The 57,671-nt window shown below is 66.6% G+C and carries 51 protein-coding genes (2 of these 51 only partly in view); 38 read left to right on the forward strand and 13 right to left on the reverse strand.

Annotated elements, in window-relative coordinates; translation table 11 throughout:
- From rpsL to tuf, 4 genes are all read left to right on the forward strand, one after another.
- On the forward strand, window positions 1-347 hold the 3' portion of the coding sequence (gene rpsL / locus ACLQ3J_RS07465) for a 30S ribosomal protein S12 (RefSeq protein ID WP_072704519.1). Its footprint begins 28 nt before the window's first position; the window shows 347 of its 375 coding nt (coding positions 29-375); the start codon falls outside the window, past its left edge; its stop codon occupies window positions 345-347.
- On the forward strand, window positions 347-817 hold the full coding sequence (gene rpsG / locus ACLQ3J_RS07470; protein ID WP_072704522.1) for a 30S ribosomal protein S7: 471 nt from the start codon (window positions 347-349) through the stop codon (window positions 815-817). Before rpsL ends, rpsG begins: the two co-directional genes overlap by 1 nt.
- A gap of 144 nt (window positions 818-961) precedes the next feature.
- A complete protein-coding gene (gene fusA, locus ACLQ3J_RS07475; protein WP_169619524.1) occupies window positions 962-3,064 on the forward strand; it encodes an elongation factor G in 2,103 nt (700 codons plus the stop codon).
- Between the two features lie 94 nt (window positions 3,065-3,158).
- Window positions 3,159-4,349 (forward strand): elongation factor Tu, encoded by a 1,191-nt coding sequence (tuf, locus tag ACLQ3J_RS07480; RefSeq protein ID WP_169651244.1) that lies wholly within the window; start codon window positions 3,159-3,161, stop codon window positions 4,347-4,349.
- Between the two features lie 93 nt (window positions 4,350-4,442).
- Here tuf and ACLQ3J_RS07485 read toward each other — a convergent pair whose 3' ends face one another.
- From ACLQ3J_RS07485 to ACLQ3J_RS07505, 5 genes are read right to left on the reverse strand one after another with little or no spacing between them, the layout of a single operon-like run.
- Window positions 4,443-5,009: a hypothetical protein gene (locus ACLQ3J_RS07485; protein WP_169619526.1), complete on the reverse strand. Its 567-nt coding sequence runs from the start codon at window positions 5,007-5,009 to the stop codon at window positions 4,443-4,445.
- Window positions 5,006-6,049, reverse strand: coding sequence for a DUF6286 domain-containing protein (locus ACLQ3J_RS07490; RefSeq protein WP_169619527.1), 1,044 nt, complete (start codon window positions 6,047-6,049; stop codon window positions 5,006-5,008). Before ACLQ3J_RS07490 ends, ACLQ3J_RS07485 begins: the two co-directional genes overlap by 4 nt.
- Entirely contained in the window at window positions 6,042-6,236 is a 195-nt protein-coding gene (locus tag ACLQ3J_RS07495; RefSeq protein ID WP_169619528.1) for a DUF2273 domain-containing protein, read from the reverse strand. The genes ACLQ3J_RS07490 and ACLQ3J_RS07495 overlap by 8 nt, the downstream gene beginning before the upstream one ends.
- Entirely contained in the window at window positions 6,233-6,559 is a 327-nt protein-coding gene (locus ACLQ3J_RS07500) for a hypothetical protein (RefSeq protein ID WP_296549335.1), read from the reverse strand. Before ACLQ3J_RS07500 ends, ACLQ3J_RS07495 begins: the two co-directional genes overlap by 4 nt.
- The gene (locus ACLQ3J_RS07505) at window positions 6,556-7,014 is read right to left on the reverse strand and encodes an Asp23/Gls24 family envelope stress response protein (RefSeq protein ID WP_169619529.1); all 459 of its coding nucleotides are present in this window, start codon (window positions 7,012-7,014) and stop codon (window positions 6,556-6,558) included. Before ACLQ3J_RS07505 ends, ACLQ3J_RS07500 begins: the two co-directional genes overlap by 4 nt.
- Window positions 7,015-7,244: 230 nt before the next feature.
- Here ACLQ3J_RS07505 and ACLQ3J_RS07510 point away from each other — a divergent pair, with 230 nt between their 5' ends.
- The 3 genes from ACLQ3J_RS07510 (at window position 7,245) to ACLQ3J_RS07520 (ending at window position 10,077) form a co-directional block, all read left to right on the forward strand.
- On the forward strand, window positions 7,245-8,423 hold the full coding sequence (locus tag ACLQ3J_RS07510; protein WP_296549336.1) for an NAD(P)/FAD-dependent oxidoreductase: 1,179 nt from the start codon (window positions 7,245-7,247) through the stop codon (window positions 8,421-8,423).
- Window positions 8,424-8,480: 57 nt separating this feature from the next.
- Entirely contained in the window at window positions 8,481-9,281 is an 801-nt protein-coding gene (locus ACLQ3J_RS07515) for a glutamate racemase (protein WP_169651242.1), read from the forward strand.
- A gap of 70 nt (window positions 9,282-9,351) precedes the next feature.
- The gene (locus ACLQ3J_RS07520) at window positions 9,352-10,077 is read left to right on the forward strand and encodes a DNA alkylation repair protein (protein ID WP_425902708.1); all 726 of its coding nucleotides are present in this window, start codon (window positions 9,352-9,354) and stop codon (window positions 10,075-10,077) included.
- A 49-nt stretch (window positions 10,078-10,126) separates the two neighbouring features.
- Here ACLQ3J_RS07520 and ACLQ3J_RS07525 read toward each other — a convergent pair whose 3' ends face one another.
- From ACLQ3J_RS07525 to ACLQ3J_RS07535, 3 genes are all read right to left on the reverse strand, one after another.
- On the reverse strand, window positions 10,127-11,182 hold the full coding sequence (locus ACLQ3J_RS07525; protein ID WP_169619537.1) for a ferredoxin--NADP reductase: 1,056 nt from the start codon (window positions 11,180-11,182) through the stop codon (window positions 10,127-10,129).
- 315 nt (window positions 11,183-11,497) lie between these two features.
- The gene (locus tag ACLQ3J_RS07530) at window positions 11,498-11,977 is read right to left on the reverse strand and encodes an SRPBCC family protein (protein WP_169619538.1); all 480 of its coding nucleotides are present in this window, start codon (window positions 11,975-11,977) and stop codon (window positions 11,498-11,500) included.
- Window positions 11,978-12,003: 26 nt separating this feature from the next.
- Complete coding sequence (locus ACLQ3J_RS07535) at window positions 12,004-12,321, reverse strand: ArsR/SmtB family transcription factor (protein WP_169619629.1); 318 nt, start codon at window positions 12,319-12,321, stop codon at window positions 12,004-12,006.
- 197 nt (window positions 12,322-12,518) lie between these two features.
- On the opposite strand from ACLQ3J_RS07535, the gene ggt reads away from it, so the two are divergent.
- From ggt to ACLQ3J_RS07550, 3 genes are all read left to right on the forward strand, one after another.
- Window positions 12,519-14,492, forward strand: coding sequence for a gamma-glutamyltransferase (ggt, locus tag ACLQ3J_RS07540; RefSeq protein WP_425902709.1), 1,974 nt, complete (start codon window positions 12,519-12,521; stop codon window positions 14,490-14,492).
- A 105-nt stretch (window positions 14,493-14,597) separates the two neighbouring features.
- Window positions 14,598-15,524 carry an ABC transporter ATP-binding protein gene (locus tag ACLQ3J_RS07545; RefSeq protein ID WP_378528013.1) on the forward strand — a complete coding sequence of 309 codons (927 nt, stop codon included), beginning with the start codon at window positions 14,598-14,600 and terminating at the stop codon, window positions 15,522-15,524.
- Entirely contained in the window at window positions 15,521-16,282 is a 762-nt protein-coding gene (locus ACLQ3J_RS07550) for an ABC transporter permease (protein WP_422423517.1), read from the forward strand. Before ACLQ3J_RS07545 ends, ACLQ3J_RS07550 begins: the two co-directional genes overlap by 4 nt.
- A gap of 92 nt (window positions 16,283-16,374) precedes the next feature.
- Here ACLQ3J_RS07550 and ACLQ3J_RS07555 read toward each other — a convergent pair whose 3' ends face one another.
- Entirely contained in the window at window positions 16,375-17,010 is a 636-nt protein-coding gene (locus tag ACLQ3J_RS07555; RefSeq protein ID WP_422423516.1) for a TetR/AcrR family transcriptional regulator, read from the reverse strand.
- Between the two features lie 426 nt (window positions 17,011-17,436).
- Here ACLQ3J_RS07555 and ACLQ3J_RS07560 point away from each other — a divergent pair, with 426 nt between their 5' ends.
- The 6 genes from ACLQ3J_RS07560 to ACLQ3J_RS07585 all read left to right on the forward strand — a co-directional run bounded on the left by ACLQ3J_RS07560 (window position 17,437) and on the right by ACLQ3J_RS07585 (window position 22,722).
- Complete coding sequence (locus tag ACLQ3J_RS07560; protein ID WP_425902712.1) at window positions 17,437-18,825, forward strand: aromatic ring-hydroxylating oxygenase subunit alpha; 1,389 nt, start codon at window positions 17,437-17,439, stop codon at window positions 18,823-18,825.
- 47 nt (window positions 18,826-18,872) lie between these two features.
- A complete protein-coding gene (locus ACLQ3J_RS07565; protein ID WP_296549341.1) occupies window positions 18,873-19,343 on the forward strand; it encodes a hypothetical protein in 471 nt (156 codons plus the stop codon).
- A 78-nt stretch (window positions 19,344-19,421) separates the two neighbouring features.
- A complete protein-coding gene (locus tag ACLQ3J_RS07570) occupies window positions 19,422-19,961 on the forward strand; it encodes a hypothetical protein (protein WP_425902713.1) in 540 nt (179 codons plus the stop codon).
- An 86-nt stretch (window positions 19,962-20,047) separates the two neighbouring features.
- Window positions 20,048-20,854: a TauD/TfdA dioxygenase family protein gene (locus ACLQ3J_RS07575; protein WP_425902715.1), complete on the forward strand. Its 807-nt coding sequence runs from the start codon at window positions 20,048-20,050 to the stop codon at window positions 20,852-20,854.
- Complete coding sequence (locus tag ACLQ3J_RS07580) at window positions 20,851-21,555, forward strand: SDR family NAD(P)-dependent oxidoreductase (protein ID WP_296549348.1); 705 nt, start codon at window positions 20,851-20,853, stop codon at window positions 21,553-21,555. Before ACLQ3J_RS07575 ends, ACLQ3J_RS07580 begins: the two co-directional genes overlap by 4 nt.
- A 327-nt stretch (window positions 21,556-21,882) precedes the next feature.
- Window positions 21,883-22,722 (forward strand): alpha/beta fold hydrolase, encoded by an 840-nt coding sequence (locus ACLQ3J_RS07585; RefSeq protein WP_425902716.1) that lies wholly within the window; start codon window positions 21,883-21,885, stop codon window positions 22,720-22,722.
- 35 nt (window positions 22,723-22,757) lie between these two features.
- Here the strand turns inward: ACLQ3J_RS07585 and mftM are convergent, their stop codons facing one another.
- On the reverse strand, window positions 22,758-23,567 hold the full coding sequence (gene mftM, locus ACLQ3J_RS07590) for a mycofactocin oligosaccharide methyltransferase MftM (RefSeq protein WP_169619542.1): 810 nt from the start codon (window positions 23,565-23,567) through the stop codon (window positions 22,758-22,760).
- A 6-nt stretch (window positions 23,568-23,573) separates the two neighbouring features.
- Window positions 23,574-24,197 (reverse strand): mycofactocin system transcriptional regulator, encoded by a 624-nt coding sequence (mftR, locus tag ACLQ3J_RS07595; protein ID WP_422423512.1) that lies wholly within the window; start codon window positions 24,195-24,197, stop codon window positions 23,574-23,576.
- A 122-nt stretch (window positions 24,198-24,319) separates the two neighbouring features.
- Between mftR and mftA the strand changes: the two genes are divergently transcribed.
- From mftA to ACLQ3J_RS07630, 7 genes are read left to right on the forward strand one after another with little or no spacing between them, the layout of a single operon-like run.
- On the forward strand, window positions 24,320-24,415 hold the full coding sequence (gene mftA, locus ACLQ3J_RS07600) for a mycofactocin precursor MftA (RefSeq protein ID WP_068159438.1): 96 nt from the start codon (window positions 24,320-24,322) through the stop codon (window positions 24,413-24,415).
- 2 nt (window positions 24,416-24,417) lie between these two features.
- Entirely contained in the window at window positions 24,418-24,717 is a 300-nt protein-coding gene (mftB, locus tag ACLQ3J_RS07605) for a mycofactocin biosynthesis chaperone MftB (protein ID WP_169619544.1), read from the forward strand.
- A gap of 25 nt (window positions 24,718-24,742) precedes the next feature.
- Window positions 24,743-25,987: a mycofactocin radical SAM maturase gene (gene mftC, locus ACLQ3J_RS07610; RefSeq protein ID WP_296550398.1), complete on the forward strand. Its 1,245-nt coding sequence runs from the start codon at window positions 24,743-24,745 to the stop codon at window positions 25,985-25,987.
- A gap of 22 nt (window positions 25,988-26,009) precedes the next feature.
- Entirely contained in the window at window positions 26,010-27,221 is a 1,212-nt protein-coding gene (gene mftD, locus ACLQ3J_RS07615) for a pre-mycofactocin synthase MftD (protein ID WP_169651235.1), read from the forward strand.
- Between the two features lie 11 nt (window positions 27,222-27,232).
- Window positions 27,233-29,137 (forward strand): mycofactocin system FadH/OYE family oxidoreductase 1, encoded by a 1,905-nt coding sequence (locus tag ACLQ3J_RS07620; protein ID WP_425902719.1) that lies wholly within the window; start codon window positions 27,233-27,235, stop codon window positions 29,135-29,137.
- Window positions 29,138-29,169: 32 nt separating this feature from the next.
- Window positions 29,170-29,982: a mycofactocin-coupled SDR family oxidoreductase gene (locus ACLQ3J_RS07625; RefSeq protein ID WP_169651233.1), complete on the forward strand. Its 813-nt coding sequence runs from the start codon at window positions 29,170-29,172 to the stop codon at window positions 29,980-29,982.
- Between the two features lie 3 nt (window positions 29,983-29,985).
- On the forward strand, window positions 29,986-31,947 hold the full coding sequence (locus ACLQ3J_RS07630) for a mycofactocin system FadH/OYE family oxidoreductase 2 (RefSeq protein WP_425902721.1): 1,962 nt from the start codon (window positions 29,986-29,988) through the stop codon (window positions 31,945-31,947).
- A 23-nt stretch (window positions 31,948-31,970) separates the two neighbouring features.
- Here ACLQ3J_RS07630 and ACLQ3J_RS07635 read toward each other — a convergent pair whose 3' ends face one another.
- Window positions 31,971-32,954, reverse strand: a complete 984-nt coding sequence (locus tag ACLQ3J_RS07635) for a GNAT family N-acetyltransferase (RefSeq protein WP_425902723.1) — start codon at window positions 32,952-32,954, stop codon at window positions 31,971-31,973.
- Between the two features lie 177 nt (window positions 32,955-33,131).
- Between ACLQ3J_RS07635 and ACLQ3J_RS07640 the strand changes: the two genes are divergently transcribed.
- The 8 genes from ACLQ3J_RS07640 (at window position 33,132) to ACLQ3J_RS07675 (ending at window position 43,816) form a co-directional block, all read left to right on the forward strand.
- Window positions 33,132-34,421, forward strand: coding sequence for an ATP-grasp domain-containing protein (locus tag ACLQ3J_RS07640; RefSeq protein ID WP_169651230.1), 1,290 nt, complete (start codon window positions 33,132-33,134; stop codon window positions 34,419-34,421).
- A gap of 47 nt (window positions 34,422-34,468) precedes the next feature.
- Window positions 34,469-36,514 (forward strand): CocE/NonD family hydrolase, encoded by a 2,046-nt coding sequence (locus ACLQ3J_RS07645; protein WP_169651229.1) that lies wholly within the window; start codon window positions 34,469-34,471, stop codon window positions 36,512-36,514.
- Window positions 36,515-36,562: 48 nt separating this feature from the next.
- Complete coding sequence (gene mftE, locus ACLQ3J_RS07650; RefSeq protein WP_296550401.1) at window positions 36,563-37,249, forward strand: mycofactocin biosynthesis peptidyl-dipeptidase MftE; 687 nt, start codon at window positions 36,563-36,565, stop codon at window positions 37,247-37,249.
- On the forward strand, window positions 37,246-38,664 hold the full coding sequence (mftF, locus tag ACLQ3J_RS07655; RefSeq protein WP_296550402.1) for a mycofactocin biosynthesis glycosyltransferase MftF: 1,419 nt from the start codon (window positions 37,246-37,248) through the stop codon (window positions 38,662-38,664). Before mftE ends, mftF begins: the two co-directional genes overlap by 4 nt.
- Before the next feature lies 1 nt (window position 38,665).
- Window positions 38,666-40,126 (forward strand): mycofactocin dehydrogenase MftG, encoded by a 1,461-nt coding sequence (gene mftG / locus ACLQ3J_RS07660; RefSeq protein WP_425902726.1) that lies wholly within the window; start codon window positions 38,666-38,668, stop codon window positions 40,124-40,126.
- Window positions 40,127-40,229: 103 nt separating this feature from the next.
- The gene (locus tag ACLQ3J_RS07665) at window positions 40,230-41,549 is read left to right on the forward strand and encodes a GAF domain-containing protein (protein ID WP_425902728.1); all 1,320 of its coding nucleotides are present in this window, start codon (window positions 40,230-40,232) and stop codon (window positions 41,547-41,549) included.
- Between the two features lie 74 nt (window positions 41,550-41,623).
- A complete protein-coding gene (adh, locus tag ACLQ3J_RS07670) occupies window positions 41,624-43,147 on the forward strand; it encodes an aldehyde dehydrogenase (protein WP_296550405.1) in 1,524 nt (507 codons plus the stop codon).
- Window positions 43,148-43,222: 75 nt separating this feature from the next.
- Window positions 43,223-43,816, forward strand: coding sequence for a DUF779 domain-containing protein (locus ACLQ3J_RS07675; protein ID WP_425902729.1), 594 nt, complete (start codon window positions 43,223-43,225; stop codon window positions 43,814-43,816).
- On the opposite strand, the gene ACLQ3J_RS07680 is transcribed toward ACLQ3J_RS07675, so the two are convergent.
- On the reverse strand, window positions 43,735-44,931 hold the full coding sequence (locus ACLQ3J_RS07680; RefSeq protein ID WP_425902730.1) for a DUF418 domain-containing protein: 1,197 nt from the start codon (window positions 44,929-44,931) through the stop codon (window positions 43,735-43,737). The two genes, ACLQ3J_RS07675 and ACLQ3J_RS07680, sit on opposite strands and share 82 nt — an antisense overlap.
- Window positions 44,932-45,019: 88 nt before the next feature.
- Between ACLQ3J_RS07680 and ACLQ3J_RS07685 the strand changes: the two genes are divergently transcribed.
- The 7 genes from ACLQ3J_RS07685 to ACLQ3J_RS07715 form a co-directional block, all read left to right on the forward strand.
- Entirely contained in the window at window positions 45,020-45,604 is a 585-nt protein-coding gene (locus tag ACLQ3J_RS07685; protein WP_296550407.1) for a TetR/AcrR family transcriptional regulator, read from the forward strand.
- A 160-nt stretch (window positions 45,605-45,764) separates the two neighbouring features.
- Complete coding sequence (locus ACLQ3J_RS07690; RefSeq protein WP_296550408.1) at window positions 45,765-46,313, forward strand: hypothetical protein; 549 nt, start codon at window positions 45,765-45,767, stop codon at window positions 46,311-46,313.
- Between the two features lie 118 nt (window positions 46,314-46,431).
- Window positions 46,432-48,099, forward strand: a complete 1,668-nt coding sequence (locus ACLQ3J_RS07695) for an AMP-binding protein (RefSeq protein ID WP_296550409.1) — start codon at window positions 46,432-46,434, stop codon at window positions 48,097-48,099.
- 147 nt (window positions 48,100-48,246) lie between these two features.
- Entirely contained in the window at window positions 48,247-48,519 is a 273-nt protein-coding gene (locus tag ACLQ3J_RS07700) for a GlsB/YeaQ/YmgE family stress response membrane protein (protein ID WP_169651221.1), read from the forward strand.
- 77 nt (window positions 48,520-48,596) lie between these two features.
- Window positions 48,597-50,552 (forward strand): acetoacetate--CoA ligase, encoded by a 1,956-nt coding sequence (locus tag ACLQ3J_RS07705; protein ID WP_425902732.1) that lies wholly within the window; start codon window positions 48,597-48,599, stop codon window positions 50,550-50,552.
- 64 nt (window positions 50,553-50,616) lie between these two features.
- Entirely contained in the window at window positions 50,617-50,967 is a 351-nt protein-coding gene (locus tag ACLQ3J_RS07710) for a hypothetical protein (RefSeq protein WP_169651219.1), read from the forward strand.
- Window positions 50,968-51,254: 287 nt separating this feature from the next.
- Window positions 51,255-57,671, forward strand: the beginning of a protein-coding gene (locus ACLQ3J_RS07715) for a non-ribosomal peptide synthase/polyketide synthase (RefSeq protein ID WP_425902763.1). Its footprint extends 11,190 nt past the window's final position; 6,417 of the gene's 17,607 nt are visible here — the first part of the coding sequence; it begins with the start codon at window positions 51,255-51,257; its stop codon lies beyond the right edge, outside the window.

A 57,671-nucleotide genomic window follows, 5' to 3' on the forward strand; every position in this document is an offset into this window, starting at 1 on the left:
AGGGCCGCCGCGACAAGACCGTCAAGGTCAAGAGCGCGGCCCTCAAGGGCAGCCCGCAGCGTCGCGGCGTGTGCACTCGCGTGTACACCACCACCCCGAAGAAGCCGAACTCGGCTCTTCGTAAGGTCGCCCGCGTGCGCCTCACCAGCTCTGTCGAGGTCACCGCGTACATCCCGGGTGAAGGCCACAACCTCCAGGAGCACTCGATGGTGCTCGTGCGTGGCGGTCGTGTGAAGGACCTTCCCGGTGTCCGCTACAAGATCATCCGCGGCTCGCTCGACACCCAGGGTGTCAAGAACCGCAAGCAGGCCCGTAGCCGCTACGGAGCGAAGAAGGAGAAGGCCTGATGCCACGTAAGGGTCCCGCTCCCAAGCGTCCACTGATCGCCGACCCGGTTTACGGGTCCCCGCTGGTCACCCAGCTGGTCAACAAGATCCTGATGGACGGCAAGAAGTCCACTGCAGAGCGCATCGTCTACCAGGCGCTCGAGCAGGCACGTGAGAAGACCGGTACCGATCCGGTCGTCACCCTCAAGCGCGCGCTCGACAACGTCAAGCCCGCTCTCGAGGTTCGTAGCCGCCGCGTCGGTGGTGCCACCTACCAGGTGCCGGTCGAGGTTCGCCCCGGCCGTTCCACCACCCTCGCACTTCGGTGGCTGGTCACGTTCGCACGTCAGCGTCGTGAAAAGACCATGGTGGAGCGCCTCGCCAACGAGCTCCTCGATGCGAGCAACGGCCTCGGTGCCGCTGTGAAGCGTCGCGAAGACACGCACAAGATGGCTGAAGCCAACAAGGCGTTCGCGCACTACCGCTGGTGAGTCGAGGCCGGTCGGGAGGCACCGTGATCCGGACCTCCCGATCGGCTGCTCGCACAACTGTGTCGGTCCCGTAAAGGCCGGCTGACAACACAAGAACATGGGTCCGCACAAAAGGACCGACACTAGCTACGAGCGGGGTTACCTGTGGCACAGGAAGTGCTGACCGACCTGAACAAGGTCCGCAACATCGGCATCATGGCGCACATCGATGCCGGCAAGACCACCACGACAGAGCGCATCCTCTTCTACACCGGTGTGAACTACAAGATCGGTGAAACCCACGACGGTGCTTCGACCACCGACTGGATGGAGCAGGAGAAGGAGCGTGGTATCACCATCACCTCCGCCGCCGTCACCTGTTTCTGGAACAACAACCAGATCAACATCATCGATACGCCCGGCCACGTCGACTTCACGGTCGAGGTCGAGCGGTCCCTGCGCGTCCTCGACGGCGCCGTTGCCGTCTTCGACGGCAAGGAAGGCGTCGAGCCCCAGTCCGAGCAGGTCTGGCGCCAGGCTGCCAAGTACGACGTTCCGCGCATCTGCTTCGTCAACAAGATGGACAAGATGGGCGCGGACTTCTTCTTCACCGTGCAGACCATCATCGACCGTCTCGGCGCGAAGCCGCTGGTCCTGCAGCTCCCGATCGGTGCCGAGGATGCCTTCGACGGCGTCGTCGACCTGGTCGAGATGCGTGCGCTGACGTGGCGTGGCGTCACCGAGATCGGCACTCCGCCGACGATCGAGGAGATCCCCGCCGATCTCGTCGAGCTGGCTGCGGAATACCGCGAGAAGCTTCTCGAGACGGTTGCCGAGTCCGACGAAGAGCTCATGGAGAAGTACTTCGGCGGTGAAGAGCTCACGGTCGACGAGATCAAGGGCGCCATCCGCAAGCTCACCGTGGCCTCCGAGCTGTACCCGGTCATCTGTGGCACCGCGTTCAAGAACAAGGGCATCCAGCCCATGCTCGACGCTGTCATCGACTACCTGCCGACTCCGCTGGACATCGGCGAGGTCGAGGGTCACAAGCTGAACGACGAGGAGACCATCCTCACTCGTAAGCCGAGCAAGGACGAGCCGTTCTCGGCTCTCGCGTTCAAGATCGCGGCGCACCCGTTCTTCGGCAAGCTCACCTTCGTGCGCGTCTACTCGGGTCGTATCGATCCGGGTGCCCAGGTGCTCAACGCCACCAAGGGCAAGAAGGAGCGCATCGGCAAGCTCTTCCAGATGCACGCCAACAAGGAGAACCCGGTCGACGAGGCCGTGGCCGGCCACATCTACGCGATGATCGGCCTGAAGGACACCACGACCGGTGACACCCTGTGCGACCAGGCGAACCCGATCGTCCTCGAGTCGATGACGTTCCCGGACCCGGTCATCCAGGTCTCGATCGAGCCGAAGACCAAGTCCGACCAGGAGAAGCTGGGCACCGCGATCCAGAAGCTCGCCGAAGAGGACCCGACCTTCTCGGTCGAGCTCGACGAGGAGACCGGCCAGACCGTCATCGGCGGTATGGGCGAGCTCCACCTCGACATCCTCGTCGACCGCATGCGTCGCGAGTTCAAGGTCGAGGCGAACGTCGGCAAGCCGCAGGTCGCGTACCGCGAGACGATCACCAAGCCGGTCGAGAAGCTCGAGTTCACGCACAAGAAGCAGACCGGTGGCTCGGGCCAGTTCGCGAAGGTCATCATCGCCCTCGCGCCGTTCCGCGGCGAAGACGGCGCGACCTACGAGTTCGAGAACAAGGTCTCCGGCGGTCGTGTGCCCCGCGAGTACATCCCGTCGGTCGACGCGGGTGCGCAGGACGCGATGCAGTACGGCGTGCTCGCCGGCTACCCGCTGGTGAACGTCAAGGTCACGCTCCTCGACGGTGCGTACCACGACGTCGACTCGTCCGAAATGGCGTTCAAGATCGCCGGCTCGCAGGCCCTGAAGGAAGCGGCTCGCAAGGCTGCTCCGGTCATCCTCGAACCGCTCATGGCTGTCGAGGTCACCACCCCCGAGGATTACATGGGTGAAGTGATCGGCGACCTCAACTCCCGCCGTGGCCAGATTCAGGCCATGGAGGAACGCAGTGGTGCCCGTGTCGTGAAGGCGCTGGTTCCGCTCTCGGAGATGTTCGGTTACATCGGTGACCTTCGGTCGAAGACCCAGGGCCGCGCGAACTTCTCCATGGTGTTCGATTCCTACGCAGAGGTTCCGTCGAACGTCTCGAAGGAAATCATCGCCAAGGCGACCGGCGAGTAGCCTTCGGGTTATCCCCTCGGTCACCTGCACGACCAAGTAATACAAACCGCACTGCTGCATACTGCAAGCAACAACAGTCCAGGAGGACATTCCAGTGGCTAAGGCGAAGTTCGAGCGGACCAAGCCGCACGTGAACATCGGCACCATCGGTCACGTCGACCATGGCAAGACCACCACGACGGCCGCCATCACCAAGGTGCTGGCAGACAAATTCCCGGACCTGAACGAGAGCTTCGCGTTCGACCAGATCGACAAGGCTCCCGAGGAGAAGGCTCGTGGCATCACGATCAACATCTCCCACGTGGAGTACCAGACCGAGAAGCGTCACTACGCGCACGTCGACGCCCCGGGTCACGCGGACTACATCAAGAACATGATCACGGGTGCCGCCCAGATGGACGGCGCAATCCTGGTCGTGGCTGCAACCGACGGCCCGATGCCCCAGACGCGTGAGCACGTGCTGCTCGCTCGCCAGGTCGGCGTGCCGTACATCCTCGTCGCGCTGAACAAGGCCGACATGGTCGACGACGAGGAAATCCTCGAGCTCGTCGAGATGGAGGTCCGCGAGCTCCTCGCTTCGCAGGAGTTCGACGAGAACGCTCCCGTCGTCCCGATCTCTGCTCTCAAGGCACTCGAGGGTGACGAGAAGTGGGTTCAGTCGATCGTCGACCTCATGCAGGCCGTCGACGACTCCATCCCGGACCCGGTCCGCGAGACCGACAAGCCGTTCCTCATGCCCGTCGAGGACGTCTTCACGATCACCGGCCGCGGCACGGTCGTCACCGGCCGTATCGAGCGTGGCGTTGTCAACGTCAACGAAGAGGTCGAGATCGTCGGCATCAAGGAGACCTCGACCAAGACCACGGTCACCGGTATCGAGATGTTCCGCAAGCTGCTCGATCAGGGCCAGGCGGGCGACAACGTCGGCCTCCTCGTCCGCGGCATCAAGCGCGAGGACGTCGAGCGTGGCCAGGTCGTCGTCAAGCCCGGCACCACGACTCCCCACACGGAGTTCGAGGGCCAGGCTTACATCCTCAACAAGGAAGAGGGCGGCCGCCACACGCCGTTCTTCAACAACTACCGTCCGCAGTTCTACTTCCGTACCACGGACGTGACGGGCGTTGTTACCCTTCCCGAGGGCACCGAGATGGTCATGCCCGGTGACAACACCGAGATGTCCGTCAAGCTGATCCAGCCGATCGCCATGGACGAGGGCCTTCGCTTCGCTATCCGCGAGGGTGGTCGTACCGTCGGCGCCGGTCGCGTCACGAAGATCATCAAGTGAGCTAGTTCTCACTGACGCCAACGGCGTCCACCCTTCGGGGTGGACGCCGTTCGGCGTTTCAGGACCGGTGGACGATGCGGCCGGCGGGTGCCGTCAGTCGTGTTCGGAATGCGGCGGATCGAGATGCAGCAGCACCTGCGTCGCCACCCTGGCACCGCCGAGTGCGCACGCGGCGCGTTCTGCGGTGTCCTCGGCGTGCGCGGTGAACTCGGCCACGTCGATTCCCGGCTCGGCATGCACGACCACCGACAGCGTGGGCAGGTGCCGTTCCACCACCGCGCGGCCGCGCGCCGACCGCACGCCCGGAAGCCCGGCGAGTTCGCGTGCCACGCCCTCCGCGACCGGGCCCAGTTCCACACCGAGCGTCGCGTCCGTCACCTCGTCGAACAGTTGCACCGTCGAGGTGCGACGGCGCGACAGATTCACCACGAGCAGGACGATGCCGATCGCGGCTCCCACGGCGAACACGGTCCACAGTGCGGGCGTCCACCAGTCCTGATCGGGAACGTCGATGACGCGTGGCCGGTCGAGTTGCGAGAGCCGGTCCCGCGCGAGGGGCACTTCCCACAGCCAGGCGAGCGCGAAGGCGCCGATTCCGAGCAGGGCGAAGCCCGTCACGAGCGCGAAGAAACGGTTGGCCAGCACCGTACGGAGTTTCATCGGCGCGTTCCTCCCACGGCGTTCGCCCGCGTCTCTGCGGGGGTGATCTTCACGATCAGTGGAAGGGGATCGGCGAGCAGCGAGAGATTCGGTTCGACCTCGGCGCGCACGGTCGCGGTGAGTTCGGCGACCGGTACTTCGGGGTCGGCGACTATCCGCACCACCGCGCGCCGGCGATCGACCACAGTCCGCGCGGTGCGTACACCGGGGAGGGCCGACGCCCGGGCACTGCACATGCGGGCGACGTCGGTACGCCGCATCCACACCGTGTCGACGGGACCGGAGACCCGGAGCGGGAGGTGGGTGCGTCGCCGTGGCTTGATCGCCGCGAACAGCAGCGCGGCACCGAGCAGCACGAGCACCGCGGCCACCGGACCGATCCACGGTTCCCAGTGCAGCCTGCCGAACCACTCGAACGCGTTGCGGAGCCACGGCGCTCCGGCGTAGGTGCCGCGCACGATGAGAAGTTCGCGGGCGGCGACGAACGAGAGTCCGAGCGCACCGATCGCGATGAGCGCCGCGGCCGGCGCCGCCGCCGGGGTCGCGAGCGGGGGTAGCGGTTGCACGACCGGTATCCGCGCGCGGGACTCGGTGTGAGCGACGATGTCCGATTCGAGGTACTCGACAGGCACGGACTGCTCGGCCGGTTCGTCCTCGCGTGCCTGGGGGGTCGCGGCGACGAGGACGTTCAGTTCGGTGACGTGCAGACCCGTGTAGTCGTGCAGGTGACGCGCGACGGCGTCGTGCACCCTCCGCGTCAGTGCCGCTGCGTCGTAAGGCCATTCGGCGGCGATGAAGAGATTCACCGCGACCGCCCGTCCGCCGGTGGTCACATCGGCACGAGGAAGTTCCCGGCCCGTGAGCAGACTCAGGTTGCCGGTGTGCCGGACCACGCCGGGAACCTGGAGTGCGGCCGACGCGGCGATGCGTTCGACTGCGCGGTCCTTGATGACGAGGGTGCCGCGGTTCCCGACCGTGTCGATGTCGTCGAGCGTGGAGCCCGGCAGTGGCCCGGTCTCCGTGGGGACGCCATCAGCCACGGCCGCGGCTCCGCAGAATCGCACCGAGGTCGAGCAGACCGTCCCGGTGTGCACCGATTGCGGCACCGAGCGCGCCGAGAAGGACCGCGAACAGCAGTCCGCTGACGCCCCCGAATATCCCGGCAAGAGCGAGGAGGAGACCGGCGATCAGGCCGACCGCGGTGTTGCCGGTGGGAGTGTGGTTCACGGGGACACCTGTTTCTGTTCGAGGTGGACGTCTTCGATCGTCACATGCACCGGAGGGCCGACGACCGCTTCGACGAGCGCTCGCACGGTGTCGGCGAGGGCCGGCAGATCGGCGGGGTATTCCGCGGTGATGTGCACGGCGCACCCCTCGGGTCCTAGCCGGATCCCGGGGATCCGGCGTCCCGGCAGGTAGGTCGCGACCGATCCGAACGGGCCGCTGTTGAGCCCGGCGACGCCTGCGACACCCGTGACGATCTCGGCGACGAGGTCTGCGACCTCGGGGTCGGGATGCGTACGGGGGTCTGCGCCGGGAGACGAGGTCACTGCACTCGAGGCTTGAGCTCGTCGGCTGCTGCCGCCTCGTCGTACAGCACCACGTCGAAGACGGTGATGTTGACTTCCGTGACCTCGAGACCGGTCATGCGTTCGACGGCCGTGATCACGTTGTGCCGGATCGCGATCGCCAGCTCGTGGAGCGCCACGCCGTATTCCGCGACGATGCCGATATCGATCGCTGCCTGTTTCTCGCCGACCTCGACCGCGACGCCCTGCCCGTGGTTGATTCGTGCTCCGGGGATGCGGTCGCGCAAGGCGCCCACCACCCGGGCGGTCCCTGCCCCGACGTCGAACACGCCGCTGACCTCGCGTGTCGCGATGCCTGCGATCTTGGCGACCACCGCGTCGGCGATGATCGTCCGACCTTGGCTGTCGAGGGGACCGGAGAACGAACCGGTACCGAACTGGATGCGGCTGATTCCTGCGCCGCTGTCGCTGGTCATGAGTGCTCCTCGTGCCGTGTGGGTCGTGGGGAACGTGCGGGCCGTGCGTTGTCCATCATTATCCGCCCGGTGAGGGTGATATGCCGGGCAGGACCGCCACCGTGTTGTGCTGCGGGGTATTTCGGTGTTGCCGGGATCGGCGCGCTGTTCAGCCCTGTACGTGCGTTTGGTATGAAGAGTGCACGCACACGGGTGGCAGAGGTCACGCCGCGATGAGGAGGATGTACCAGGTGGCAGTCGAACGGATCGTAATAGCAGGAGCCGGACTCGCGGGTGTGCGAACCGCGGAGGAGTTGCGACGCGCGGGGTACGAGGGCGAGATCGTTCTGCTCGACGACGAGGGCCACCTGCCCTACGACCGGCCCCCGCTGTCGAAGGATGTCATCCGCGGCGAGCGGGAGGACACCACGCTGCGCCCGGCCGAGTTCTTCGACGAGCAGCGCATCGACCTGCGGCTCGGCGCCGCCGCACGCTCGGTCGACACCGACGCCCGCACCGTGACACTCGCCGACGGCACCGAACTCGCCTACGACGAGCTGGTCGTCGCCACGGGTCTGCGAGCACGGCGCATCCCGGGCCTGCCCGATCTCGACGGCGTCCACGTCCTGCGGTCGGTGGACGACAGCCGCGCCTTGCGGGCCGCGATCGTCCCCGGCGTGCGGGCATTGGTCGTCGGCGCCGGATTCATCGGATGCGAGGTCACCGCCAGCCTGCGGGCACTGGGCGTCGACGTCGTCCTGCTCGAGCCGCAGCCGACGCCGCTCGCGTCGGTGCTCGGCACCGAGGTCGGTTCCCTCGTGGCACGACTGCATACCGACGCCGGAGTCGACCTGCGTGCAGGAGTCGGGCTCGCCGAACTGCGCGGCGACGGCCACGTCACCTCTGCCGTGCTCGGGGACGGCACCGAGATCGACGTGGATCTCGTCGTGCTGGGTATCGGATCGGTGCCTGTCACCGAGTGGCTCGAGGGCTCGGGGATCGAACTGGACAACGGGGTCGTGTGCGACGACACGGGCAAGGCGTCCGCGCCGCACGTCTGGGCCGTCGGCGACGTCGCGTCGTGGCAGGTTCCCGGTGGTGCCCGCAAACGTGTCGAGCACTGGACCAGTGCGGGCGAGCAGGCCACCGTGCTCGCGAAGAAGATCGTCACGGGGGAGTCCGGGGGCGCCGGCCAGGTGCCCTACTTCTGGAGCGACCAGTACGACATCAAGATCCAGGGCCTGGGTGCGGTTCGCGCCGACGACACCGTGCACGTGGTGCGCGACGACGGACGGAAGTTCCTCGCGTACTACGAGCGTGAGGGCCGCCTCGTCGGTGTCGTCGGTGGCGGGCTGCCCGCGCAGGTGATGAAGACCCGGATGAAGATCGCCGCCGGCGCGCCCATCGAGGAGTTGCTCGCGGCCGTGTGAGCACTCGAAGCCGTATGCCTGAACACCGCCGCGACCGGGAAGGGCTAGATTCGTAGGGTGATCGTTGCGCTCATCGACTCGGGATTCGGCCTGCTGCCGACTGCTGCGTGGCTGCGCCGGATGCGTCCGGATCTCGACTTGCTGCTGTCGATGGACCCGGAGTGCGCTCCCTGGGGGCCGAAACCGGCCGACTGGGTGTCCGACCGGGTGGTGACCACCGCCCGGCGCGCCGTCGACCGCGGCGCCGACGCGGTGGTGCTGCCGTGCAACACGGCGTCGGTGACCGCGCTGGACGACGTGCGCGCCGCGCTCGGTGACGATGTTCCCGTGATCGGAACCGTGCCCGCGATCAAGCCTGCCGCGGCCGTGTGCACGTCGGTGGCGATCTGGGCGACGGCCGCGACGACCGCGAGTCGTTACCAGGCCGACCTCATCGAGAAGTTCGGGAACGGCAGCGAGGTCGTGGGCGTCGCATGTCACGGACTCGCCGACGCCATCGACCGGGGTGACCGGGAAGGCGCCGACCGGGCGATCGCCGATGCCGCGGCGCGCACTCCGGACGACGTCGAGGGCATCGTCCTCGGCTGCACCCACTACCCCCTGGTGGCGGACTCGATCCTCGCCCGGTTTCCGGAGGGTGTGCGCTTGTTCGACAGCGCCGAAGCGGTCGCCAGGCAGACGCTGCGTCGTATCGCCGACCTCGATGCGGACGAGCCGGGCACCCGCGAGTTCGGCGACCGTTCCGGAGCCTCCGGGCGCGTCGAGGTGTACCTCAGCGGTAAGCGCGGAGCGCTCCCGCCCGGAGCGGAGGCGTTCGCCGCTGGACGGGAACTGCTCGCTGCCGCGACTGCGAGGTAGAAGCATCAGGTTCCGCACTACGTGGGCCGTCCGGACACGTGCGGCGCCGGCGAGACCGTAGGCTCGGGCCGTGACCGACGACCTGTCCGCAAAGGACGTTCGCGCGGCGCTCGACGCCCTCGGCGATCCTGACGCAGCCGCCGGGATGGGACGCTTCTTCAAGACCGGGCCCGGCGAGTACGGCGAGGGCGACGTCTTTCTGGGACTGCGGGTGCCGCAGACCCGTGCCGTGGTCCGGAAGTTCCGCGACCTGCCGATCGAGGAGTCGCGTCTTCTTCTGGACAGCGCTGTCCACGAACACCGTCTCGCCGGCCTGCTGATCCTCGTGGACAGGTATACGCGCGACCCGGTCTCACGTCGCCGGGTGGTCGAGGTATACCTCGACGCTCTCCGCTGCGGACGGGTGAACAACTGGGATCTCGTCGACGCCTCGTCCGATCACATCGTGGGTGAATGGATCCACGCGAATCCGGCCGATGCCGGGTTGCTCACGACGCTGGTCGACGACCCCGACCTGTGGCGGCGACGTGCCGGGCTGCTCGCCACGTTCGCCTTCGTCAAGAGGGGAGAGGCCGGCCCGACGCTCATGATGGCCGAGCGTGTCCTCGACGACCGCCGGGATCTGATCCAGAAGGCGGCAGGCTGGATGCTGCGTGAGGTCGGCAAACGCGTGGATCGGGACGCCCTGCTCGACTTTCTCGAGCGTCACGCGGCCGCGATGGGCCGGACGGCACTGAGTTACGCCACCGAGCATCTCGACGCGGAGGAACGCGCCCGGCTCCGCGGGTTGCGCTGACGAGACGTGAGCGGCACCCGGCGATGCCGGCCACGCCTCGTCGTGCGGCTCAGAACTCGATCTTGAGGTGGTCGGTGACCGGACGTGCCTGGCATCCCAGGATGTAGCCCGCCTCGATGTCCTCCGGGTCGAGGACGTCGCAGTTCTCCATCTCGACCTTGCCTTCGAGGACGGTGCACGCGCACGATCCGCACTCGCCCTCCTGGCAGGAGTAGGGAACGTCGATGCCCTTGGCGAGCATGATGTCGACGAGCGTCTGCTTGCGGGGCCAGGTCAGGTTGTGGACCTCACCGTCGAGTTCGACCTCGACGGTCGCCGCGTCCGCGGCTTCTTCGTCGCTGACCTCGACGGGCGCGTGGTCGGCGAAGGGATCACCGGACAACGAGTTGAACACTTCGGCGTGGACCTGCGTCCGCGCCATGCCGATGCTCGAGAGCGCCTGGTGCACGGTGTCCATGAACGGTCCCGGCCCGCACATGAACGCTTCACGATCGGAGTACGGCGCTGCGAGTGTTGCGAGCTGGTCGGCGCTGGGAAGACCTTGCACGGATTCGAGCCAGTGGACGACGGTCAATCGGGTCGGGTACTTCTCGGCGAGCATCCGCAGTTCCTCGGCGAAGATGACCGATGCTTCGTCACGGTTGGCGTAGATCAGCGCGACCTTGCCCGATCCCTGCGTCAGCGCGGACTTGAGGATCGCGATGACGGGGGTGATACCGCTGCCTGCCCCGAACAGCACGAAGTCGTGGTCGAAGGACTTGGGGGTGAACACCCCGGCGGGCGGCAGAACCTCGAGGGTGTCGCCCACCGCGACGGTGTCGCAGAGCCAGTTCGACCCGTAGCCGTCGGACGTGCGCTTGACGGTGACCTTGGGGGCATCGTCGGTGTGCGGTGAACTCGCGAGGGAGTAGCAGCGCGCCACCGAGCCGGTGCGCTCGCTGGGAATCCGCAGGGTGAGGAACTGGCCCGGCTTGTACGCGAACTTGTCGCGGAGTTCGTCGGGGACGGCGAAGACGATCGACTTCGCGTCGGCGGTTTCCTCGACGACGGCGGAGACGGTGAGTACCACCGATCGCGAGCCGTGGGGCACCTCGACAGTCGTCATGGCGTGTGTCGTCCTCTCGTGCATACCGTGCGGGAGCAGTGGCGCCACCCCGGGTGTTCCCGTTCCGGGATGTTCTGGAACACCCCGAAATCTAGAACCCGTTCTAGTTAAGGGTAGCAGCCTGTTGTAGCCCCAGAAACGGTACCGGGTGCGCCCGAGGGCACCCCCGCCTGTCCCGCACAGTGGGCACTTCTGCCTCGACCGGGTGTCCCGAGGCCTTCCGCTGCCGCGTTGGTCCTGCGCGTCCGTGCACGGCTCTCGATCCGGCCCGATGCGGCCGCACCCGGCGGCGAGTGCGGCCGCATCGGCGGATGATCAGGCGCTGGCCTTCGCGAGAAGCTCTTCGATCCGGTCGTAACAGTCGCGCGTGCCCTCCTCCCATCCGGAGGACGCCATCCCGTCGCGTGCTTCGAGGCTCGGATACACGCTGTGGCCGCTGAGCTTGCTGCGGCCGTTGCCGAGATCCTCGAAGGTCATGAACTCGATGCTCACGATGTCGCGGAATTGATCGAATTCGAAGGTCTGGATGGCGAATTCGTTCTCCCGCACGGTGTGGAACACGCCCGAGAAGGTGTACGAACCGCTGTCGTCGCTGTGGGTGTACCGATACGAGCCACCGCTACGGAAGTCGTAGTGGTCGATGTCCATGGACACCCCGCGCGGCCCCAGCCACTGGGCGACGAGAGCCGGATCCTGATGCGCCCGGAAGATTTCGGAGACGGGATAGTCGAACTCGCGCTCGTAGTCGATGAACGGAACGCCGTCCGGAACGTTGATGTGCAGTGGGTTGCTCATGACGATGCCTCTCGCAGGGAGCGGGATCACCCCGGTGGGGGGTCTGTGGTGTCGGCCGTGTCCCCGGCCAGCACAGAGTCGAGGCTGCGGAACTGCTGTTCCTTGGTCAACCGATACCGGTCGATCCAGGAAGTCAGCGCCTCCAACTGTGCGGGATTCAGGTGAACGGGGCGGCGCTGGGCATCGCGGGTGCGCGTGACGAGCCCGGCTTGCTCGAGTACCTGAATGTGCTTCGAGATCGCCTGGGTGGTGATCGCGAAGGGTTCCGCGAGTTCGTTGACAGTGGCGGGACCCCGGCTGAGCCGGGCGACGATGCGTCGGCGGATCGGATCGGAAAGGGCCATGAAGGCCCGGTCGAGTAGTTCGTCGTCCGCGTCGGCACCGTTCACCTGCCACCATCCTTATTCAACCTTTCGGTTGAATACACCATCCTCCGCAGGGAACAGCCCTGTCAAGACCCTTCCGGGCAGACTCCCGGTGCCGACAAATGGATGTCGCGTTTGCCCGGTGAATCCCGCGACCCCCGGCTACCGTCGTCAAGATGATCTCGGTGGGGAGAAATCGGTCGGGAATACGTGCCGCTGTGGCTGCGACGGCGGCACTCGTACTCGTGGGCGGATGTGCGTCGAGCACGGACGGTGATTCGGAGAACACCGCCGCGCCCGGGGCGGTGTGTGGAGCGACGCCCAACGGCACGCCGTTGACCGGTGGAGCGCCGCCGGAGACCGGGGGTGGCGACATTTCCACCAACCCGGAAATCGCCACCGGCTACCGCAGCGACATGACTGCTGTGAGTACCGAATCGTTCGCGGTCTCCACCGCCAACCCGGTCTCCACCGAGGTGGCGTGCGAGGTCCTCCGCGACGGCGGGACGGCGGCCGATGCGCTCGTCGCGGCACAGATGGTGCTCGGACTCGTCGAACCGCAGTCGTCCGGTATCGGCGGCGGAGCGTTCCTGATGTACTACGACGCCGAATCCGGTGCGGTGCAGGCGTTCGACGGGAGGGAAACCGCCCCGAGTGTGGCCGACGAGAACTATCTTCGCTGGATCAGCGACACCGACCGCACCGAGCCCAAACCCGACGCTCGCGCGAGCGGACGGTCGATCGGCGTACCCGGTGTCCTGCGCATGCTCGAGTCGGTGCATGCCGAGTACGGAGACCGGGAGTGGCGGAGTCTGTTCGCTCCCGCCATCGATCTGGCCGACAGAGGCGTGACCGTCAGCGACCGGATGGCGCAATCCATTGCCGATTCCGCCCAGCAACTCGCGGTCGACGACGAGGCTCGCGCGTACTTCCTCGAGCCGGACGGCAGCCCCAAGGCCGTAGGCTCGACGCTGACCAATCCGGCAATGGCGAAGACCCTCGGCGCAATTGCCACCGACGGCGCCGACGCGTTCTATACCGGTGGCATCGCACAGTCGATCGTCGAGGCGACCGGAAGTACATCCGGTGGGCGAACACCGGGAATGCTCACGCTCGACGACCTCGCCTCGTACGAGGCGAAGGAGCGCACGCCGCTGTGCACGCCCTACCGTGACCACGAGATCTGCGGGATGCCGAACCCGTCGTCCGGCGGCACCGCCGTCGCGGCCACTCTGGGCATCCTGGAGAACTTCGACCTCGCCGCACTGGGACCGTCCGAGGTCGACGCGAACGGGGGAGTGCCGAATGCCGAAGCGGTGCACCTGATTTCCGAGGCCGAGCGTCTCGCGTACGCCGACCGCGACAAGTACGTCGCGGATTCGGACTTCGTTCCGCTGCCCGGGGGATCGCTCGACACCTTGGTCGACCCCGAGTACCTCTCTCAGCGGGCGGCACTGATCGACCCGGGCAAGAGCATGGGCACCGCGCAGCCGGGCGATTTCGGACCGGTACCGCTCGGGGTGCCGCCGCAGAGTCCCGAGCACGGCACCAGCCACATCTCGGTCGCCGACAGTTACGGCAACGTGGCCGCCATGACGACGACCATCGAATCGGCGTTCGGGTCGTTCCACATGGTCGACGGCTTTCTCCTCAACAACCAGCTCACCGACTTCTCGGCGGAACCCACGGGCAAGGACGGGTTGCCGGCCGCCAATCGGGTCGAGCCGGGAAAGCGTCCGCGCAGTTCGATGGCGCCGACGCTGGTGTTCGACAGGACATCCGACGGCCGACGAGGCGACCTGCAGATGGTTGTGGGGTCGCCCGGTGGATCGGTGATCATCCAGTTCGTCGTCAAAACGCTGGTCGGGATGCTGGACTGGGGGCTCGACCCGCAGCAAGCGATCTCGGCCGTGTCGTTCGGCGCGGCAAACACCCCGGCCACCGGCGTCGGGGGTGAACATCCCGCCGTCGACGCGTCCGACGACGGCGCGAAGGACCCGCTCGTGCAACAGCTTCGGGACAAGGGGCACGAGGTCTCCGTCGCGCCGCAGTCGAGCGGGTTGAGCGCGCTGCAGCGCGAAGAGACGGGTTGGATCGGAGGAGCCGATCCTCGGCGCGAGGGGGCGGTGATGGGCGATCCGGCACCGTGACTGCGCTCGTCCACCAGGAGCGAGCCCCGAGAACATGACATCCGTCGTCTCGGACTCGTGAGAGCGGGTATGTCGCTCGGGCCCGGTTGCGTGCACACTTCGACCATGGAACACACAGGTGCCCCGGCACTCGAACTGCGCGACGTCGTCAAGACCTTCCGTGCGCGGGGAGGGGAGGAGGCGCATGCGGTGTCGGGCCTCGACCTCACCGTCCGGCGCGGTGAGGTCATGGCTCTGCTCGGACCCAACGGCGCAGGGAAGACGACGACGCTCGACATGGTTCTCGGGCTGACGACTCCGACCTCGGGATCGGTTGCCGTGTTCGGTGCACCTCCGCGGCAGGCCGTCCGCGAAGGCCGGGTCTCCGCCGTCCTGCAGACCGGCGGACTGCTACGCGATCTCACGGTGCGTGAAACCGTGCGCATCATCGCTTCGACTTTCGACACCCACCGCGACATCGACGACGTTCTCGACAGCGCCGGGCTCTCGGCACTCTCCCGCCGGATGGTGTCGAAGTGCTCGGGCGGAGAACAACAGCGGCTTCGTTTCGCACTCGCCCTGCTCCCGGACCCTGACCTGCTCGTTCTCGACGAACCGACCGCGGGAATGGATGTGGCCGCCCGCCGCGAGTTCTGGGCCACCATGCATGCCGAGGCCGACCGGGGCCGCACGATCGTGTTCGCAACCCACTATCTCGAAGAAGCGGACGCCTTCGCCGGTCGGATCGTCATGATGGCCGGAGGGCGGGTCGTGGCCGACGGGCCCACTGCCGAGATACGGGCTCGGGCCACCGGAAGGCTGGTCTCCGCAGAACTACCACCGGAGTCCCGAGACGACGCGCAGGCGGTCCTCGCGTCGACCCCGGGTGTCGCCGACATCTCCTGGGTCGGACCGAGAATCGAGGTCCGGACAACGGATTCCGATTCGGTGGCCCGCATCCTCCTCGTACGCTTCGATGCCCGCGACCTCGACATCGTCAGTGGTTCGCTCGAAACCGCCTTCCTCGCGCTGACACAGAAAGCAACGGCATGAACACCACTTTCGTCGGGCTGGAATTGCGGAGGACCTTCCGCGACTACGTCAACGTCTTCTTCATCGCGGTGCTGCCCGCGTTCTTCTACCTCATCTTCGGTGCGTCCCAGTCGTTCGCGACCGAGTCGGCCGGCAACGGCAACGTGGCGATGTACATCATGATTTCGATGGCTGCGTACGGCGCGGTGACCGCTACCACCGGCGTGGGCGGCACGGCAGCGGTCGAGCGGATGCAGGGCTGGGGCAGACAGTTGGGGCTGACCCCGCTCACCGACGCCTCGTATGTGGCGATGAAAGCAACGGTGGCCCTCGTGGTCGCGGCCATTCCGATCGGGCTGATCTTCGTCCTCGGAGTCTTCACCGGTGCGTCCGGCGACTCGAGTGCGTGGATCCTCAGCGCGGTGGCCGTGCTCGTCGGTGCCGCAGTGTTTTCCGTCTACGGTTTGGTCTTCGGTCTGGCCTTCCGATCGGAAGCGGCCGTCGGCGCTGCCGGCGGCAGCCTGGTAATCCTCGCGTTCCTCGGCAACATCTTCATTCCGCTGTCGGGCACGCTGCTGACCATCGCCAAGTTCACTCCGCTCTACGGCTATGTGTCGCTGGCGCGCTACCCCGTGACCGAAGGTGTGCTGATCGACCGCAGCGGAAACCCGCTGCCGTCCGAGCCGCTGTGGGTTCCGATCCTGAATCTGTCGGTGTGGGCGGTGGTCTTCGTGGCGCTCGCGACCTGGCTGGTGCAGCGCGGACGTGGCCGGCAGTGACGGAATACGACGGACCCACCCTCGTACACCGCGTGTACGCGTGCCGGAGGACGTGCCACTCGACCGCGCGGTAAGCAGGGAGTGGGTATCGGCTACCGAGGATCGGCCGAGCCGAACAACGAGCCTTGGATCAGGAGTCCCAAAGCGTGGCTCGTCGCGCGATACCGCTCGGGTGACGCGGTGGCTGCGTGAGCGCTCAGTCCCTGAAAAACGGCGAAGATCGCATCGGTGGTTCCGTCCACGTCTGCGTCAGCACTCAAGACGCCATCTCGGTGCGACTGACGGATGATCTCACCTATTACGGTCCGTAGACCTGTGTAGATCATGTCGCTGTCGCGCTCGAGCTGGAGGTGCCCGGCGCTCTCCACGCGGAGGGCGCGATCGAACGCAACGGCATGGGGATTCTCGCGCAACAGTTGCCCCCCTTCGGCGAGCACTGCCAGTAACCGGTTCACGACGCCTTCGGTGCGGTCCGCTGCGGCGGACAGGCGCGGCAGCGATACCTCGGCCATGTCCGTAAAGGCGGCTTTCACGATCTCCGCCTTGTTGGGGAAGTAGTGGTAGAGACTGCCGCTCGTGATACCGGCCAGGCGCGCGATCTCCCGGATTGTTGCTCCCGAGTAACCCACCTCGGCAACGCAACGCATCGCAGCAGCGAGGATCCTCCGACGCGTGTCCCCGCTTCTCGCGCCCACCGGCCGGCCGAGTGGCGATGGCGAGGACGGCATGGCGACTCCCAGCTCGACGACAGATGTAGGAAAGCATCGCACGCGTGCGTGCCCGGTGCGTGCGCGGGCACGCGGCGTCGAAGCCTGCTTCGGCGATCCATGTCCGCGATCACGGGCGACCCTGGCGAGGCCGCCGACGTCGGCTTGATCGACACCGCAGCTGTGGTCCGAGACAGGGGTGGCCGAATGCAACTCGGCCTCAAGAGAATTCATTAGGTCAGCTTCGGAAATCTCATCATTGACAAGATGAAATGTGAGTTGCATCATATAAACCAATCACGTGATTGATTATGCCCGACGCACTTCGGGCGGGGCGTGTGTGCGTTCGTACGGCATCGGATTCTGTCGTCGAACATCCGACGGCCTCGCTCTGTTCTCACCGCTGAATCACGAAGGTTCGTTGCCGTTGCAAAGGAGCAAGGCTTCATGACCACCACACAACCCAGCAAGACCGAAGAGCGCCCGAATCGGCCCGGAGATTGGGTAGAAACGGCGGAAGGCCTCGCCGATATCGAGCCGGGGCGGTACAACATGCACATCCCCACCGACCGCTACGTCTCCCGGGAAATTCAGGAACGCGAACGCGACAACATCTGGATGAAGACCTGGCAGGTCGCGGGGCGAACGTCTGAACTGACCGAAGTCGGTGACTGGAAGGTCTACCAGCTGTTCGACCAGTCCTACATCCTCGTCCGGGGCAAGGACGACCGTATCCGCGGTTTCGTGAATGCCTGCCGGCATCGCGGAAACCCGCTGTGTGCCGGACGGGGAAATTCCAAGCGTTTCCTGTGTCAGTACCACCTGTGGTCGTACGACCTCGACGGAAAACTGCGAGGGATCCTCCACGAGAAGACACTCGGGTCGATCGACAAGGACGAGAACTCCCTTCTCGAGGTCTCGGTCGACACGCGCGCCGGGTTCATCTTCCTCAACCCCGACCCGAATGCCGAGCCGCTCGTCGACTACCTCGGTGCCGAGGTGCTCGAGATGCTCGAGCCCTACCGGCTCGACGAGATGATCACGGTGATGGACGTGCGCGAGTCGCTCGAATGCAACTGGAAAGTTGTGGTCGACGCCTTCTCCGAGGGCTACCACATCTCGGGCATCCACCCACAGTTGTTGCGCGCGATCACGATCGAATCCGAGAAGAGCAGGTACCGGCTCCTGGGCCGGCATTCGGTCGCCTGCTCACCGTTCGAAGTGGCGAACGTCGACAAGTACGGTCCCGAGGAGCAGGTCGAGGGCATTCGTGAACTGCCCGAGACGTTTCCGTCCCTCCTGCGTACCCTGCCGCGATTCGAGGAACTGGTCGACGGGTACCGCGTCGAAGGCGAGCCACTCGCGTTCCCCGACGGAGTCACCGCGCGTACCGTCCTTCAGCAGGCCACACGCGAGGTCCTGACGGAAATGGGTCTGGACGTGAGCGACCTGACCGACGCCCAGATGAGCGACAATCACGGATGGGTGCTGTTTCCCAACTTCTTCATGACGGTTCGTGCCGGTGAAGCCACGATCATTCTCGCGCAGCCCGACCCCGGTGGCGATCCGAACCGCTGTATCTGGCAGATCACCAGCGTCATGTGGCTGCCCGACGAGATGAAGGATGTCCTCCGCGCCGATCTCGTCGATGTGGAAGAACCCGGTGAGTCCAAGTATTTCGAAGCCCTCCAGCAGGATTACGAGCAGATGCCCCGCCAGCAGCGCGGCCTGCGCAACAAGGCCCTCGACCACCTGACCCTGGTGTCGGAGGAAGTGGTTGTCGCCCACTTCCATTCGGTTCTCGACCGGTACCTCGCGGAACGCTCGCAGTACTGACACGCCCACTTTTCGAGCACACGAAGCAACAGCCCAAGGAGATATGCATGCAGCTGCGAGAAATCGCCGACGTCGTGGACGAGTACACCGGGCGATCACGCGCGGTGCTCGAATACGGCATGGTGACGAAGTCGCTTGTCGACCGAGCCAAGCAGCCCGGGTTCACGGCCGACAGCTGGTCACCGCTCGCCGAACTGGTTGCCACCGACGAGTTCGTCCGTGTCGGCAACTTCAAGGAAGTGATGAACTGGAGCGAATACGTCGACTTCCTGACCAACTGGGCGTCCTCCGCGCAGTGGGAGGGTTCTTTCAAGCGCATCACTGAAACACCCGACCTGGTGATCTTGGAACTCGAGGAACGAAGCAGCGTCGGGGAGTTCTCCAATGTTGTCGATTCCGTGTCGATATACGAATTCGACGACAACGGAAAGATCACTCACATCGACGTCTACCTACAGATGGCGTTGCCCGACAACGCAATGCTGGGTAGCTACGAAGACGTCCGGATTTCCGAATAACGCTCTGAACCCTGCCCGACGCAGGTCGGGGCATCGACAGGTTGGGGCATCGACTATTACACACGGACCAGGAGCACTGTGAACACCGAGGAACGGATCGCCCAGCATCGCCGGATGGCGGAGAGCTACAGGAACGCATACCTGCGACAGGGTGTGCAGGACGGTGACGAATACACCGACGAACACGGGCAAGAGGCGTGGAAGTTCGCCGAAGGCGCGATCTACACCTCGCCTTACTTCACAGGCGACGAGGTCATCGTCATGAGCGAAGCCCTGGCCGATACGGGCAAGGCCGCGACGATGGAGGCGAAGGCCTACTCGCTGACTTTCCCCGACTGGAAGCCGACGGACTTCAAGTACTGGCCGGCCGACAACGGCTTCGTCATGAAAACCCGGTGGCACGGCCACACCGTGGACGGATCCGGGATGGGTTTCTACTCCTACAGTTTCGTCGAAACCGACGAGCGAGGTGAGATCACGCGCTGGGAAACACACGTCAACGACGAGTACAGCCCCTTCCTCGAAGTCGCGATCGGGGTCAGCGGCCCGTTCCACGGCAATGCCGCATATCTCGAAGCACTCGAGCGCTGCCTGGAGAAGGCCGGCGTCACGATGTGAGACTCCGCCGGAGGTGGCATCGGCATCGTTCGGTGCCACCCTCGTGTCTCGACTACCCATCCCCTGTAGGAAAGGAAGTCTCCACCATGGAGTCCGTAGCACTGAGCCCCCTGTTCGGCACGGAGTTCAGGGGCGTCGACAGCCTCGCGGACGACGCGGTCGTCGCTCGGGTGACCGAGGCGCTGAAGTGGCGAGGCGTCGTACTCATCCGAGGGTTGCACCTCGACAACGATGCGCAGATTGCTTTCAGCCGCTCCCTGGGTGAACTCGTCAAGCCGTTGCCGAACGAAGAAATCATGACGGTGTCGCTGGATCCCGAGAAGACGGTCGCGGCAGAGTATCTCAAGGGCACCTTCAGTTGGCACATCGACGACACGACCAACAAGGTACCGGCGAAGGCGACCACGCTCACCGCGCGGCAGATCGCGGAGGAGGGCGGCGGCACCGAGTTCGCCAGTACGTACGCAGCGTACGAGAACCTGCCGGAACACGAGAAGAAGCGTTACGAGAAACTGCGTGTGGTGCACAGCTTCGAAGCTGCGCAGCGCACCGTGTACCCCGACCCCACCGATGAGCAGGTCGCCTTGTGGCGCACGCTGCCCAGGAACGAGTCGTCGCTGGTGTGGGAACGACGAGACGGCCGGCGTTCCCTGGTGATCGGCGCGACCGCCGACCACGTCGTGGGGATGGACCCGGACGAGAGCCGGAAGCTCCTCGACGAACTGCTCGCCTGGACGACCCAGGAACGGTTCTCCTACCTGCACGAGTGGGAGGTAGGGGACCTCGTCATGTGGGACAACATCGGGATGCTCCACCGCGCGCAGCGATACGACTCCAAGTCGGAACGTCTCATGCAGCGGACGACGATCGTGGGAGATGAGGCATGGGCGTGAAGACGGCCGTCGTCACAGGGGGCGGGTCCGGGATCGGCCGTGCGGTCGCGGAGCGATTACGTAAGGACGGGCACCAGGTCGCGGTCTTCGACATCGCAACGTCCGGTGGCGAACTCGAATACACCGTCGATGTGTCCGACCGCGCCGGGATCGACGCCGCTCTGGCCGAGGTACGTGAACGGCTCGGGCCCGTCACCATTCTGGTGAACGGCGCGGGCGTCGAGGTGTACAAGCGATTCGCCAACCTCACGTTCGAAGTGTGGCAGCGTGCGATCGAGGTCAACTTGCACGGGGTTTTCCATTGCACGCAGGCAGTCCTGCCCGACATGATCGAGGCGGGCTGGGGCCGGATCGTGAACATTTCCTCGTCGAGCACGCACGCGGGTCAGCCGTTCATGTCCGCGTACGTTGCCGCCAAGAGCGGCGTCAACGGTCTCACCAAATCGCTCGCGTTGGAGTACGGCCCGGACGGGATTACGGTCAACGCCGTGCCGCCGGGGTTCGTCGACACCCCGATGCTGCGACGCGCCGAAGGCAAGGGTCTGCTCGGGGGAACCATCGACGAACACATCCAGCGCACACCGGTCCGGAGGGTCGGTCGCCCGGAGGATATCGCGGCTGCGTGTTCGTTCCTCATCTCGGATGACGCCGGCTACATCACGGGCCAGATCCTCGGAGTGAACGGTGGCAGAAACACCTGAGAAGCATTGTCGGGCAACCGGTGTGGTGTGGGGCGATTGTGAGAGTTGCACCCGCAGGTCACCGGCTCGACGAAGCATGCTGATGCAGTTCCCGGACGACAGCGATTCGGCTCGTCGCTGTCGTCCGGGTGGTCGCGGTCAGGCGGGGTCTCCAGCCGAGGTGAACCTGCGTACCGCACCCGGGTCTGTCCGTGTTCACACTCGTACCCGCCCTTGCCGACGCCGTGCGGTGGGTGCGGAGGGAAAACACGGTTGACAGCGTTCCGTCCTCGCCGCCACGCTGGAACCCGACGCTTCGGAGTGATCCCTCACGCGAAAGGTGCGCCGATGCCCACCGTCGATCTCGCTGCAGGGCCCGTTCACTATGTCGAACACGGTGACGGACCGGCCGTGGTCTTCTTGCACGGCCTGCTCATGAACCACACGGTGTGGGACGAGGTGATCGACCGGTTACCCGCCGGGTTCCGTTATGTGCGACCGGATCTACCGCTCGGTGCGCACCCCGAACCGATGCGTCCCGACGCGGATCTGAGCTTGCGCGGTCTGAACCGGATCGTGGCGGACTTTCTCGACGCGCTCGACCTGAACGACGTCACGCTGGTGCACAGTGATTGGGGCGGGGCTCTGTTCCTCACCGCGTACGGACTGGACGACCGCCTCGGCCGTCTGATCCTGCTGCCGTGCGAGGCCTTCGACAACTTCCCGCCGGGCCTGCCGGGCAAGATGGCGGTCCTTGCCACGCGTATCCCGGGTGGCCTGGCACTCGCGCTGCGGCAACTCAGGGTTTCGTGGCTGCGCAACACGCCGCCGTTGCTCGGCTGGATGGCCCGCACGCCCCTGCCCGACGACCTCGTCCGTACCTGGACCGAACCCGGACTCCGCAGCAAGGACATACGCCGTGATCTGCGCAAGTACGTCGCGACCCGCTTCACCGCAACCGAACTCGTCGCCGATACCGAAGCGCTGCAGCATTTCGCCGGTCCGGCGCTGGTGCTGTGGTCGTCGGCCGGCAAGGTCATGCCGCGCGGCCACGGGCGACGGCTCGCAAATCTGCTGCCGAACGGGACACTCGTCGAGGTCGACGACGCCTATGTGCTGTCGATGCTCGACCGGCCCGAGACGATCGCACAGGCGATGACGACGTTTCTCGTCGCGGAGCGCTCGTAAGTCACACGAGATCGACAGTCACACGAGATCGACAGTCACACGAGATCGACGATCAGCCACCCGCCGTGGTGTTCGAATACCTCGTACCGAAAACCTGTCGTGCGTCCGAGCGCGTCGAGCGACGCGAGATCGAATGTCCGGATGTGCCCGTGACACGCGGTTGCCTCGTCCTCGAACGGCACCGCGACCACCACGCGTGCACGCGCGATGCGCAGCGCTTCGGCGAGAACGGCGGCTCCCGTCTCGTGGTCGACGTGCTCGAGCAGGTGGATCGCCGTGACGGTGTCCGCGCTGTCGTCGGGAACGGGCACTCCGGCCGCGTTGCAGACGAGGGTGTCCACAGCCAGGCCCAAACGGGGTGCGACCGCGTCGAGCAGTCGCATCGTGCCGGGGAGGATGTCGGTGGCGACCACGTCGAAGCCCGCTCCTGCGAGCCGCAACGGCAGGAACCCGAAACACGACCCGAGATCGAGCACGCGGCCTCGTGCCAACGTGGCGGCCTTGTCGTGGATCGGGGCGAACGCTGCTGTGCCGTCGAGCAGTTCGTTCAACGAGTTGCGGTAATAGGTGACCCACGACTCGAGAGCTCCGGGGACCGTCGAGCGGACGAGGCCGACCATCGTCAACTCGAACTCGTTCTGCCCGAACTCGGCGTCCTGGACAGATGCGGTCACGTCGGCGACGAGGCGTTCACTGAGCAGGTCGGGAGTGAGCGCGTGCGTCACGTGCAGTCCGTCGATGGTGCGGCGCAACCTGATCGGGCCGGAGGGCACCCGCTCGACGGTCACGTGGTCGTGTGTCCACCGGCCCGGTGGGCATGGCGCGAGAGAATCCAGCACAGCCATTGTCTGTCAACCTCTTTCGAGTGGGGGAGTGCTCGGGCCGAGTCCTTCGGAGAGTGTGAGCATTCCTGTTCCGAGCAGGTCACGCAGGTCCGAGTCGGCGTCGGTGAGCCACTGCTCGTAGGACGCGACCGCGACGCCCAGCACGAGGTAGGCGACGGTCCTCGGGATGTGGTCGTCGGCGCGGGCACCGGTGTGGCGCGCGACGAACTCGGCGATTGCCGCGCGCCACCCCTGGTACATCACCGACGAGTACCCCTGGAGGGCGGGAGTGCGCAGGATCAGTTCCATGCGGGCGCGATGCCGCTCGTTCTCGGATGCCGGAAAGGTGTTGAAGTCGAGTAGTGCGGCGGTGAGCGCGTCCGCGAGCGAATCGTCCGGCGGGACCTCTGCGAGTCGTCGGCGCATGCGTTCGAGCTGGCCGTCGAAGTCACCCCACGCGACCGCATTCTTCGAGGGGAAGTACCGGAAGAAGGTGCGCCGCGCGATGCCCGCCGCCTCGGCGATGTCGTCGACGCTCGTCTCGTCGAAGCCGCGAGTGCGGAAGAGTTCGATGCCGACCGCCGCCAGCGATTCTCTCGTGGTGGAGGGGCGCCGGCCGGTCCGGGTGGACGGCTCTCGGCGGTCAGGCATATTTCCCTCGATTCATGGATGACATTCTGCACTCGATGCCATTACAGTGGTGAACCGAGTCACAACGCTAGCCCTGTTGTGACGTGGACTCCACATGTGGAGTGAAAATTCGAGGAGGAATCATGTCCGATCGCGACAACGCGGTGATCGAGTCCGAGCTGATCGAGGAGTCCCTCGTGGAAGAGGTCTCGATCGACGGCATGTGCGGCGTCTACTGATCATGTCCGCCCCCGGAGCCACCGCCGTGGCGACCACACAGTTCGACCCGGGCGCCACGTGGCGGCTCCACCCGCAGGTAGCGCTTCGCCCCGAGCCTTTCGGGGCGTTGCTCTACCACTTCGGCACCCGCAAACTGTCGTTCCTGAAGAACACCGTCATCGTCGACGTCGTCCGGTCCCTCGACCACCACGCGTCGGTGCGGGAGGCCTTGCGCGCCCATGGAATCGACGAGAGCGCCGAGCGGCCCTATGTGCGTGCTCTCGGCACGCTGGCCGACTCGCACATGATCGTGCCCGCCTGACGCCCCGACCCAGCAAGGACCCGCTATGACGTCTCTGCTCGAACCCCCCGTCACCACCGCGCCTCCGAAAGTCGGTCGACTCGTCGACCAGTTCGAGAAGGGCCTCGACGCTCCGATCTGCCTGACGTGGGAACTGACCTACGCCTGCAACCTCTCGTGTGTGCACTGCCTGTCCTCGTCGGGCAAGCGCGACCCGCGTGAGCTGTCCACGGAACAGTGCAAGGCCATCATCGACGAACTGCAACGCATGCAGGTGTTCTACGTCAACATCGGTGGCGGTGAGCCCACCGTGCGCTCGGACTTCTGGGAACTCGTCGACTACGCCACCGAGCACCAGGTCGGCGTGAAGTTCTCCACCAACGGCGTGCGCATCGACAAGAAGGTCGCGGCGCGGCTGGCAGCGTCCGACTACGTGGACGTGCAGATCTCCCTCGACGGCGCGACCGCCGAGGTCAACGATGCCGTACGCGGCCCCGGTTCCTTCGCGATGGCTGTGCGCGCGCTCGAGAACCTGTCCGAGGCGGGCTTCCGCGACGCGAAGATCTCCGTCGTGGTCACCCGCCACAACGTCGATCAGCTCGACGACTTCAAGGCGCTCGCCGACCGTTACGACGCGACACTGCGCATCACCCGGCTGCGTCCGTCGGGCCGCGCCGTGGACGTCTGGGACGACCTTCACCCCACCCACGACCAGCAGCGGCAACTCTACGACTGGCTCGTCGCACACGGCGAAGGCGTCCTGACCGGCGACTCGTTCTTCCACCTGTCCGCCTTCGGCGGCGACAGCGGCGGCGGGGCTCTGCCCGGCCTGAACCTCTGTGGTGCGGGCCGTGTCGTGTGCCTGATCGATCCGATCGGTGACGTCTACGCGTGCCCGTTCGCGATCCACGAGAACTTCCACGCCGGGAACATCCTCACCGACGGCGGTTTCGCCGAGGTGTGGAAGAACTCCGACCTGTTCCGGGAACTGCGCGAACCGCAGTCCGCCGGCGCGTGCGCCTCGTGCAACTTCTACGACTCGTGCCGCGGCGGCTGCATGGCGGCGAAGTTCTTCACCGGCCTTCCGATGGACGGACCCGACCCGGAATGTGTTCAGGGATACGGACAGTCGGCCCTCGAGGCCGAACGGACGGTGCCGCAGTCGAGCGTGGACCACTCGCGTACCGGCAAGCGGGCCGAGCGTCGCACCCCGGCAGCACCGGTGCCACTCACGCTGCTCGCCAAGCCGCCTGCCAAATTCTGCGACGAGAACCCTCTCGCAGGCCTGTAGATCTCGAGGAGAGAAGTTCACGATGGCCAAGTTCTCGTGGCTGAAGAATCCCTGGAAGCAGAGCGACTGGTTCGAAACGGTCGCCGTGGCGCAGGAGCGTGCACGCAAGCGGCTGCCGAAGTCGGTGTACGGCGCGCTCGTGGCGGGGTCCGAAGCCGGCATCACCGTCGACGACAATCTCGCGGCGTTCCGCGAGCTCGGTTTCGCCCCGCACGTCGCAGGACTGTCGGAGAAGCGCGACATGGGCACCAGGGTCATGGGACAGGACGTGGCCATGCCCGTCCTCATCTCGCCGACCGGTGTCCAGGCCGTCCACCCGGACGGCGAGGTAGCCGTCGCCCGCGCGGCCGCCGCACGGGGAATCGCGATGGGTCTCAGCTCGTTCGCGAGCAAATCCATCGAGGATGTGGCCGCGGCCAACGACAAGACCTTCTTCCAGATGTACTGGGTCGGCAGCCGCGACGTGCTCGTCCAGCGCATGGAACGCGCCCGCGCGGCCGGTGCCAAGGGTCTCATCATGACCCTGGACTGGTCCTTCTCCAACGGCCGCGACTGGGGGAGTCCCGCTATCCCCGAGCGGATGAGCCTCGACGCGATGGTGAAGTTCGCACCCGAGGGCATCATCCGGCCCAAGTGGCTTCTGGACTGGGCCCGCACCGGCGGCGTCCCGGACCTCACCACCCCGAATCTCACCCCGCCCGGCGGGGACACCCCGACGTTCTTCGGCGCGTACGGCGAGTGGATGAGCACCCCGCTGCCCACCTGGGAAGACGTCGCGTGGCTGCGTGAACAGTGGGGCGACGCCCCGTTCATGCTCAAGGGCGTCATGCGCGTCGACGACGCCAAGCGCGCCGTCGACGCCGGCGTCACGGCGATCTCGGTGTCGAACCACGGCGGCAACAACCTCGACGGCACCCCGGCCCCCATCCGCGCGCTCCCGGCTATCGCGGAGGCGGTCGGCAACGACATCGAGGTACTGCTCGACGGTGGCATCCGGCGCGGCAGCGACGTCGTCAAGGCCGTTGCGCTCGGTGCCGACGCCGTCATGATCGGCCGCGCCTACCTGTGGGGTCTCGCGGCCAACGGCCAGGCGGGTGTCGAGAACGTCCTCGACATCCTCGGCGGCGGAATAGGTTCCGCCCTCTTGGGCCTCGGCCGTGATTCGATCCACGACCTCACACCCGGTGACGTCGTCGTCCCGCCCGGATTCCGTCGCGATCTGGGAGTCGAGTAGCTCCTACCGGTATGAGCTTTGCCCTCACCGATCCGATCACCCTCGCCGGCCGCACTGCGCCGTCGAGGGTGATCTTCGGTCCGCACGAGACCAATCTCGCTGCGGTCCGGCGTTTCTCGGGTCGCCACCGCGCGTACTACGAGCGTCGGGCCCGCGGCGGTGCGGGCATCGTGATCACCGAAGTGGCGTCGGTTCTCGCCGGCGACCGTCCCTACGAACGGGCCCCTCTCGCAGCCGAATCAGGGGAAGGCTGGGCGGATATCGTCTCGGCGTGCCGACCGCACGGCGCACTCGTCCTGGCCGGACTCGGGCACTGCGGACTCCAGGGCTCCAGCGCCTGGACCCGAGCGCCGCTGTGGGCCCCGTCGCGCGTACCCGACCCCGCGACCCGTGAACTCCCGGCAGAGATGACTCCCGGCGACATCGAATCCGTGATCGCCGGATTCCGTGCTGCGGCGGCCGTCGCGGTCGATGCCGACGCCGACGGCGTCGAACTCGATGCCGGACCGACCGCCCTGCTCCGGCAGTTCCTGTCCGCCCTGACGAACCACCGCACCGACCGATTCGGCTCCGACCGGACACGTCTCCTCCGGGAGGTGATCGCCGCCGTGCGCGCCGAACTCGGACCCGGCCGGGTCGTGGCGCTGCGCCTGAGTTGCGACGAGAACGCCCCGTGGGCCGGCCTCACGCCGGACGTCGCCGTCGGCTACGCGCGGGAATTCGCACCCTCGCTCGACTTGCTCACCGTCGTCCGTGGGGGCTTGTTCACGCCGGAAACGTACCGGCCCGACGCGCACACGCCGGCGGACTTCAACCGAGACCTGTGCAACCAGGTCCGCGCGGCCGTCACGGGCACCGTGCCGGTGGTGTTGCAGGGCAGCGTCGTCCACCCTTCGTCCGCGCAGCACGCTCTCGATCGGGGGGTGTGCGATGCGGTGGAGATGACCCGTGCGCAGATCGCCGACCCCGACCTCGTCGACTCGATCCGCGACCACCGCGATCCGCGGCCGTGTGTGCGCTGCAACCAGGCGTGCCTCGTGCGCGACTTCCGCAATCCGGAAGTCGGATGTATCGCCAACCCGGAGGCGGGTCAGGAAGATCGTCCGGCCGCCCCTGCGGCGACCGCTGCGCGTGACGTGCTCGTCGTCGGCGGGGGGCCTGCCGGGCTGGAAGCGGCACGCGGTCTCGCGGGACGTGGCCACCGTGTGACCGTCGCCGAGCGCACCGATCGCGTCGGAGGGATGCTGCACACCGCGGCACGCGGCACGGGTGCTCCCGACTTCGGACTGCTTGCACAGTGGCTCGAGGACCGCTGCCGGGACCTCGGTGTCGTCGTCCGCACCGGCGTCACCGTCACCTCGGGCGACCTCGACGCCGCGATGGGGGCCGGCACCACGGTGGTGCTGGCCACCGGCAGCCGCCCCCGCCCACCCGGATTCCCGGTCCACCGGGGTGGCCGCTACGTCACGGCCGCGTATGCCCTCGACCACCCGGACACGGTCCCCGATGATGTCGTCGTCTGGGATCCGGCAGGCGGCCGGCTCGGTGTCGCGGTCGCGGAGCACCTCGTTGCGCCGGGGCGCGCGGTCCACTACGCCACGCCGGACCCCATACCGGGATCGAGGCTGGCGCCCACCGGCGATCTGGTCGCGGCGAACGTCCGGTTGCAGCGTGCGGGCGTGCGGCGGCACCTCGGCGTCGGGGTGCGCGCGGTCGACTCGTCGGGGGTGCGTCTCGTCCATCGAGTAACGGAATCCGAGGTCACCGTGCGTGCGGCCGCACTCGTGGACTGCTCAGTGGGACTGCCGGATGACAGATCGCGCCGTCCGGGGCTGGATGAGATCGGTGACTGCATCGCTCCTCGGACGGTGCGGGACGCGATCCGGGAGGGGCACCGTCTCGCCTCGGAACTGTAACCTGTTGCATAGACCGATCTGGAAGGATCTCCATGGGCGAGTTCGACGGCAAGGTTGTCTTCATCACCGGTATCGCGCGAGGCCAAGGACGTAACCACGCCCTGAGGTTCGCCCGGGAGGGAGCGTCGATCATCGGTATCGACGTCGCGAAGCCGGTATCGGAGTACATCACCTACGAGCAGGCGACCGAAGACGACTTCCGCGAGACCGTCCGACTCGTCGAGGAGGCCGGGGGCAAGATCGTCGCTCGCATCGCCGACGTCCGCGACAGTGCCGCCCTGCGGGCTGCGGTGGACGAGGGTGTCGCGCAGTTCGGACGGCTCGATGTCGTTGTCGCGAACGCCGGCATCTGCAGTTGGAACCGATTCTGGGAAATGCCCGACGAGCAGTTCGAAGAACTCGTCGACATCAACCTCACGGGCGTGTTCAAGACGTTGAAGGCGGCGGCGCCCGCCATGATCGAAGCCGGGAACGGCGGTTCGATCATCGTCGTCAGTTCCGTCGCCGGACTGAAGGCGATGCCCGGACAGGCACATTACGGCGCTGCCAAGTTCGGTCTCGTCGGCATCACCCAGGCTGCTGCGAAAGAACTGGGCGAGTTCAACATCCGCGTCAATTCGATCCACCCCTACGGCGTGAAGACCCCGATGGGCACCGATCAGGGATCGCTGAAGATGTTCGAGCGCTTCCCGGCCTGGCTGCCCAACTTCGCACCCATCCTCACCGAGAAGCCGATCGCCGATCCCGACGACACGTCCGACGCGGTGCTGTTCCTCGCGAGCGATCGTGCGAAGACGATCACGGGCAGCCAGATGGCGCTCGACCAGGGCAACTCCAAGGTCTAGCCGGTGTCGCGCAACTCGGCCGGTCCCGATCCCCGGGACAGCCTCAGGATCGGTCCGGCCACGTTGCGCAACCGGATCATTTTCCCGGCCCACCTGACGAACTTCGCGGTGGACGGGGAGATCACCGACCAGCACATCGCGTATTACACGGCGCGGGCGCGCGGCGGGGCAGCGATGATCGTCACCGAGGAACACACGGTGCATCGCTCGGATCGGCCGTACGAGAAGCTGATACGGGGCTGGGATCCCGCCGTGCTACCCGGGTACCGCCGCCTCACCGATGCGGTGCACGCGCACGGCACACGAATCCTGGCTCAGCTCAACCACAACGGTGCACAAGGAAGCTCGATGTACACGGGCCGGCCGTTGTGGGCACCGGGACCGGAACCCGACGCGTTGTTCCGGGAAGTGCCCGCGGCGATCGGTGGCGACGAGATCGCCGAACTGATCGCCGGCTACGCGGCGGTCGCGCGGCGGTGTGCCGACGGCGGATTCGACGGTGTCGAGATCCAGTGCTCGCAGGCGTCGATCCTGCGCGCCTTCCTCGCGCCGGGGACCAACCGGCGCACCGACCGCTACGGTGGCGATCCGACCGGTCGTGCCCGGTTGCTCCTCGAGGTCGTGGCCGCGGTCAGGTCCGTGCTGGGGCACGAGTACATCGTGGGGGTGCGTCTGAGCGGCCACGACGGCACCGCCGGCGGGATCGGCATCGACGATGCGGTGCAGGTCGCGCGCATGCTGGGTGCGACGGATGCCGTCGACTACCTCAGCACGTCGGTCGGTGTGGCCACCGAAACGCTCCATCTGGTCGAAGCGCCGATGTCCACGCCGCACGGATATTCCTTGTTCGTGCCCGCGGCGTTCCGTGCGGTTGTGTCGCTACCCGTTGTGGGCGTGGGTCGGTTCACGACTCCCGGCCAGGTCCGCTCTGCGCTCGCAGAGGGAGTGTGCGACCTCGTCGGTGCGGTGCGGGCACAGATCGCCGACCCGGACTTCGCTGGGAAAACTCTCGGTGGACGCGACGCGGAGGTGCGGCCGTGTATCGGTTGCAACCAGGAATGCATCGGGCGGGTCGGTCTGGGCCGGTGGATCGGGTGCACGGTGAACCCGCGCGCGGGCCGCGAATCCACGCCCCTGCCTGCGCCGCGGATGCTGGGCCGCCGGGTGCTCGTGGTCGGTGGTGGACCGGCCGGACTACAGGCTGCCGCTACGTCCGCTCGTCGCGGGCACTCCGTGATCCTGTGTGAGCGAGAGCCGTGGACGGGTGGGCAGATTCGCGCCGCGGCGACCGCACCGCACCGCGGCGAACTGGCAGGGATGGTGACGAGCCTCGAGGCGGAATGCGCTCGGGCCGGCGTCGAGATCAGGACCGGATTCGAGGTCGACGCCGACTTCGTCCGCGCCTACCGGCCCGACGCCGTGATCGTGGCGACAGGTGCCCGGCCTCAGCGGCCCGTCTGGGCCGGAGACTCCGCGAAGGTCGTGGACGTCCGCGACGTGCTCGAGGGTCGCGCCGATCCGGAGGGGAGGGTGCTCGTGGTCGACGATCTGGGTTTTCATCAGGCGACGTCGGTGGCCGAACTTCTCGCCGGACGTGGCTGCACCGTGACGGTGTGCACCGGCGGCATGATCGTCGGACAGGATCTCGGCCTCACCCTCGATATGGACGGATGGACGCGTCGCGCCCATGCTGCGGGGATCACGCAGATCACCGACGTGATGGTCACGGGAGTCGTGGACGCCGACGACGCGACGGTCGTGTCGCTCGTCGATCACCGGACCGGCACGGCCCGGCCCTTCGTGGCCGACGCCGTGGTGGTCGTCACCCATCAGGAACCCGTGGACGAACTCTGGAAACAACTGTGCGACAGCAGCGTTCCCGTGTACCGCGTCGGCGACGCGGTGACCCCGCGCCGTGCGCACAACGCGATCCTCGAGGGGGACGCCGCAGCGATCGCGGTGTGACACCGCGTCCGAGTGTGCGGTGCCTACGAACCGAGTTCGCGCCGCATCGCAACGCGTGGACGGTAGTCGAGTCCCAGCTCCGTTTCGTGTGCGCGAATCCGGCGCAGCCCCGGGGTGAGTTCTCCGTCGCCGAGAATGCGGAAGCCGAGACGTTCGTAATAGGGCGCGTTCCAGGGAACGTCGCGGTAGGTCGTGAGCGTCACGGCGTTGTACCCGTGATCGCGAGCCCACCCGGCGGCGTGGGCGAGCAGGTCGCGACCGACGCCGCGCCGAGCGTGACCGGGATGCACCGAGACCTGCTCGATGTGGAGCGCGTCGTCGACCGGTTCGGCGATCAGGTACGCCACCGGCGCACCGCCTTCGTCGAACGCCACCCAGTTCCGGCCCGCGGCGAGATAACGGTGCAATTCCGCGACCGTCGGCGGGGCGTCGTCCGCGACGAAGGTCATGCCCAGTTCAGCGAACTGTTCGCCCGCCGCCCGTTCGATGTCCTGGAGCAACGGTAGTTCTGCCTCCGCCGCGAGCCGGATGCGAGGCAATCCCTTGGCGAAGTACAGCGAAGACTCCGAGTCGGCCCAGACGCCGAACCGCTCGCGCATCGGGGCGTACCCGGCTGCGGTGTACATCGCGATGGCTTCCGGTTGCGCAGTGCCGGTTTCGAGCACCATCCGGCGACGTCCCGCGTCCGCTGCGGTTCGCTCCAGCGCGTCGAGCAGGCGCCGCGCGATTCCGCGTCGCCGCGAATCCGCACGCACGTACATCCTCTTGATCTCCGCGTCGCCGTCGCGCAGACCGGGATGCCCCGCGTCGTACGCGCGCCAGCCTCCGATGCCCAGCGGCGCAGTTCCGGAATGTGCGAGCAGGAACAGCCCGCGTGGGGGTGCGAACTGTTCCGGATGAAGTTCGGTGTGGTCGGGCCCGCCGTAGCGACGCACGTACTCGAGCTGAACCTCGTCGATGAGGGCCTGCACGTCCGGGTCGTCCAAGGGACGAGGTTCGATCTGCACCAGACGAGAGTACGTGCCGGCCGTGGCGCGACCGGCGCCGATCCTCCCGCCTGTCCCTCGTGCCCACGATCCTCCGACGGGACTCGCCCGGCGGTCAACCGGACAAACACACTCGGCGGTGTTGCTGGGCATTTGCGGGAGATGTTTATCGAATCGTTGCATGGGCACCCACTGGTGATGCACAAGAACATATTCATCCCGGCCCTGACCGATCAGCAGCGTGACAAGCTCGACACTCTTTCGAACGCCGACGAACTCCGGTTCCACGGCCTTCTGGATTACGAGTCACTGGTCGAGCCCGAGACCTATGTGTTCCGAGACCTGCTCGACCGGGCACGCCGCGAACTCGACGAGTTCGACGGCAGCGTGGACGGGATCGTCGCGCACTGGGATTTCCCGACGAGCGTGCTCGCTCCGATTCTCGCCGCCGAACGGGGCCTGCCCGCGCCGACACTCCGCAGTATTCTCCAGTGCGAGCACAAGGCGTGGAGCCGAATCGAGCAGCGGAAGAGCATTCCCGAATGTGTCCCGGGCTTCGCGGTTTTCGATCCTTTCGACGACAACGCGCTCGATTCGATCGACCTTTCCTTCCCGTTCTGGGTCAAGCCGATCAAGTCCCACTCGTCGCAACTCGGATTCGAGATCAACAGCGCCGAGGAGTTCGCCGCTGCACTCGAGCAGATCCGTGCCGAGATCGGCCGGGTCGGGGACGCGTTCGACGAAGTGCTGTCCCTGGTGGAACTGCCGCCCGAACTCGAAGGAGTCGGCGGCAACATGTGCCTCGCCGAAGACATCATCACGGGTATCCAGGTCGCGCCCGAAGGCACGATGTTCAACGGCGAGTACCGCATTCACGGCTTCTTCGACATGCGTAAGGATGCGGCAGGGCACAGCTTCGACAGGCTCGACTACCCGGCACAGTCGGTCCCCGAGGATGTGCAGCAAAGCATGATCGATCTGACGGAGCGGTACCTGCGTCACGTCGGTTTCGACAACGGTTGCTTCAACACGGAGTTCATGTGGGACGAGAAGACGGGAAAGCTGTCGCTCATCGAGGTCAACACCCGCATCTCGCAGTCGCACAGTGACCTTTTCGTCAAGGTCGACGGAACGTCGAACCACGAGGTGGCGATCGATATCGCGCTCGGCGTGGAACCGCGCATCGAACCGCGCAAGGGCAAGTTCCGCCACGCGGCTCAGTGCCACGTCGGTTACTACTCCGACGGTATCGTGCGCAGCGTCCCCAGCGCCGACGATCTCGCCCGAGTCTGCGAGGAGATCCCGGATACGGTGGTGGACATCAAGGTTCGGGTAGGCGACCGGCTGTCCGAACTGCCCAACCAGGACGGCTACCGGACGGTCCTCGCGACCCTGTACATCGGTGCCGACGACGTGGGCGGGCTCGAGAAGTACTTCGATCGTGCGACCGAGTTGCTGCCGTTCGGGATCGACGAAATCTCCGACTAGGGCCTTCCTGCCTGCGACTTGTTCAACCGATCGACAGGAAGGTACTCGTGCAGACAGTGACATCCTTTCCCCACAGTGTTCGCGTCATCGAGAACACCTTCATCACGATGCCCGACGGCTGTCGGCTGTCGGCTCGCATCTGGCTTCCGGACGGAGCCGAGAGCAACCCGGTTCCCGCTGTGCTGGAATATATTCCGTATCGGCACCGGGATACCACCCGAGCGCGAGACGAGCTCAACCACCCGTACATCGCCGGCCACGGATACGCCTGTATCCGGGTGGACCTGCGCGGCAGCGGCAACTCCGACGGGGTACTCGAGGACGAGTACCTCCCTACCGAGCAGGACGATGCGTGCGCCGTGATCGAGTGGGCCGCGCAGCAACCCTGGTGCGACGGCAACGTCGGCATGATGGGTATCTCGTGGGGCGGCTTCAACAGCCTCCATGTTGCCGCGAAGCGGCCACCGGCACTCAAAGCGATCATCAGCGCGTCCGCCACCGACGATCTGTACGTCGACAACATGCACTACATGGGTGGATGCCTGCTGTCGGACAACCTGTCCGAAGCCACCGTGATGTTCGCCTTCAACAGCATGGCGCCGGACCCGGCGATCGTCGGCGACCGGTGGCGCGAGATGTGGCACGAACGATTGCAGGGCAGCGGACTGTGGGTCGAGAAGTGGCTCGAGCATCAACATCGGGACGACTACTGGAAGCGTGCCTCCGTCAACGAGAACTACGCGGACGTGCAATGTCCCGTGTTCGCGGTGGGCGGCTGGGCCGACGGTTACACCAACGCGATCTTCCGGCTGATGGAGAACCTCGACGTCCCTCGTAAGGGACTCATCGGACCGTGGGGTCACAAGTACCCGCACCAGGGAGTGCCCGGTCCGGAGATCGGGTTCCTGCAGGAGGTCGTCCGGTGGTGGGACTACTGGCTCAAGGGGATCGACAACGGCATCATGGACGAACCCATGCTCCGCATGTGGAAGCAGGGCAGCGTCCCGCCGCACCCGCGCTACCCCGAGCGGCCGGGTACATGGATCTCCGAGCCGTCGTGGCCCGCGCCGGGCATCGAGAGCCGCGAGTACTCGCTCACGCGCTTCGGACTGGACCAGGACGCCGATCCGGACGCCGTGGAGCGCCGGGACCTGGCGGTGTGCTCACCGCTGAGCCTGGGGATGGCGGGTGGCAAGTGGGCCTCGTACGCGGCCACTCCCGACCTGCCCTCCGATCAGCGGGAAGAGGACGGCGGCGCACTCGTTTTCGAAACCGAAGCCCTCGACGAACCGCTCGACGTGGTCGGCCTGCCGAAGCTCGATCTCGAGATCAGTGCCGACAAGCCGGTGGCGATGGTCGCGGCCAGGCTCAGCGATGTCGCTCCGGACGGCCAGGCGACGCGAGTGACCTACGGTCTGCTGAACCTCACGCATCGTGACGGCAGCGCGGACCCGCAGCCGCTCGAGCCGGGTCGCAAGTATCGGGTGCGCGTCAAGCTCAACGGGATGGCGCAGGAGTTCCCGGCAGGCCATCGCATCCGCTTGTCGTTGTCCACCTCGTACTTTCCGCTGGTGTGGCCGGCGCCCGAACTCGCGACCCTCACGGTGACCACCGGCGAAAGCCGTCTGAGCCTGCCCGTGCGTCCGCGACGCGACGCCGAGGACTCGGCGCTGCCCGCGTTCGGTGAGCCCGAAGGTGCGGAATCCTCCGCCGTCACACGGGTCGAGCCGGGCGAACACCACTGGCGCACCTCGCGCGATCTCGAAACCGGCGTGACCACACTCGAGATCAAGGACGACCAGGGAGAACTCTTCGTCGAAGACACCGGTACCACGATGCGGAGCGCAACGACCGAGTGGTTCAGCTTCCAGGGGAACGACGTGGAGTCGGCGCGCGGCGAGACCCAGACCGTGCGCTATCTCGGTCGAGGGGACTGGCAGACGGAGGTGCGGACCCGGACGGTGCTGACATCGACACCGGACGAGTTCGTGATCACAGCACAGTTGGATGCGTACGAGTCCGACGAGATCCACGGCAAGCGGCGCGTCTACTCCGAGAACTGGAATCGGGAAATACCTCGCTTGCTGGTGTGACACCACGCGCTCGCGGTGCGGGCTGTCCGACGCACTAGCATCGGACCGGTGATACGGGATCTTGCCGGCGCCTATTGGACCCACGTCGAACCGGAGCGGTGGACCGTCGCGGTACCGGTGGGATCGCTCGAACAACACGGCCCGCATCTGCCCCTCGATACCGATACCCGGATCGCCACGGCCGTTGCCGAGGCACTTCCCGACGTCCTCGTGGCTCCGCCGCTCGCGTACGGCGCGAGCGGCGAGCACGAGGACTTTCCGGGAACGGTGTCCATCGGAGCAGAGGCGCTGCGCACCGTGTTCGTGGAGTACGGGCGCTCTATCTGCCGCTGGGCTTCCCGGGTGCTGTTCGTCAACGGGCACGGCGGAAACGCATATGCCCTGGCCGAAGCCGTGTCGCTGCTGCGCTACGAGGGGCGCGACGTGGCCTGGCTCCCGTGCGCGGTGCCGGGCGCCGACGCCCACGCGGGGGTGACCGAAACGAGTCTGATGTTGCACCTGTTCCCGAACGCGGTGGATATGGCGAGCGCGGTTGCCGGGAACACAGATCCGATCTCCACTTTGATGCCACAACTGCGTGAAGCCGGTATGGTTTCGGTGTCGGCGAACGGGGTTCTCGGCGATCCCACCACCGCAACTGCAGCGCAGGGGGCCCGCTTGTTCGCACACCTGACGGAACGTGCAGCATCGCAGGTCGCTCGGTGGGAACCGGGCACGGAGGGGGGACTTCGGTGAGTCAGGCGACAACACCCGAACTGGCGCAGACTCCCGGTGGACGGCTACCCGACGGATTCGGGGTGCGCATCGATCCGCGGGTCCGGCGGTTCGCCGGCGGGCGCGTACTCATCGGAGGCTCGCCCACCCGGATGCTCAAACTGGCGCCCGCCGCCGCGGCGATGATCGACGGCGATCACCTCGAGGTCGTCGACTCCCGAACCGCGGTGGTCGCCCGGCGGCTGCTCGACTCCGGTGTCGGTAATCCGCGTCCCACGCGACTGCCCTCCACCGCGGACGTCACGGTGGTCGTTCCCGTCCGGAACAATGCGGCGGGAGTGCGGCGGTTGCTGCAAGCGCTTCCCGGCCTCGAGGTCATCGTGGTCGACGACGGCTCCGACATGCCGATCGACTGGCCGGACAACCCGCGGGTCCGCGTGGTCCGATTCGAGGCATCGCGCGGACCCTCCGCAGCACGAAACATCGGATTGCGGGAAGCACAAACAGAATTCGTGGCATTCCTCGACTCCGATGTCGTTCCGCGCATCGGGTGGCTCGAGGCGTCGCTCGGCCATTTCAGCGATCCGGCCGTGGCGCTCGTCGCGCCCCGCATCGTGGCTCTCGATCCCGACAACGGAGCGCTGGCACGCTACGAGCACGCCCGCTCGTCGTTGGACCTCGGCCGCCGGGAAGCCCCCGTTGTGGCAGGTAGCCCGGTGTCCTACGTCCCCAGCGCCGCCATGGTGGTCCGCCGCGAGGCACTTGCCGGGTGCGGGGGTTTCGACGAGTCGATGCACGTCGCGGAGGATGTCGACGTGTGCCGCCGCCTCCGGAGCGAGGGATGGCGACTCCGGTACGAACCGGTTGCGCGGGTTGCCCACGATCATCGTGTGAGTTTCCCGGAATGGTTCTCCCGCAAGGTCTTCTACGGAACCGGGGCGGCGCCGCTGGAAGCGAGACACCCCGGTACCGTGCCCCCGATGGCGATGTCCGTCTGGACCCTTCTCGCGTGCTCGGCCGTCGCCACGATGACCCGGTTCGGCGTCGTCGTCGCGGTACTGACCCAATTCGTCACGCTCGTGCGGTTGCGCCGCATGTTCGCCGAACTCGACCGGCCGACGCGCATCGCAGCGGTGCTGACCGGTCAGAGCTTCGCGGGCGGTATGTGGCAGGTCGCGTCCGCCGTCTGCCGGCACTACTGGCCGCTCACATTCGTTGCGGCGGTGCTGTCGTCGAAAGTGCGGCGCGCGGTGGTGGCTTTCGCTGTGGCAGAAGGCATGTGGGACTGGTATTCGCACCGCGAGGGCGGTGGCCTCGACCCGGTGCGGTACGTCTTCTTCAAGCGCCTCGACGACCTCGCCTACGGCGCCGGGCTCTGGAAAGGGGTCGTCGACGCCCGCGATCCCGCGGCGCTGATGCCCGATATCCGGTCCTGACGTGATTCCGGCGCGCGCCGACATCGTGGTGGTCGGGGGTGGGAGCGCCGGATGCACACTTGCCGCCACCCTCGCCGGACGCCCGGGCCGCACCGTCGTGCTGCTCGAGAGCGGTCCCGGCTACGCGAGCACCGGTACCGCGCCACCGGAACTCCTGGACGCCTCGAGGCTTCCCGTCGGGCCTGAAAGTCGTTGGACTGCGCAATATCCGGTGCTCCTGGCCGGGAGGCCCGGCACGATTGCCCGGGGCCGGGTACTCGGAGGATCCGGCGCGGTCAACGGCGGCTACTTCGTCCGCGGGCGCCCGGGGGATTTCGACGCCTGGCCCCCGTCGTGGTCGTTCGACCACGTGCTGCCGTACTTCCGGCTCATCGAGCACGACTCGGACTTCGGCGACGAGTGGCACGGCGCCGCCGGACCGGTACCGGTGTCGCGAACCCCGTGGTCCCGTCTGCACGCCGTGGCGCGCGCGTTCCACGATGCCGCTGTGGCGGCGGGCCATCTTCCGGTGGAGGACCTCAACGCGCCCGGTCCGGTCGGGGTGGGACGCGTTCCCCTCAACATCGCGAACGGGGTACGCATGGGACCGGCACTCTCGTCGTTGATGCCCGCGCTCGCCTCCCCGAATCTGACCGTGTGCTCCGGTACGCGGGCGCGCAGGGTGGTGATGTCCGGTGCCGAGGCGGTAGGGGTGGAGGTGGACGGCGGTGACGGCGTCGCGTTCATCGAGGCGGGAAGTGTCGTGCTGTGCGCGGGTGCGGTCGAGAGTCCCCGCCTTCTCCTGCTCTCCGGCATCGGGCCCGCGGACGAACTCGCCACGCTCGGCGTCGCGCCCGTCGTCGACCTTCCCGGGGTCGGTACGGGGTTTACCGACCATCCGGAAGTTGCCGTTCCGTACCGGTACCGCAGCGATCTGCCTCTCGGTACGGCTGTACTCGAAACTGTCCTGCACACAGACGAACTCGAACTGCGTCCCTACACGGCTCCGTTCGCCGACTCCGTACCGGGCAGTGGCGCTGCCGTACCTGTGCTGGGGGTCGTCCTCACCCGGCCGCGCAGTCGCGGGCGCCTGATCTTCGACGCACGCGACCCGTACGCCGCTCCTCTCCTGGACTACGGATACCTGGACGACCCTCGCGATCGTGCAGCGCTCCGGCACGGGGTCGCAACGGCGGTCCACCTGCTCGCGGCGATGGACGGGGTCGTGGACCCGCACAGTGTTCCGACGGGCGCAGCGGACGTGGACGACGAGTGGCTCGCGGCGCATCTCGGTACGTCCCAGCACTTGTCGGGCTCGTGCAGGATGGGTTCGGACGATTCGGCGGTCGTCGACGACCGGTGCCGGGTGCACGGCGCCGAGCGTCTCTTCGTCGCCGACACCTCCGTGTTCCCGCAGGTGCCCAGCCGGGGCCCGCATGCCACGGTCGTGATGCTGGCGAGGCGTGTCGCGGACGCCCTCTGAATCCGGCACGCGTCCGCCAGGGTGCCCCCGAGTGCGATGACACCGACCCGCTGTGATCTGCACTACAGTGGCCCCCGGCGGAACGCGAGGAGGACAGCGGTAGATGATCGACCGTGCGGGAGCGAAAGCCCTTTCGTGGATGGCGCTGCATCCTGGGGACGACGCAGAAGCGCACGCCCGTCGACTGTCGGAAGTCCATACGGCTGTGGTGGGATCGGCGTCGAGCAGAGAGCGGTCTGCTGCGCTTGCGTCCCCCGCGGCGGTACGCCCCGTAGTGCGCGACTCGTGGCTCCGTAGCCTCGGCAGGGCGATCGATCCCGACGTCATCGAGCAACCCCTGTTGCTGACCGGCAAGGATCTCGAGGACTACCGCGCGGGACACCCGATGGCGATGATCCGTCCGGTCGTGCGCAAGCTTCTCGTGGAAGATGCGGCCGACAGCGGACTGCTGATCGCGATCAGCGACGAGCGGGGACGACTGCTGTGGATCGAGGGAGACCACGACGCCCGCGACCGGGCGCTGGCGATGAACTTCGCCGAGGGCGCGGATTGGAGTGAGGAGCACGTCGGGACCAACGCTCCCGGCACGGCTCTCACACTCGATCGGTGCGTGCAGATCTTCGGTGCCGAGCACTACAACCGTGCCGTGCACGAGTGGAGTTGCTCGGCGGCCCCCGTCCACGACCCCATCAGCGGCCGCATCCTCGGAGCACTCGACATCACCGGCGGACCGCGCGTCGCGGCGCCGGAGGTTTTACAACTGGTGCGGGCGACGGCTGCCGCTGCCGAAGCCGAACTGCGCCTGTCCATGCTCGAGGGTGCGAGTGCCCAGTCTTCTGCCGCCTGCATGCTCGAAACGTTCGGCCCGGGACGTGCGACGCTCGTTCGCGGACGCGACCGGCTCGCGCTGTCGCAACGGCATGCCGAGATTCTGCTCATTCTCAGCGAGCATCCGGAAGGGGTCGGCGCTCGGAGGCTTGCGGTCCTGCTCGACGAGAACGAACTCGATGCCGTGACGGTGCGCGCCGAGATATCCCGTCTGCGTAGGGTACTCGGGCCGGACACGATCGCGTCCCGGCCGTATCGAGTGCAGAGCGCGCTGCGCACCGATGTTGCGAACGTACGTGCGGCGCTGGATCGCGGGGACCTCGACACCGCGGTGCGCCTCTACACCGGCAGGGTGCTTCCCGGCTCGGGCGCGCCGGGAGTGATCGACGTGGGCGACGAGTTGGATGCCGGAATCCGGGGTGCGCTCCTGCGCCGGGGTGCGGCGCCGCTGCTCGCCCGCTGGACGGCATCGATTCACGGCCGCGAAGACCTGCCCGCGTGGAGTGCGTATCTCGGATGCCTGGACCCGGACTCCACCGTGTTCGCACAGGTTGAGGCGAAGATCCGGATACTCGACCGGAACTTCGCAACCTAGTTGCAACCCCGGCGTTTGTAGTGTCCGGGGTCACACCCTCGACGGGTGATCACCCCGACGCGCAGGAGAACACGATGCCCGAGTACGCCCGCCCCGGTTCGCCCGATGCCCTGATGTCCTTCCGGTCCCGTTACGACAACTGGATCGGCGGTCGATGGGTGGCTCCCGTTTCGGGCGAGTACTTCGAGGACATCACTCCCGTGACCGGACAACCGTTCACCGAGGTCGCGCGTTCGACCGACAAGGACATCGAACTCGCTCTCGACGCCGCGCACGCCGCCGCCCCGGCGTGGGGCAAGACGTCACCGGCGGAACGGGCGCTGATCCTGAACCGGATCGCCGACCGGATCGAAGAGAACCTCGAGGCCGTCGCGGTCGCCGAAACGTGGGACAACGGCAAGCCCATCCGGGAAACTCTCAACGCGGACATCCCGCTGGCGATCGACCACTTCCGGTACTTCGCGGGCGCGATCCGCGCGCAGGAAGGCTCGATCTCCGAGATAGACGCCGATACCGTGGCCTACCACTTCCAGGAGCCTCTCGGCGTCGTGGGCCAGATCATCCCGTGGAACTTCCCGATCCTGATGGCGGTGTGGAAGCTTGCCCCGGCGCTCGCAGCCGGAAATGCCGTGGTGCTCAAGCCCGCCGAGCAGACGCCCGCGTCGATTCTGTATCTCGTCGAGCTGATCGGGGACCTGCTTCCCGACGGTGTGGTCAACATCGTCAACGGTTTCGGAACCGAGGCCGGCAAGCCGCTCGCCTCGAGTCCGCGCATCCGCAAGATCGCCTTCACCGGTGAGACCACGACCGGGCGGCTCATCATGCAGTACGCCTCGCAGAACCTCATCCCTGTCACCCTCGAACTCGGCGGCAAGAGCCCCAACATCTTCTTCTCCGACGTGATGTCCGCTCCCGACGACTTCCAGGACAAGGCACTCGAGGGATTCACCATGTTCGCCCTCAACCAGGGCGAGGTGTGCACCTGCCCGTCCCGCGCACTCATCCAGCAGGACATCTTCGACGACTTCCTGTCCCTCGCTGCGGTGCGTACCAAGGCCGTACGGCAGGGAAACCCGCTCGACACCGACACGATGATCGGTGCGCAGGCATCCAACGACCAACTCGAGAAGATCTTGTCCTACATCGAGATCGGGAAGGGCGAGGGCGCCAAGATCGTCACCGGCGGTGAACGCGCCGACCTCGGCGGTGACCTGTCGGGCGGCTACTACGTGCAGCCGACGATCTTCGAGGGCCACAACAAGATGCGGATCTTCCAGGAGGAGATCTTCGGGCCCGTCGTGTCGGTGACGTCGTTCCGGGACTTCGACGATGCGATCGCCACCGCCAACGACACGCTGTACGGTCTCGGCGCCGGTGTGTGGTCGCGCGACGGTGGAGTCGCATATCGCGCCGGCCGCGCGATCCAGGCCGGCCGGGTGTGGACCAACACGTACCACCAGTACCCCGCCCACGCGGCGTTCGGCGGCTACAAGCAGTCGGGCATCGGCCGCGAGAACCACCACATGATGCTCGACCACTACCAGCAGACGAAGAACCTGCTCGTCTCCTACGCTCCGAAGGCCCAGGGATTCTTCTGATCGCTCTCGGCGCCCGCACCTTTCGTACAGGGAAGTGCGGGCGCCGACCGGTTTCTGTGAAAGAGAGGGTATGCGGTGTCAGTCCCAGCCCGGGTGACGGCCACGGTCGCGGCCGCGGATCTTCTGCGCCGCTTGGCCGACCGCAACGGATCGCTGATGATCCACCAGTCGGGAGGATGTTGCGACGGGTCGTCGCCGATGTGCTTTCCGGAAGGCGAATTTCTGGTGGGTGATCGGGATGTGCTCCTCGGCGTGCTCGACCTCCGTCTCGGCGTGGGTCGCACGCTTCCCGATCCGCCCTCCGGGGCCCGCTCTGTTCCCGTGTGGATCTCGGGGTCGCAGTTCGAGGTCTGGAAGCACACCTGTCTGGTGCTCGATGTGGTTCCGGGAAGGGGAGCGGGCTTCGGTCTCGAAACGCCCGAGGGTGTCCGATTCCTTGCTCGGGGAAGAATATTCAGCGAGCCGGAGAACGCCGCGCTTGCGACGTCGCCGGTTGTGCTCGGGGAGGAGTGGGCGAGCGGCGTCCGGCCGGGCGCCTCGCCGGTGCCACTCGTGGTGGCCGACGCCGAGGCCGGATGCGCCGTGCCTCAGTGGCCGGACCGTGACGACGAGACCGGTGGCGGCCCGGATACTGTCGCCGGAGAGGTCGGTCCACCCGCGAGTGCCTGATAACTCACGTTCCACAGCCATTCGACGGGACCCCGCTCGAATCGGGCCAGCCACAGGCGCGCGACGATCATGAGCGTCGCGCAGACGGCGGCGAACAGCGCCACGGTGGCCGGCACGATCGTGTCGCCGTCCAGGCGAGCGGCCATGCCGAATCCCCAGCCGTAGCACACTGTCGAACACAGGATGTTCTGCAATATGTAGCAGCTCAATGCCATTCGCCCCACAGGGCTGAGAGCGGTGCCGACTGCGCCGGGTGCACGGCCGTCGGCATAGCGGTGTGCGACGGCTGCGAGGAGTGCGAAAGCCACGATCGGGGCTGTGCCGTAGCGGCCCAGGACGAGACCCGCGTCGGACCCGGACAGGCCCAGCGCGAAGTCGATCGGGAGCGCGACACCGAATCCGACGATCATGAGAATGCGGCGGAGGCGGGCCTGATCCGGATCGAGGATGCCGCGCAGGTGCAGCCGCGCGCCGATGAGGAAGAGAGCTATCGACAGCGGCAGGATGAAGATCGTTTCCAGCCGGAACAGCGCGATGTTCTCGGCACGGAAGACCACCAGATCCCAGAACGAGCCGTCCGCATAAGGATTGGGGGACAGCGTCCGGTTGCCCGGATTCGCAGGCAGCGCAGCGAGTGCGGCTACCACGACGGCGAGCATCGCGGCGTGCAGAGCGAGTGCGCAGGCTATCCAGATCCGCTGGGAGCGGATGCCGGTAGCCAGGACGAACGCGACGACGAGTCCGGTGACGGCGTATCCGGTGAGCACGTCGAACTCGGTGAACAGGAAGTAGTGCAGTATCCCGTCGATCATGAGAAGTCCTGCCCGCCAAGGGTATTTACCCGGCCACGGAAGTCCCCGTCCGGTCGCCGAACGCTGCTGGATGGCGAGTCCGATGCCGAACATGATCGTGAGGAGCCCGAGGAACTTTCCCTGCGTCACCTGTTGCAGCACGTCTTGGACGAAAGACCAGCTTCCGGTCGCTCGTCCGGTGCCGTTGATATAGCCGACCAATCCTTCCACGTTGGTGAAGATCCAGATGTTGGTACCGAGGGTGCCGAGAATCGCGACCCCTCGTAGTACGTCGAGTGCGGCGTATCGAGGTGTGGTGCTCACGGTGATCCCTTCCGGGGGACGCAGAGCGTAAGTAGCACGGTCGTGCTTACAAAAAGTGATGCTAGCACGACCGTGTTAGCATGGTCCAGTGCCGAAACTGATCGATCACGATGCGAGACAGCAGGAAATAGCGGAGGCGGTCTGGCGGCTGATCCTGCGCGAAGGGGTCGGCGCTGTCTCGATACGGGAGGTCGCGGCCGAGGCGGGCCTGTCTACGGGTTCTGTGCGGCACGTCTTCGGCAGCAAGTCGGAACTGCTCGGCTATTCGATGCGCCTGGTTCACGACCGCGCCGCAGAGCGCGTGTCCGCCCACCTCGGCATTGCCGATGTCAAGGAACGCGCGCGGGCCGTGCTCGGTGAACTCCTTCCGCTCGACGAGGTCCGACGTTGCGAAATGCTGGTCAATCTCGCGCTGATCGCGGAATCTCCCGGACATGACGAACTGCGGCAGATCGCGATCGGTGCGCAGCGCGCACTGCGGGAAGGGTGTGAGCTCGTACTGGCAGGTCTGGCCGCGGAGGGGCTCGTCGCGCCGGACCGTGATCTCGGGTTGGAAGCCGAGCGTCTGCACGCCGTCGTCGACGGTCTTGCAATGCACCTGCTCGTCGGTGCCGGTGACACCCCGAGGTCCGCCCAGACGGTGCTCGCCGCGCATATCGATTCGCTGGCCTGACGGCCCCTTGCCGCCCCGGTGCCGAATTCCCACCGGTGCCCACGCGCCCACGCGCGTCCCCGGTACGCCAGAATCGGACCGGGATCCGTCCGGATTCCGCGGTACGCGGGGGCATCGGTCCCCGCATGTTCGGCGCCCATCGGGCGGTGAGGAGTGGACGATGGCCTTCGCGGGCAACGTGGATGAGCTGGCCCTGCTGCAGACGGTGCGCCTGAAGAACCAGGTCACCGCGGAAGTGGTTGCCGCGCACCTGGGAGTGACGGTGGCGGCCGGCCAGGCCGCAGTAGATGCCCTCGTCCGGCAGGGCAAGGCCCGATCGGCCGGTGACGGCATCGAGCTCACCGACGAGGGGGTTCACGAGCTGACCGGCCAACTCGAGGCGGAACGCGTATCGATCGACGAGGATTCGATCGCGGACCTGCACGATCAATTCCTGCCGCTGGACGACGAACTCGCGGAGCTACTCGCGGAGCCGGAGGCGGACGGGTTCATCGACGCACTGCTCGATTTCGACCGTCGTGCGCAGGCGCTGTTCGACGACGTGTCCGCGTTCGTTCCCCGTCTGTCGCGATACCAGGATCTCTTCGCAGAAGCTCTGGAGAAGGTCAAGGGGGGCGCGCTCGCATGGGCCACCGCGGGCAACATCGATTCCTACTCCGCGGTGTGGGGCGAGATGCGGGAGGAACTCAGGGGCGCCGCGGGTCGCTGACCTGGTACTCGTTGTGAGGGTGTGACCGCAGTCATCATTTCCCCCTTTTCGGGGGTGGTCGTGAGTGACCGGGGTCACTACCGTTTCCTTCGTATCAACTGCCACGAAGGAGACCACGATGTCCGGCACCAACGTCGATCCTCTGCCGAGCTACTCCCAGGGCGCCTGGAACGTTCCACTTCTCGGCGACACCGTCGGCGACAACCTCGACCGCACCGCCGCGCGTTTCGGTGACCGTGAGGCGCTCGTCGACCGCGCCGCGGGGAAACGTTGGAACTACACCGAATTCGTAGCGGATGTCGACGCAGTCGCTGTCGGCATGCTCCGGTCGGGCATCGCGAAGGGTGACCGGGTGGGGATCTGGGCCCCGAACTGCTGGGAATGGGTTCTCGTCCAGTATGCAACCGCGAAGATCGGCGCGATTCTCGTCAATATCAATCCCGCGTACCGCTCGCACGAATTGCAGTACGTCCTCGAGCAGGCGGGCGTCCGGATGCTGGTGTCCGCGTCCGCATTCAAAACATCCGACTATGCGCAGATGATCGCGACCGTACGGGCGAACTGCCCCGACCTCGAGGATGTCGTTCTGCTCGGCTCCCCGCGGTGGGACGAGCTCGTCGAGGTGGGACGGGCCGCACTCGCCGACGACCGTCGGGTGCTCACCGAGGCGCAGTCTCAGCTCTCTCCCGACGATCCCATCAACATCCAGTACACCTCGGGGACCACCGGGTTCCCCAAAGGCGCCACGCTCAGTCACCACAATGTGCTCAACAACGGGTTCTTCGTCGGCGAACTCTGCCACTACACGGAATTGGATCGGGTATGTATCCCCGTTCCGCTGTACCACTGTTTCGGTATGACGATGGGCAATCTCGCGTGCACCAGCCACGGCGCGACCATGGTGCTGCCGTCTCCGGCCTTCGATCCCGCGGCCACACTCACCGCAGTGGCGGAGGAGCGATGCACCTCGCTCTACGGCGTGCCGACGATGTTCATCGCCGCGCTGGCGGAACCCGATTTCGCACGGTACGACCTGGCGAGCCTGCGCACCGGAATCATGGCGGGCTCGCCGTGCCCGGTCGAGGTGATGAAACAGGTCATCGATCGGATGGGGATGAACGAGGTGTCGATCTGCTACGGCATGACCGAAACTTCGCCGGTGTCGACGCAGACCCGCAGCGACGACAGCATCGAGCGGCGGGTGGCCACGGTCGGTCGGGTGGGTCCTCACCTCGAGGTGAAGATCGTCGATCCCGGTACAGGTCTGACGGTCCCGCGCGGCGTGCCGGGCGAACTGTGCACCCGCGGATACTCGGTGATGCTGGGGTACTGGGACCAGCCGGAGAAGACGGCCGAGGCGATCGACGTGGCCCGGTGGATGCACACCGGGGACATCGGAGTCATGGACGAGGACGGCTACGTATCCATCACGGGCCGTATCAAGGACATGGTGATCCGCGGGGGAGAGAACATCTACCCCCGCGAGATCGAAGAGTTCCTCTACACCCACCCGGACATTCTCGACGCTCAGGTGGTGGGGGTACCCGACGTGAAATACGGGGAAGAACTCATGGCCTGGGTCCGGATGCGCGAAGGCTCGGAGCGCCCCCTCGACGCGGCGAGCCTCAAAGCGTTCTGCGAGGGAAAGCTCGCCCATTACAAGATCCCGCGTTATGTGCACGTGGTCGACGAGTTCCCGATGACGGTCACCGGCAAAGTGCGAAAGGTCGAGATGCGCGAACAGGCACGGGCGATCATCGAGGCCACCGTGACCGAGCACAACTGACGGCCGTTCGGCACGGATGCGGCAAGTAATTCGGCCGCACCCGCGCCGAACCGGTCACTTTCGTCGGTTTCAAGGCAGACACTGAGTGGGTAAAGAGTCGTCGACGATGCGCAGCCACCGGGCGGCGCCGCAGCAGAGGGGCTCACCATGGGACAAATTATCGGCACGATCATTTTCGGTGCGGTCATCGGAATCCTGGCCAGATTGGTGATCCCGGGCAAGCAGGCCATGGGCATGATCATCACGATCGTCATCGGCATCATCGGCGCGCTGATCGGCTACTGGCTGTGGGGCCTGATCTCCTCCGAGGGCAACGAGAACACCAGCGGCATCGACTGGATCCGATGGATCATCAGCATCATCGTGGCCGTGGTCCTCACCCTGATCTACACCGGCGCTACCCGCGAGCGGAGTCGGTAACCCGTTCGAGGTGCCCCGCCCGGCCACACCGGGCGGGGCCAGACGTGTCTCCGCCTCGGCCCCGAAAGTGAGTTGCCGTGCAGCCGCAGTGGATTCCCCACGACGCCGCCGTTGCGCGAGCGAACATCACGGAGTTCGCGCGGTTCGCCGAACGGCGTCACGGACTGAGCCTGCCCGATTACGGGTCGCTGTGGCGATGGTCGGTCGACGCCCCGGGAGACTTCTGGAAAGCGGTGTGGGACCGGTTCGAGGTGGTGTCGCACACCGACCCCGGACCGGCTCTCGCCGACACGGCCATGCCCGGAGCCGTGTGGTTTCCCGGTGCGCGGCTGAACCTCGTCGAGCACGTCTTCCGTGATCGGCCGCCGCAGGGGCCAGCCGTCGTCCACCTCGACGAGGCCGGGCACCGCAGCGAGATGACGTGGTCGGAACTCCGTAGCCGGACAGCCGCGTTCGCCGCCACGCTCCGGGAGCACGGAGTCGGACCGGGGGACCGGGTCGTCGGCTACCTTCCCAACATCCCGGAGGCCGTCGTCGCACTGCTCGCGACCGCGAGTATCGGGGCTGTCTGGGCCGCGTGCGGGCAGGACTATGCCGCTCCGGCTGCGCTCGACCGGCTGGGTCGACTCGAGCCGAAAGTCCTCGTCACAGCGACCGGATACGCCTACGCGGGCACGTGGCACGACCGGACGAACGAAATGACATGGCTGCGCGACCGACTACCCGGTCTCGGCCTGACAGTCGTCGTCCCCAGCGCGCCGGCCCGAGAGATCTCCCCACCCACCGCGACGTCCCCGTCGGTGCTGAACTGGGAAGAGGCGGCCCTGAGGCAGGACGCAACCCTCGACACCGTCGCGGTTCCCTTCGACCACCCGTTGTGGGTGGTGTTCTCCTCGGGTACGACAGGACCACCCAAGGGCATCGTCCACGGTCACGGCGGGGTCCTGCTCGAGCATCTCAAAGCACTGTCACTCCACCTCGACCTCGGTCCGCACGACCGCTACTTCTGGTACACGAGTCCGAGCTGGATGATGTGGAACTTCCTCGTCTCCGGACTTCTCGTGGGCGCGACCATCGTCTGTTACGACGGTGCGCCGTCGCATCCCGAGATCGACCGCCTCTGGCGGACCGCTGCCGACGAACACGTCACGGTTCTCGGGACCAGTCCCGCCTACATCGCGGCCTGCGCCGAGGCGGGGGTGGTGCCCCGCGTCGACCACGATCTGTCCGCCCTGCGCGCCGTGGGCGTCACGGGCTCGACGCTGTCCGCGTCGGGGTCGCTGTGGCTGTCGGAGAACGTCGGCTCCGATGTGCAGGTCATGTCGATCTCGGGTGGCACCGACGTGGTGTCGGCGTTCGTCGGAGCCGCGCCGACAGTGCCCGTGTGGCCGGGCGAAATCTCTGCGCCGTGCCTCGGCGTCGCCGTGGACGCGTACGACGAGCACGGCCGCTCCGTGCGCGGCCGTGTCGGAGAACTGGTGGTGACCGCTCCCATGCCGTCGATGCCCGTCCGGTTCTGGGATGACCCGGACGGCAGCCGGTACCGCGAGTCGTACTTCTCGGTCTACCCGGGCGTCTGGCGTCACGGTGACTGGATCACCGTCACCGACCGGGGCACGTTCCTCATGCACGGACGCTCCGACTCCACCCTGAACCGTCAGGGAGTCCGGATGGGCAGCGCCGACATCTATCAGGTCGTGGAGAGTCTGCCCGAAGTCACCGAATCGCTGGTCCTGGGAATCGAACAGCCCGACGGCTCGTACCGGATGCCGCTGTTCGTCGTGCTTGCAGACGGCACGGAACTCGACGACCGCGTGGCGGAACGGATCCGTTCGGCGATTCGCGCGCAACTGTCCCCGCGGCACGTGCCCGACGAGATCGTCGCCGCGCCGGGGGTCCCGCACACCCGCACCGGGAAGAAACTCGAGGTGCCGCTCAAACGAATTCTGCAGGGAGCCGACCCGTCAACTGCCGTGGATCGCGCCGCAATCGACGCACCGGAACTGATCGACTGGTACCACGACCAGCGGTGATGCACACCACTTATAAGCGTGACCTAACTGGACTCTGCAGGTCCGGAATGGTCGGATTGCCGGTATGGACATCGCCATCAAGATTTTTCTCATCCTGCACTTCATCGGTCTCGCCAGCATCATCGGCTCTTGGCTCACGGTGCTCAAGCAGCCGCGCGTCGTCGTCGGCATGCTGCACGGCGCGATCCTTCAGGTGGTGACCGGTATCGCGCTCGTGGGTCTCCGCGAAGCTCAGGACGTCGTCGAGGTGAACCACATGAAGATCGGCATCAAGCTGCTGATCGCCCTGGTCATTCTCGTCGTCGCGATCATCGGCCTGAAGAAGGAGAAGAAGAACCCGGGTTCGACCGCAGTTCTGGCGCACACGGCCGGCATCCTCGCCATCGTGAACGTGATCATCGCCGTGTCCTGGTGACCTTCGACGGCTCGTTCCCTCGGTGAGCCGGGGCCTGTGTCGGAACCCTGTAGATTGTTCCGGGTGTGTACGACATGGGCTCCGGTACCGACCGGTAAGTAAGCTGCTTCGGGCGCCTCGGCCCGTCAGGCGGGGGTCCGCTACTGCGTCCGGTCCTGCGGAATGTCTCACCGCCCGGCCACGCCGTAACGATCTCCCCCTGATGCGCAGATACCCCTAGAGGTTGCGTGCATGTTCGTGTCGGGAGCGCGGGCAACTGCCCGGTGCTGAGAGGAAGGTTGGGGGATTTGGACTCGCTCGGGAAAGGCGGATCGCAGGCGCAGAACGCGGGGGGCGCGGTACCGCCCGGAGCGTTCCCGCTCTCGCCTGCGCAGTTGGGCATGTGGTTCGCCCAGCACGTCGACCCGACAGTGCCCGCCAACATCGCTCAATACGTCGAGCTCGAGGGTGACCTCGACGTCGATCTCCTCCGCGAATCCAGTGCCCGCGCTGCGCTCGAAATGGGATCCGGGTTCCTCCGGTTCATCGAGGTCGGGGCACAGCCCTACCAACTCGTCGATCCCTCGCTCGAAGCGCCGCTCGGTTTCGTCGATCTGAGCGGTGTCGACGACCCCCGCCAGGCCGCGCTCGACTGGATGCGCGACGACCGCAGCCGTCCCGTCGATGTACTGCGCGACCGTCTCATCGCCGCAACCGTGCTCCGGATCGGCGAACACCGCTACTTCTGGTACAACCGCGTGCACCATCTGGCACTCGACGGTTTCGCCGCCGCCACGTTCATGAACCGCATCGCCGAGTTGTACACCGCGGCGGTCGAGGGCGTCGAGCCGTCTCCGAATCGCGCGTCGGACCTGCACAAGGTCTACGACGTCGAGATGGAGTACCGCGGTTCGAAGCGTTTCCTCGACGACCGCGAATACTGGGCCCGGCAGATCGACGGAATCGAGGAACCCACCAGCCTCTCCGGCCGCACCGCCGCGCCCGCGCCGGTCAGCCGCATCGACACCGCCGCACTGTCCGAGGACACCGAACGGCGGGTCGGCGAACTCGCGGCCCGAGAAGGCGGCAGCCTTGCCACCGCGGTGGTCGCTGCCTTCGCCGCATATCTCGCGCAGATGACCGGGCAGACCGACGTGGTGCTGAGCCTGCCCGTAGCGGCGCGCACCACCGCGGTCCTGCGTCGTTCGGGCAGCATGGTTTCCAACGTCGTACCGCTGCGCTTGAGCGTCACCGACGACACGACCGTCCACGACCTCATCGCCGCCTCGGCGGCGGCCGTCTCGGGTGCGCTGCGCCACCAGCGTTACCGGCACGAGGACATCGTCCGCGACCGCGACGCGGGTTCGGTGGGGCAGTCCACGTTCTTCGGGCCGTGGGTCAACATCATGTTGTTCGACAACGAGGTCCGGCTCGGCGACATGGTCGGCGGAATCAACATTCTGTCGACCGGACTCATCGAGGACCTCGGTGTCAACGTCTACCGCAGCGGTGGCGCCCACACGCACATCGACTTCGAGTCCAATCCCAATCTCTACGGTCCCGAGCAGTCCCGGGCCGACCACACCCGCTTCATGGAGTTCTTCGATCGGTTCGTCGGATCGGATCCGGAACGGCCCGTGTGGGACATCCCCCTTGCGGGACGCGCCGAACTCGACGATGCGCTCATCGAGTGGAACCGCACCGACCGTCCGGTCCGACAGCGCGATCTGCTCGCGCAGTTCCGTGAACAGGCTGCCGAAACCCCTGACGCCACAGCGCTGATCTTCGAAGGCGAGTCGCTGACCTACGGTGAATTGTCTTCCCGCGTCAACACTCTCGCGCGCGCACTGATCGACCTCGGCGTCGGCCCCGAATCGCTCGTCGGGCTGTGCATCCGGCGCTCACTCGATCTCGTCGTCGGCATGTACGCAATCGTCGAGGCGGGTGGAGCCTGGGTGCCCATCGACCCCGACCATCCGGCCGACCGGACGGCGTACATCCTGGACACGGCCAAGCCCGCGGCAGTGCTGACCACGGCGCGCGACGGCGTGGAACTGCCGGACGGCGTCACCGCGGTCGAGATCGACACCTTCGACTACTCGCGCGGTGACGCGCGCCCGATCTCCGACGCGGAGCGGCATGGCCCGATCCTGCCCGACACCACGGCGTACGTCATCTTCACCTCCGGTTCCACCGGCCGGCCCAAGGGTGTGGCCGTGAGCCACGTCGCCATCGACAACCAGATCCAGTGGATGAACGACCACTACGGCCTGTCGTCCCAGGATGTATATCTGCAGAAGACCGCGACGACGTTCGACGTGTCGCTGTGGGGCTTCTTCATGCCGCTGCGTGTCGGCGCGACCCTCGTGATCGCGACGCCCGACGGGCACCGCGACCCGGTCTACGTGGCGAACAAGATCGCCGAGCACCGCGTGACGATCACCGACTTCGTCCCGTCGATGCTCACCGTCTTCGTGGCCAACGCCGCCGACGGGAGCTGCGACTCCCTACGACACGTCTTCGCCATCGGTGAGGCACTGCCGTCCGAGACGGCAGCCGAGTTCGCCCGGCTGTGTTCGGCGAGCCTGCACAACCTGTACGGACCCACCGAGGCGGCGGTGTCCATCACCTACCACCGCGCGGGCCCCGGCGACGTCCACAGTGTCCCGATCGGTGTTCCGCAGTGGAACAGTCGCGCGTACGTCCTCGACCGGCGTCTGCGTCCGGTTCCGGTCGGGCGGCCCGGCGAGCTCTACCTCGCGGGTGTTCAGCTCGCACGTGGCTACCTCGATCGTCCTGACCTGACCTCGGACCGCTTCCTTGCCGACCCGTTCGGCGGGCCGGGCGAGCGGATGTACCGCACGGGCGACCTCGTGCGCTGGGAAGCCGCGAGCGACGGCGCCGGAATCCTCGAGTACATCGGCCGAACCGACTTCCAGATCAAGTTCCGCGGTCAGCGCATCGAACTCGGTGAAATCGAGGCGGTGCTGCTCGCTCACCCCGCCGTCTCGCAGGCCGTTGTTCTCGTTGTCTCGACGCCGACCGGTGACCAGCTCGTGGGTTACCTGGTGGCCGCACCGGCGCAGACGATCGACATCTCCGATCTCGCAGACCATGCGGGTCGCTCGTTGCCGTCGTACATGGTGCCCGCATCGCTCATGGTGCTCGACGCGCTCCCGCTCAACACCAGCGGAAAGCTCGACCGGAAAGCCTTGCCCGAACCCGTATTCAGCAGCACCCGCACCTTCCGCGAGCCGTGCAGCCCGGCCGAGCGCGTGGTGGCAGCGGCCTTCGGCGAGGTGCTCGGCGCCGAACGCGTGGGTCTCGACGACGACTTCTTCGAACTCGGCGGCAACTCGCTCGTCGCGACGCAGGTCGTCTCGCGCATCGGCGCGGCGCTCGACACCCAGGTTCCCGTCCGCGCGCTGTTCGAGGCATCGACCGTCGTGGGACTCGCCACGCGCATCGCGAAGCAGGTCGGTTCCGGAGCCCGGGCACCGCTCGTCGCTCGGCCTCGACCCGATGTGCTGCCGCTTTCCACTGCGCAGCAACGGATCTGGTTCCTCAATCGCTTCGACGTCACTACCGCGGCATACAACCTGCCCTTCACCGTGCGGATGACAGGTGCGGTGGATCCTCGCGTCGTGTCCGACGCGTTCTCGGACGTGGTGGCCCGTCACGAGAGTTTGCGCACCGTCTACCCCGAAGTCGACGGCGACCCCCACCAGGTGATCCTGCCCGTCGAACAAGCCGTCTCCCCGCTCGAACCGGTCGATGTGGACGAGGACGGCTTGCGGGCAGCGGTCGTCGAACTCGCCGGACGCGGTTTCGACGTCGCGATCGACGTCCCGTTCCGCGTCGCGCTGTTCCGCCTCGCTCCCGACACCTATGTGCTCGCGATGGTGCTGCACCACATCGCAGCCGACGGATCCTCGTTCGGACCGTTCGCGCAGGACGTCGTCTCTGCCTACACGGCGCGCGCCGAGGGGCACGAACCCCGCTGGTCGCCCTTGCCGATCCAGTACGCCGACTACGCCCTGTGGCAACGGCAGGCTCTCGGAAGCGAGTCCGATCCTGATTCGGCAGCTGCGCAACAAATCTCGTTTTGGGTGCGTGAACTCGACGGTCTCCCCGATCAGCTCGACCTGCCGTCGGACCGGATGCGTCCGGCGGTCGCAACCTACCGGGGTGGCAAGCACCGTTTCGAGATCGGCGCCGAGACGCACCGTGGACTCGCCGAGCTTGCTCGCGGGCACAGTGCCTCGCTGTTCATGGTCGTCCACGCCGCCTACTCGGTTCTCCTGTCGCGCCTGAGCGGATCGAACGACATCGCCGTCGGCACCGCCGTCGCCGGACGCGGCGAAAAGGAACTCGACGACCTCATCGGCATGTTCGTGAACACGCTGGTGCTGCGTACACGTGTCGATCCCGGACTCTCCTTCGGTGAATTCCTCGATGTGGTCCGTGAAAACGACCTGACCGCATTCTCGAACGCGGACGTGCCGTTCGAGCGGCTCGTCGAGGTACTCAACCCGGCTCGATCCACAGCGCGACACCCCCTCTTCCAGGCAGCGCTGTCGCTCGAGCCCGGTACGGCACGTGAGGTGTCCTTCGCCGGAGTCCACGCCGTGGGCACCGAACTGGAGATGCCGATCTCGAAGTTCGACATCCAGTTGTGGCTGACCGAGAAGACCGGCAGCGACGGTGAACCTGCCGGCCTCGGTGCAACCTTCGAGTACGCGACGGACCTCTTCGACGCCGGTACGGTCGCCGTCTTCGCAGAACGTTTCGTGCGGATCCTCGACGGCATCGTCGCCGACACATCGGCATGCGTGGGCGACTTGTCCATACTCTCTCCCGGCGAAGCCGAATTGCTGCTCACCACTACGGGTCCCGATGCGGCCGAACCGGCCACACTCGTGGACCTGCTCACCGCGGGCGTCGCCGCGCATCCCGACCGGATCGCCGTCCGTGACGGTGACACCGTCCTGACCTACCGAGATCTCGACGCATGGTCGAGCTGGATTGCGCGATACCTCATCGAGCGCGGCGCAGGACCCGACGGCATTGTCGCGCTTGCCTTCCCGCGGTCGTGGGAGATGGTGCTCGGTGTGTGGTCCGTTGCGAAGACGGGTGCTGCCTACGTTCCGGTCGATCCGGAATACCCGGTCGAGCGAGTCACCCACATGCTCGAGGACTCCTCGGCTCTGCTGGGCCTGACGACGGAAGAACACGCCGCAGGTCTGTCTTCCGCCGTCGAGTGGGTGTGCTTCGACGACCCGGCATTCGTCGCCGCGTGCCTGACACACTCGGCCGCTCCGGTCACCGACGACGAGCGGTGTGCTCCGCTCCGCCTCGATCACCTCGCGTACGTCATCTACACCTCCGGGTCCACCGGACGACCGAAGGGTGTCGCGGTCACCCACCGCGGCCTCGCAGGCCTCGTCCACGACTCCGTCGACCTCTACGAGGTGACCGAAGAGTCGCGGATTCTGCAGATCTGTTCGCCGAGTTTCGACCCCTCCGTTCTCGACTTCGCGATGGCCGGTTTCACCGGTGCCGAACTGGTGATCACCCCGCCGACGATCTACGGCGGATCCGAACTGCGCGCACTGATCCAGCAGACCGGTGTCACCCACGCGATCATCACGCCTGCGGTGCTGGGATCTGTGGATCCTGCGGGTGTCGACTCGCTCCGGACCCTCAACGTCGGTGGCGACGCCTCCACGACCGAACTCGTGGCCCGGTGGGCGCCCGGCCGTCGTTTCTTCAACGCCTACGGACCGACCGAGACCACGATCGTGTCGACCCGCGCTCTGCTCGATGCGTCGGGGCCGATCACCATCGGCGGCCCGGTCGCCGGCGTGCATGCGCTCGTGCTCGACAGCCGTCTTCGTCCGGTCCCAGCCGGAGTGTCGGGCGAGTTGTATCTCGCCGGTGACATGCTCGCTCGGGGCTACCACCGACGTGCTGCGCTCACCTCGGATCGGTTCGTCGCGAACCCCTTCGGAGCGCCGGGTACCCGCATGTACCGGACCGGTGACGTGGTGCGCTGGGACGATCAGCGCCGCCTCGTGTTCGCCGGCCGATCCGACTTTCAGGTCAAGGTCCGCGGATTCCGGATCGAACTGGGCGAGATCGACGCTGCGTTGCAGACGCATTCGCTCGTCGACTTCGCAACCACCGTGGGCCACGACATGCCTTCGGGACAGACCGCACTCGTGTCGTACGTGCACGGCGCTCCGGGTATCGACCCGTCGGCGTTGTCCGACCACGTGGCCCGGTCGTTGCCGTCGTACATGGTGCCCTCGCAGATCGTCGTGCTCGACGAGATCCCGCTGACGCCCGTCGGAAAGCTCGACCGCCGAGCACTGCCGGAGCCCGAACTAGGGATCAGCTACCGCGAATTCCGCGCGCCGACGACGCCCATCGAGGGAACCGTCGCTGCCGTCTTCGCCGAGGTGCTCGGCGTGCAACGTGTCGGACTCGACGACGACTTCTTCGAACTGGGCGGAAACTCGCTCCTCGCCACCCAGGTGGTGTCCCGGCTGGGTGTGGCACTCGACGCACAGGTTCCCGTGCGTGCGCTGTTCGAATCGAGCACCGTCGCCGCCCTGGCAGTTCGCGTCGAGCAGGAGGCCGGGCGCGGTGCCCGAGCGGCACTGGCGAAAATGCCGCGGCCCGAGCGTGTTCCGCTGTCCTTGGCGCAACAGCGCATGTGGTTC

The sequence above is a fragment of the Rhodococcus sp. DT1 genome (assembly GCF_049844875.1).
Taxonomy (GTDB): domain Bacteria; phylum Actinomycetota; class Actinomycetes; order Mycobacteriales; family Mycobacteriaceae; genus Rhodococcus.

What these genes read in the sequence shown, in the direction of transcription:
- rpsG (WP_072704522.1), top strand. Translation starts at nt 347, where the DNA reads ATGCCACGTAAGGGTCCCGCTCCCAAGCGTCCACTGATCGCCGACCCG.
- ACLQ3J_RS07485 (WP_169619526.1), bottom strand. Translation starts at nt 5,009, where the DNA reads ATGAAACTCCGTACGGTGCTGGCCAACCGTTTCTTCGCGCTCGTGACG.
- ACLQ3J_RS07505 (WP_169619529.1), bottom strand. Translation starts at nt 7,014, where the DNA reads ATGACCAGCGACAGCGGCGCAGGAATCAGCCGCATCCAGTTCGGTACC.
- ACLQ3J_RS07525 (WP_169619537.1), bottom strand. Translation starts at nt 11,182, where the DNA reads ATGACGACTGTCGAGGTGCCCCACGGCTCGCGATCGGTGGTACTCACC.
- ACLQ3J_RS07530 (WP_169619538.1), bottom strand. Translation starts at nt 11,977, where the DNA reads ATGAGCAACCCACTGCACATCAACGTTCCGGACGGCGTTCCGTTCATC.
- ACLQ3J_RS07535 (WP_169619629.1), bottom strand. Translation starts at nt 12,321, where the DNA reads ATGGCCCTTTCCGATCCGATCCGCCGACGCATCGTCGCCCGGCTCAGC.
- ggt (WP_425902709.1), top strand. Translation starts at nt 12,519, where the DNA reads ATGATCTCGGTGGGGAGAAATCGGTCGGGAATACGTGCCGCTGTGGCT.
- ACLQ3J_RS07545 (WP_378528013.1), top strand. Translation starts at nt 14,598, where the DNA reads ATGGAACACACAGGTGCCCCGGCACTCGAACTGCGCGACGTCGTCAAG.
- ACLQ3J_RS07550 (WP_422423517.1), top strand. Translation starts at nt 15,521, where the DNA reads ATGAACACCACTTTCGTCGGGCTGGAATTGCGGAGGACCTTCCGCGAC.
- ACLQ3J_RS07555 (WP_422423516.1), bottom strand. Translation starts at nt 17,010, where the DNA reads ATGCCGTCCTCGCCATCGCCACTCGGCCGGCCGGTGGGCGCGAGAAGC.
- ACLQ3J_RS07560 (WP_425902712.1), top strand. Translation starts at nt 17,437, where the DNA reads ATGACCACCACACAACCCAGCAAGACCGAAGAGCGCCCGAATCGGCCC.
- ACLQ3J_RS07565 (WP_296549341.1), top strand. Translation starts at nt 18,873, where the DNA reads ATGCAGCTGCGAGAAATCGCCGACGTCGTGGACGAGTACACCGGGCGA.
- ACLQ3J_RS07575 (WP_425902715.1), top strand. Translation starts at nt 20,048, where the DNA reads ATGGAGTCCGTAGCACTGAGCCCCCTGTTCGGCACGGAGTTCAGGGGC.
- ACLQ3J_RS07585 (WP_425902716.1), top strand. Translation starts at nt 21,883, where the DNA reads ATGCCCACCGTCGATCTCGCTGCAGGGCCCGTTCACTATGTCGAACAC.
- mftM (WP_169619542.1), bottom strand. Translation starts at nt 23,567, where the DNA reads ATGGCTGTGCTGGATTCTCTCGCGCCATGCCCACCGGGCCGGTGGACA.
- mftR (WP_422423512.1), bottom strand. Translation starts at nt 24,197, where the DNA reads ATGCCTGACCGCCGAGAGCCGTCCACCCGGACCGGCCGGCGCCCCTCC.
- mftA (WP_068159438.1), top strand. Translation starts at nt 24,320, where the DNA reads ATGTCCGATCGCGACAACGCGGTGATCGAGTCCGAGCTGATCGAGGAG.
- mftB (WP_169619544.1), top strand. Translation starts at nt 24,418, where the DNA reads ATGTCCGCCCCCGGAGCCACCGCCGTGGCGACCACACAGTTCGACCCG.
- mftC (WP_296550398.1), top strand. Translation starts at nt 24,743, where the DNA reads ATGACGTCTCTGCTCGAACCCCCCGTCACCACCGCGCCTCCGAAAGTC.
- mftD (WP_169651235.1), top strand. Translation starts at nt 26,010, where the DNA reads ATGGCCAAGTTCTCGTGGCTGAAGAATCCCTGGAAGCAGAGCGACTGG.
- ACLQ3J_RS07620 (WP_425902719.1), top strand. Translation starts at nt 27,233, where the DNA reads ATGAGCTTTGCCCTCACCGATCCGATCACCCTCGCCGGCCGCACTGCG.
- ACLQ3J_RS07625 (WP_169651233.1), top strand. Translation starts at nt 29,170, where the DNA reads ATGGGCGAGTTCGACGGCAAGGTTGTCTTCATCACCGGTATCGCGCGA.
- ACLQ3J_RS07640 (WP_169651230.1), top strand. Translation starts at nt 33,132, where the DNA reads ATGCACAAGAACATATTCATCCCGGCCCTGACCGATCAGCAGCGTGAC.
- ACLQ3J_RS07665 (WP_425902728.1), top strand. Translation starts at nt 40,230, where the DNA reads ATGATCGACCGTGCGGGAGCGAAAGCCCTTTCGTGGATGGCGCTGCAT.
- adh (WP_296550405.1), top strand. Translation starts at nt 41,624, where the DNA reads ATGCCCGAGTACGCCCGCCCCGGTTCGCCCGATGCCCTGATGTCCTTC.
- ACLQ3J_RS07690 (WP_296550408.1), top strand. Translation starts at nt 45,765, where the DNA reads ATGGCCTTCGCGGGCAACGTGGATGAGCTGGCCCTGCTGCAGACGGTG.
- ACLQ3J_RS07695 (WP_296550409.1), top strand. Translation starts at nt 46,432, where the DNA reads ATGTCCGGCACCAACGTCGATCCTCTGCCGAGCTACTCCCAGGGCGCC.
- ACLQ3J_RS07700 (WP_169651221.1), top strand. Translation starts at nt 48,247, where the DNA reads ATGGGACAAATTATCGGCACGATCATTTTCGGTGCGGTCATCGGAATC.
- ACLQ3J_RS07710 (WP_169651219.1), top strand. Translation starts at nt 50,617, where the DNA reads ATGGACATCGCCATCAAGATTTTTCTCATCCTGCACTTCATCGGTCTC.